Annotated in this window: 43 protein-coding genes and 1 pseudogene; 33 read left to right on the forward strand and 11 right to left on the reverse strand. The window is 70.6% G+C overall.

Features of this window, described 5'->3' with window-relative positions:
* Positions 1-264 precede the first annotated feature (264 nt).
* The 4 genes from IZR01_RS17385 to IZR01_RS17400 form a co-directional block, all read right to left on the reverse strand.
* The gene (locus IZR01_RS17385) at positions 265-2,709 is read right to left on the reverse strand and encodes an amino acid permease (protein WP_194892820.1); all 2,445 of its coding nucleotides are present in this window, start codon (positions 2,707-2,709) and stop codon (positions 265-267) included.
* 257 nt (positions 2,710-2,966) lie between these two features.
* Positions 2,967-3,986, reverse strand: a complete 1,020-nt coding sequence (locus tag IZR01_RS17390; protein ID WP_194924426.1) for a 2-oxoacid:ferredoxin oxidoreductase subunit beta — start codon at positions 3,984-3,986, stop codon at positions 2,967-2,969.
* A 5-nt stretch (positions 3,987-3,991) separates the two neighbouring features.
* The gene (locus IZR01_RS17395) at positions 3,992-5,869 is read right to left on the reverse strand and encodes a 2-oxoacid:acceptor oxidoreductase subunit alpha (protein WP_194892822.1); all 1,878 of its coding nucleotides are present in this window, start codon (positions 5,867-5,869) and stop codon (positions 3,992-3,994) included.
* Between the two features lie 189 nt (positions 5,870-6,058).
* The gene (locus IZR01_RS17400; protein ID WP_194892823.1) at positions 6,059-7,378 is read right to left on the reverse strand and encodes a UDP-glucose dehydrogenase family protein; all 1,320 of its coding nucleotides are present in this window, start codon (positions 7,376-7,378) and stop codon (positions 6,059-6,061) included.
* A gap of 433 nt (positions 7,379-7,811) precedes the next feature.
* Between IZR01_RS17400 and IZR01_RS17405 the strand changes: the two genes are divergently transcribed.
* From IZR01_RS17405 to IZR01_RS17450, 10 genes are all read left to right on the forward strand, one after another.
* Positions 7,812-8,153, forward strand: coding sequence for a YegP family protein (locus IZR01_RS17405; protein WP_194892824.1), 342 nt, complete (start codon positions 7,812-7,814; stop codon positions 8,151-8,153).
* Between the two features lies 1 nt (position 8,154).
* A complete protein-coding gene (locus IZR01_RS17410; protein WP_194924427.1) occupies positions 8,155-8,640 on the forward strand; it encodes a hypothetical protein in 486 nt (161 codons plus the stop codon).
* Positions 8,641-9,294: 654 nt separating this feature from the next.
* Positions 9,295-10,347: a PstS family phosphate ABC transporter substrate-binding protein gene (locus IZR01_RS17415; protein ID WP_194892826.1), complete on the forward strand. Its 1,053-nt coding sequence runs from the start codon at positions 9,295-9,297 to the stop codon at positions 10,345-10,347.
* A gap of 156 nt (positions 10,348-10,503) precedes the next feature.
* A complete protein-coding gene (locus IZR01_RS17420) occupies positions 10,504-11,088 on the forward strand; it encodes a hypothetical protein (protein ID WP_194924428.1) in 585 nt (194 codons plus the stop codon).
* A 165-nt stretch (positions 11,089-11,253) separates the two neighbouring features.
* Positions 11,254-13,860: a hypothetical protein gene (locus IZR01_RS17425; protein ID WP_194924429.1), complete on the forward strand. Its 2,607-nt coding sequence runs from the start codon at positions 11,254-11,256 to the stop codon at positions 13,858-13,860.
* 4 nt (positions 13,861-13,864) lie between these two features.
* On the forward strand, positions 13,865-14,923 hold the full coding sequence (gene pstC / locus IZR01_RS17430; protein ID WP_323746197.1) for a phosphate ABC transporter permease subunit PstC: 1,059 nt from the start codon (positions 13,865-13,867) through the stop codon (positions 14,921-14,923).
* A gap of 16 nt (positions 14,924-14,939) precedes the next feature.
* Positions 14,940-16,193: a phosphate ABC transporter permease PstA gene (gene pstA / locus IZR01_RS17435; protein ID WP_194924430.1), complete on the forward strand. Its 1,254-nt coding sequence runs from the start codon at positions 14,940-14,942 to the stop codon at positions 16,191-16,193.
* The gene (locus tag IZR01_RS17440) at positions 16,190-18,019 is read left to right on the forward strand and encodes a substrate-binding domain-containing protein (protein WP_194924431.1); all 1,830 of its coding nucleotides are present in this window, start codon (positions 16,190-16,192) and stop codon (positions 18,017-18,019) included. The genes pstA and IZR01_RS17440 overlap by 4 nt, the downstream gene beginning before the upstream one ends.
* Complete coding sequence (locus IZR01_RS53315; protein WP_323746198.1) at positions 18,016-19,032, forward strand: sortase; 1,017 nt, start codon at positions 18,016-18,018, stop codon at positions 19,030-19,032. Before IZR01_RS17440 ends, IZR01_RS53315 begins: the two co-directional genes overlap by 4 nt.
* A 13-nt stretch (positions 19,033-19,045) precedes the next feature.
* Positions 19,046-19,951, forward strand: a complete 906-nt coding sequence (locus IZR01_RS17450; RefSeq protein ID WP_194892831.1) for a phosphate ABC transporter ATP-binding protein — start codon at positions 19,046-19,048, stop codon at positions 19,949-19,951.
* Between the two features lie 79 nt (positions 19,952-20,030).
* On the opposite strand, the gene IZR01_RS17455 is transcribed toward IZR01_RS17450, so the two are convergent.
* Positions 20,031-20,981, reverse strand: a complete 951-nt coding sequence (locus tag IZR01_RS17455; RefSeq protein WP_194892832.1) for a glutaminase — start codon at positions 20,979-20,981, stop codon at positions 20,031-20,033.
* Positions 20,971-21,171 carry a hypothetical protein gene (locus IZR01_RS17460; protein WP_194892833.1) on the reverse strand — a complete coding sequence of 67 codons (201 nt, stop codon included), beginning with the start codon at positions 21,169-21,171 and terminating at the stop codon, positions 20,971-20,973. The genes IZR01_RS17455 and IZR01_RS17460 overlap by 11 nt, the downstream gene beginning before the upstream one ends.
* 96 nt (positions 21,172-21,267) lie before the next feature.
* On the opposite strand from IZR01_RS17460, the gene IZR01_RS17465 reads away from it, so the two are divergent.
* From IZR01_RS17465 to IZR01_RS17475, 3 genes are all read left to right on the forward strand, one after another.
* Positions 21,268-22,596 carry a sensor histidine kinase gene (locus tag IZR01_RS17465; protein ID WP_194924432.1) on the forward strand — a complete coding sequence of 443 codons (1,329 nt, stop codon included), beginning with the start codon at positions 21,268-21,270 and terminating at the stop codon, positions 22,594-22,596.
* Entirely contained in the window at positions 22,593-23,252 is a 660-nt protein-coding gene (locus IZR01_RS17470; RefSeq protein WP_194892835.1) for a response regulator, read from the forward strand. The genes IZR01_RS17465 and IZR01_RS17470 overlap by 4 nt, the downstream gene beginning before the upstream one ends.
* 124 nt (positions 23,253-23,376) lie before the next feature.
* A complete protein-coding gene (locus tag IZR01_RS17475) occupies positions 23,377-24,363 on the forward strand; it encodes a sigma-70 family RNA polymerase sigma factor (RefSeq protein WP_323746199.1) in 987 nt (328 codons plus the stop codon).
* Between the two features lie 21 nt (positions 24,364-24,384).
* Here IZR01_RS17475 and IZR01_RS17480 read toward each other — a convergent pair whose 3' ends face one another.
* Complete coding sequence (locus IZR01_RS17480; protein ID WP_194892836.1) at positions 24,385-24,651, reverse strand: hypothetical protein; 267 nt, start codon at positions 24,649-24,651, stop codon at positions 24,385-24,387.
* 133 nt (positions 24,652-24,784) lie between these two features.
* Between IZR01_RS17480 and IZR01_RS17485 the strand changes: the two genes are divergently transcribed.
* Positions 24,785-25,354: a dihydrofolate reductase family protein gene (locus tag IZR01_RS17485; RefSeq protein WP_194892837.1), complete on the forward strand. Its 570-nt coding sequence runs from the start codon at positions 24,785-24,787 to the stop codon at positions 25,352-25,354.
* An 11-nt stretch (positions 25,355-25,365) separates the two neighbouring features.
* Here the strand turns inward: IZR01_RS17485 and IZR01_RS17490 are convergent, their stop codons facing one another.
* Positions 25,366-26,211 carry a hypothetical protein gene (locus IZR01_RS17490; protein ID WP_194924433.1) on the reverse strand — a complete coding sequence of 282 codons (846 nt, stop codon included), beginning with the start codon at positions 26,209-26,211 and terminating at the stop codon, positions 25,366-25,368.
* A gap of 156 nt (positions 26,212-26,367) precedes the next feature.
* On the opposite strand from IZR01_RS17490, the gene IZR01_RS17495 reads away from it, so the two are divergent.
* From IZR01_RS17495 to IZR01_RS53320, 5 genes are all read left to right on the forward strand, one after another.
* Entirely contained in the window at positions 26,368-26,940 is a 573-nt protein-coding gene (locus IZR01_RS17495) for an acyl-CoA thioesterase (protein WP_323746200.1), read from the forward strand.
* On the forward strand, positions 26,937-27,317 hold the full coding sequence (locus IZR01_RS17500; protein ID WP_194892839.1) for an ACT domain-containing protein: 381 nt from the start codon (positions 26,937-26,939) through the stop codon (positions 27,315-27,317). Before IZR01_RS17495 ends, IZR01_RS17500 begins: the two co-directional genes overlap by 4 nt.
* Before the next feature lie 77 nt (positions 27,318-27,394).
* Positions 27,395-28,456 carry a glycosyltransferase family 2 protein gene (locus IZR01_RS17505; protein WP_194924434.1) on the forward strand — a complete coding sequence of 354 codons (1,062 nt, stop codon included), beginning with the start codon at positions 27,395-27,397 and terminating at the stop codon, positions 28,454-28,456.
* A 6-nt stretch (positions 28,457-28,462) separates the two neighbouring features.
* Positions 28,463-29,629, forward strand: a complete 1,167-nt coding sequence (locus tag IZR01_RS17510) for a glycosyltransferase family 4 protein (RefSeq protein WP_194892841.1) — start codon at positions 28,463-28,465, stop codon at positions 29,627-29,629.
* A 56-nt stretch (positions 29,630-29,685) separates the two neighbouring features.
* Positions 29,686-30,948 (forward strand): glycosyltransferase family protein, encoded by a 1,263-nt coding sequence (locus IZR01_RS53320; RefSeq protein ID WP_194924435.1) that lies wholly within the window; start codon positions 29,686-29,688, stop codon positions 30,946-30,948.
* Positions 30,949-30,950: 2 nt separating this feature from the next.
* Here IZR01_RS53320 and IZR01_RS17520 read toward each other — a convergent pair whose 3' ends face one another.
* Complete coding sequence (locus tag IZR01_RS17520) at positions 30,951-31,502, reverse strand: Uma2 family endonuclease (RefSeq protein ID WP_194892843.1); 552 nt, start codon at positions 31,500-31,502, stop codon at positions 30,951-30,953.
* A gap of 236 nt (positions 31,503-31,738) precedes the next feature.
* Here IZR01_RS17520 and IZR01_RS17525 point away from each other — a divergent pair, with 236 nt between their 5' ends.
* Positions 31,739-33,253 (forward strand): hypothetical protein, encoded by a 1,515-nt coding sequence (locus tag IZR01_RS17525; protein ID WP_194924436.1) that lies wholly within the window; start codon positions 31,739-31,741, stop codon positions 33,251-33,253.
* 138 nt (positions 33,254-33,391) lie between these two features.
* Complete coding sequence (locus tag IZR01_RS17530) at positions 33,392-34,939, forward strand: glycosyltransferase family 4 protein (RefSeq protein WP_323747029.1); 1,548 nt, start codon at positions 33,392-33,394, stop codon at positions 34,937-34,939.
* A 63-nt stretch (positions 34,940-35,002) separates the two neighbouring features.
* Here IZR01_RS17530 and IZR01_RS17535 read toward each other — a convergent pair whose 3' ends face one another.
* Positions 35,003-35,896, reverse strand: a complete 894-nt coding sequence (locus tag IZR01_RS17535) for a helix-turn-helix domain-containing protein (protein WP_228559663.1) — start codon at positions 35,894-35,896, stop codon at positions 35,003-35,005.
* 490 nt (positions 35,897-36,386) lie between these two features.
* Here IZR01_RS17535 and IZR01_RS17540 point away from each other — a divergent pair, with 490 nt between their 5' ends.
* The 11 genes from IZR01_RS17540 to IZR01_RS17590 all read left to right on the forward strand — a co-directional run bounded on the left by IZR01_RS17540 (position 36,387) and on the right by IZR01_RS17590 (position 50,592).
* Positions 36,387-36,749, forward strand: a complete 363-nt coding sequence (locus IZR01_RS17540) for a hypothetical protein (RefSeq protein WP_194892846.1) — start codon at positions 36,387-36,389, stop codon at positions 36,747-36,749.
* Between the two features lie 181 nt (positions 36,750-36,930).
* Positions 36,931-38,424, forward strand: coding sequence for an ArnT family glycosyltransferase (locus tag IZR01_RS17545; protein WP_194924438.1), 1,494 nt, complete (start codon positions 36,931-36,933; stop codon positions 38,422-38,424).
* Between the two features lie 67 nt (positions 38,425-38,491).
* Positions 38,492-40,021 carry a glycosyltransferase family 4 protein gene (locus tag IZR01_RS17550; protein WP_194892848.1) on the forward strand — a complete coding sequence of 510 codons (1,530 nt, stop codon included), beginning with the start codon at positions 38,492-38,494 and terminating at the stop codon, positions 40,019-40,021.
* Between the two features lie 111 nt (positions 40,022-40,132).
* Positions 40,133-41,143: an ABC transporter permease gene (locus IZR01_RS17555; RefSeq protein ID WP_228559665.1), complete on the forward strand. Its 1,011-nt coding sequence runs from the start codon at positions 40,133-40,135 to the stop codon at positions 41,141-41,143.
* The gene (locus IZR01_RS17560; RefSeq protein ID WP_194892850.1) at positions 41,121-42,098 is read left to right on the forward strand and encodes an ABC transporter ATP-binding protein; all 978 of its coding nucleotides are present in this window, start codon (positions 41,121-41,123) and stop codon (positions 42,096-42,098) included. Before IZR01_RS17555 ends, IZR01_RS17560 begins: the two co-directional genes overlap by 23 nt.
* 7 nt (positions 42,099-42,105) lie before the next feature.
* Positions 42,106-43,212: a glycosyltransferase gene (locus IZR01_RS17565; protein WP_194892851.1), complete on the forward strand. Its 1,107-nt coding sequence runs from the start codon at positions 42,106-42,108 to the stop codon at positions 43,210-43,212.
* 303 nt (positions 43,213-43,515) lie between these two features.
* Positions 43,516-44,103: an acyltransferase gene (locus IZR01_RS17570; protein ID WP_323746202.1), complete on the forward strand. Its 588-nt coding sequence runs from the start codon at positions 43,516-43,518 to the stop codon at positions 44,101-44,103.
* Complete coding sequence (locus IZR01_RS17575) at positions 44,100-45,203, forward strand: DegT/DnrJ/EryC1/StrS family aminotransferase (RefSeq protein ID WP_194892853.1); 1,104 nt, start codon at positions 44,100-44,102, stop codon at positions 45,201-45,203. The genes IZR01_RS17570 and IZR01_RS17575 overlap by 4 nt, the downstream gene beginning before the upstream one ends.
* Complete coding sequence (locus IZR01_RS17580; RefSeq protein WP_194924440.1) at positions 45,200-46,222, forward strand: Gfo/Idh/MocA family oxidoreductase; 1,023 nt, start codon at positions 45,200-45,202, stop codon at positions 46,220-46,222. The genes IZR01_RS17575 and IZR01_RS17580 overlap by 4 nt, the downstream gene beginning before the upstream one ends.
* Before the next feature lie 213 nt (positions 46,223-46,435).
* A complete protein-coding gene (locus tag IZR01_RS17585; protein WP_194924441.1) occupies positions 46,436-47,356 on the forward strand; it encodes a glycosyltransferase family 2 protein in 921 nt (306 codons plus the stop codon).
* 38 nt (positions 47,357-47,394) lie between these two features.
* Positions 47,395-50,592, forward strand: a complete 3,198-nt coding sequence (locus tag IZR01_RS17590) for a glycosyltransferase family protein (RefSeq protein WP_194924442.1) — start codon at positions 47,395-47,397, stop codon at positions 50,590-50,592.
* Between the two features lie 61 nt (positions 50,593-50,653).
* Here the strand turns inward: IZR01_RS17590 and IZR01_RS17595 are convergent, their stop codons facing one another.
* Positions 50,654-51,748, reverse strand: a complete 1,095-nt coding sequence (locus tag IZR01_RS17595; RefSeq protein ID WP_228559667.1) for a glycosyltransferase — start codon at positions 51,746-51,748, stop codon at positions 50,654-50,656.
* On the opposite strand from IZR01_RS17595, the pseudogene IZR01_RS17600 reads away from it, so the two are divergent.
* Positions 51,747-52,378, forward strand: a pseudogene (locus IZR01_RS17600) (hypothetical protein); the annotation flags it as partial. The gene IZR01_RS17595 and the pseudogene IZR01_RS17600 sit on opposite strands and share 2 nt — an antisense overlap.

Raw genomic sequence — 52,378 nt, forward strand, 5'->3', positions numbered from 1 at the left:
GGCCAGTACAGCGGGAACAACCCCCAGGCCCCGTACGCCGCGATCCCGAACCCCACCCCGAGCCGCCGCTCGGCGGCGCTCCCACCTTCTCCCATGAGGCACAGAATAGGGCGGCGACCTGCTCCTGTCACAGGTGATTCGGTGGTTGGACCGTTACGGGTGCCAGTGCCTGCCGGGCGGTGCTCGCACCAGGTCAGGCGGCCGAAGCAAAGCGCCCCCGGACCTTTCGGTCCGAAGGCGCCTCACCGCGGTGTTCAGCTACCGCTACTCGTCGTCGCCGTGCTCGCGGGGCAGCAGCTTGTAGGTCGGGTTCGCCATCGCCAGGTGCCCTTCCATCTCGCCGATCATGCCCTCGACCCGCATCAGGGCGCCGGGCTCGATGCCGGGGATGGAGCGGCGGCCATAGAAGACCAGGGTGATGCCGCCGGAGGAGTCGTAGAGCTCGGCTTCCAGGGCGGGGGAGCCCTTCACCGGGGACACGGCGACCGAACGGACCCGGCCCTGGACCGCGGCGCGCTGGCGCCACTGGACCGTGGAGATCGGGCTGACCGAGACCGGGACGCCGTGGCCGGGGTCCGGGACGGAGGCGCACTCGGCGTCGAGCAGCATCTTCTTGGTGGAGCGGGGCTTGCCCGCGCCGCTGCCGGCCTCGCTCTCGCGGACCTTGGACTTGCGGCCCTTCTCCGCCAGTTCCAGCTCCTCGATCGCCTCGACCACGTCGAACGGCACGATCGTGGCCACCACGTGCGGCAGCGTCGAGAGCACCTCGGCCAGGCGGTCGGCGGTGCGGTCGTGCAGCAGGCGGCCGACCACCGGGGAGTACGTGCGCCGGGGCAGCAGCACCGTCACCTCGTAGCCGTCCGAGGTCTCGCGGGCCGCCAGCTCCATCGCCGCGCGGCGGATGCGCCGGTCCGGCACCTCGATGACCTCCAGCGGGATGTCCGCGGCCTGCGAGGCGTCCCATTGGCCGCGCAGCTGCTCGGCGTACAGGTTGTCGACCATCAGGTGCACCGCGCGGACCTCGGTCGGCCGCAGCGAGCGGGCGTAGCGCAGGGTCTTGATCACCGCGAGGTCGACCGAGTCCACCAGGACCAGGATCGAGGTCTGGGTCCGCATCGGCAGGTCCGCCGAGGCCGGCGCCTTGGCCAGCGCCTCGGCCTCGCGGCGGTAGCGCTTGTTCAGCTGGATCAGGCCGAACACCGCCGGCGGGAAGACGATGACGACCATCCAGGCGCCCTCGGTGAACTTCACCGTCGCGAAGATCACCACGACCGCGAACGACATCACACAGGCCGACCCGGCCACGAACAGCTTCCACCAGCGGTACGGCTCGTTGCGCGCCCAGTGGTACTTGAACAGACCCGCCGAGGCCATCACGAAGCCGGTGAACACACCGATCGCGTACAGGGCGACCAGCGATGTCAGGTCGCCGCCGGTGCCGATGAGCAGCGCCAGCGACAAGATCGTGAGCACGATGATGCCGTTGGAGAACGACAACCGGTGCCCGCGGACCAGGAACTGCCGGGGCAGGAAGTTGTCCTCGGCGACGAACGAGGTCAGGAACGGGAACCCGTTGAACGAGGTGTTGCCGCCGGTATAGAGGATCAGCGCGGTGGACAGCTGTACCAGGGTCAGCATCACCGTGCCGAAGCCGTGGCCGCCCCAGGTGATCTTGGTGATCTGGGCCAGCACGGTCGGGTTGCCGCTGCCGTAGGGGTTGGTCTTCAGCTGCCAGGCCAGGATCGAGATGCCCAGCACCAGCGAGCCCAGCGCCGAGGACATGAAGATCATCGTCTTGGCGGCGTTCTTGCCGGCCGGCTTCTTGAACACCGACACGCCGTTGGAGATGGCCTCCAGGCCGGTCAGCGAGGAGCCGCCGTTGGCGAAGCCCTTCAGGATCCACAGGATCGCGGTGAACTGGAACAGGGTCCCGGTGTAGCCGCCGAGCCGCAGCGCGCCGCCGGCCTGGTCGTGCAGGCTGACCGCCTGCGGCAGGCCGGTGGTGGCCAGCTTGATCAGGCCCAGCAGCACCGTCGTGCCGGCCATCAGGATGTAGAAGTAGGCCGGGACCGCGAACGAGCGCCCGGCCTCGCGGATGCCGCGCAGGTTGCCGAAGCACAGCAGGATGATCACGAAGACCGAGATGTAGATCTTCCAGGTGTCGATGTTGACCTGGAAGGTGAAGGTCATCCAGGACGCGATCGCGTCCGTCCCGGCGGCGATCTGCACCGCCACCGTCACGATGTAGTCGATGAGCAGGGCGACCGCGGCGATCTGGGCGACCTTCTGCCCGAAGTTCTCGCGCGCCACCACGTACGCGCCGCCGGCCTTGGTGTAGTGCCGGACGACGTCCCGGTAGCACAGGGTCAGCAGGAGCAGCAGGCCCAGGATCACCCCGGTGACCGGCATGACCAGCATGAAGCCCACGGTGCCGAAGTACGGCACGAGCTGGGTCAGCATCTGCTCGGTGCCGTACGCCGAGGAGGACACGCAGTCCGGCGCCAGGACGCCGAGCGCGACCGGGTTCGACAGCTTCTCGCCGTGCAGCTGGTCGTTCACCAGCGGCTGGCCGAGCAGCCGCTTCTTGACCCGGTAGCTCAGGCTTTCGGGGAGGTTGACGTCCGGGGCCAGAGCCCCGGGCGCGGCGACCGGTACCGACTTCGCCCCCGCGCCGGCCGGCTTCCGCCCGGCCGTGCTGGTACTGCTCATCGCTTGCTGCCTCGTTTCGGCGGGATCCAAAGGTCCAACATGGTCCCTATGCCCATGCCGAAGGTCTGTCCTATCACCCTGGAGATCAGATCATCCAACCTGAGGGCGTTTGCATTTCGTTTGCACGTGCGAGAACGCCCCTGCCCGCGAGCGGGAGGGGCGTCCTCGATCATGAGCGGTACGTTTGCGACCAGGACTGTCGCATGGCCGTCGAACTCATCGCCCGGGCGGGGCCGAACGGGGGAGTGTCCGACCTCTCACGAGATCGTCCACGTGTCGGACCCGGTGAGCAGTTCGGCCAGCTTGCCCGAGCCGAGCTTGCGGGCCGCGTCGTCCAACTGGTCGGCCATCAGCTGGTCGTAGGTCGGCCGGGTGACGTCCCGGAAGACGCCGATCGGGGTCGGGGAGAGCGTGGCCGGGTCGGGCAGCCGGGACAGGGCGAAGGCCAGGTCCGGCTCCGGGGCGTGGGCGTCGTGGATCAGCACCGAGTCCCCGGCCTGCTCCAGCGGCACCACCTTCAAGGTGGCGTCGGGCATCCGCACGATCCCGTACCGCTCGTCCTCGGCGCCGAAGGCGATCGGCTGGCCGTGCTCCAGCCGGATCAGGTGCCGGTCCCGGACGCTGTTGTCCTTCAGGTTCTCGAAGGCGCCGTCGTTGAAGATGTTGCAGTTCTGGTAGATCTCGATCAGCGCCGTGCCCTGGTGCTCGGCGGCGGCCTGGAGCACCGAGGTCAGGTGCTTGCGGTCGGAGTCGATGGTCCGGGCCACGAACGTCGCCTCGGCGCCCAGGGCCAGCGAAACCGGGTTGAACGGGGCGTCCAGCGATCCGTACGGGGTGCTCTTGGTGATCTTGCCCAGTTCGGAGGTCGGCGAGTACTGGCCCTTGGTCAGTCCGTAGATCCGGTTGTTGAACAGCAGGATCTTCAGGTTGACGTTCCGGCGCAGGGCGTGGATCAGGTGGTTGCCGCCGATCGACAGGGCGTCGCCGTCGCCGGTGACCACCCAGACCGACAGGTCCGGCCGGGAGGCGGCCAGACCGGTGGCGATCGCCGGGGCGCGGCCGTGGATGGAGTGCAGCCCGTAGGTGTTCATGTAGTACGGGAAGCGGGAGGAGCAGCCGATCCCGGAGACGAACACGATGTCCTCGCGGGCGATGCCCAGGGACGGCATGAAGCCCTGGACCGCCGCCAGGATCGCGTAGTCCCCGCAGCCGGGGCACCAGCGCACTTCCTGGTCGGTCTTGAAGTCCTTGGTCGTCAGCTTGAGCAGTTCAGGCATGTTGTTCAGACCCCCACCTTGGCAACCGCGTCCGACTCGATCAGGTTCTTGATCACTTCGGCCAGCTCGGCCGCCTTGAACGGCAGACCGCGCACCTGGTTGTAGCCGACCGCGTCCACGAGGTAGCGGGCGCGGATGAGCATGGAGAGCTGCCCGAGGTTCATCTCGGGGATGAGCACTCTGTCGTACTCCTTCAGTATGCGCCCGAGATTGGCCGGGAAGGGGTTCAAGTGCCGCAAGTGGGCGTGCGCGACCTGTTGCCCGCCCCGGCGGACCTGGCGGCACGCGGCCTGGATCGGGCCGTAGGTCGAGCCCCAGCCCAGGACCAGGATCTTCGCCTCGCCCGAGGGGTCGTCGACCTCCAGGTCGGGGATGGCGATCCCGGCGACCTTGGCCGCGCGGGTGCGGACCATCAGGTCGTGGTTCGCCGGGTCGTAGGAGATGTTGCCGGTGCCGTCCTGCTTCTCGATGCCGCCGATCCGGTGCTCCAGGCCGGCGGTGCCGGGGATGGCCCAGGGCCGGGCCAGCGTCTCCGGGTCGCGCAGGAACGGCCAGAACTCCTCGCTGCCGTCCTCGTGCACCTTGTTCGGGCCGGCAGCGAAGTTCGGGGCGATCTCCGGCAGGTCGGCGACGTCCGGGATGTGCCAGGGCTCGGAGCCGTTGGCCAGGTAGCCGTCGGAGAGCAGGAACACCGGGGTGCGGTAGGTGACGGCGATCCGGACCGCCTCCAGGGCGGCGTCGAAGCAGTCGGCGGGGGAACGCGGGGCCACGATCGGCACCGGCGCCTCGCCGTTGCGCCCGAACATGGCCAGCAACAGGTCGGACTGCTCGGTCTTGGTCGGCAGCCCGGTGCTCGGACCGCCGCGCTGGATGTCGCAGATCACCAGCGGCAGCTCCAGGCTCACGGCCAGGCCGATGGTCTCGCCCTTGAGCGCGATGCCGGGGCCGGAGGTGGTGGTCACCCCGAGCGCGCCGCCGAAGCTGGCGCCCAGGGCCGCGCCGATGCCGGCGATCTCGTCCTCGGCCTGGAAGGTCCGCACGCCGTGGTTCTTGTGCTTGCTCAGCTCGTGCAGGATGTCCGAGGCCGGGGTGATCGGGTACGCGCCGAGGAACAGCGGCAGGCCGCTCTGGTGGCCGGCGGCGATCAGGCCGTACGCCAGTGCGAGGTTGCCGTGGATGTTCCGGTACGTGCCCTGGGGCATCGGGGCCGGCGCGATCTCGTAGGAGACGACGAAGTCCTCGGTGGTCTCCCCGTAGTTCCACCCGGCCCGGAAGGCCGCCACGTTCGCGGCCGCTATCGTCGGTTTCTTGGCGAACTTCTTCTCCAGGAAAGTCACCGTGGCCTCGGTCGGCCGGTGGTAGAGCCAGGACAGCAGGCCGAGCGAGTACATGTTCTTCGCGCGCTCGGCGTCCTTGCGGGAGATGTCGAAACCCTCCAGCACCTTCACCGTCTGCGTGGTCAGCGCGACCCTGTGCACCTTGTAGCCGTCCAGCGAACCGTCTTCCAGCGGGTCGGCGGCATAGCCGACCTTGGTCAGGGCCCGCGGCGTGAACTCGTCGGTGTTGACGATGACCGTGCCGCCGCGCGGGACGTCCTTGAGGTTCGCTTTCAGCGCCGCCGGGTTCATCGCCACCAGCACGTCCGGCGCGTCGCCGGGGGTGAGGATGTCGTGGTCGGCGAAGTGCAGCTGGAACGCCGACACGCCGGGCAGGGTCCCGGCGGGGGCGCGGATCTCCGCGGGGAAGTCGGGCAGCGTCGACAGGTCGTTGCCGAACGCCGCGGTCTCGGAGGTGAACCGGTCACCGGTGAGCTGCATGCCGTCGCCGGAGTCCCCGGCGAAACGGATGATGACCCGGTCTACCTTCTCAACCTGCTTGGTCATGGGAAACCCGCCCTGTAGTGAGAAGTGTCGTTGCCCGTACTCCAATGTTACGGCGGGTAAGTTTCCCCGAGCGGTAGTGGGAATGCCCGGATGTCTTGTCTGGCGGGATGACGGTGAAAGAGCTGTAAAGATGGGCGGGTCGCCTGGCGGCGCCCGCCCGTGTTCGGCTAGCAGAGATTCCCCGGCTGGTCAGGGCCGTCCGAGGGCCCGGTAGGTCCAGCCCGCGGCCCGCCAGGCCGCCGCGTCCAGCGCGTTGCGGCCGTCGATGATGCGGGTGCTCCGCACCAGGCCGCCGACCGCCGCCGGGTCCAGCTCGCGGAATTCCTTCCACTCTGTCAGGTGCAGGATCACGTCCGCCTGGTCCGCGGCCTCCAGCGCCGAGTCGGCGTAGGACAGGGTCGGGAACATCTTGCGGGCGTTGTCGGTGGCCTTCGGGTCGTAGACCGTGACCTGCGCGCCCTGCAGGTGTATCGACGCCGCGACGTTCAGCGCGGGGGAGTCGCGGATGTCGTCGGACTCCGGCTTGAACGCCGCGCCCCACACCGCGACCCGCTTGCCGAGCAGCGAGCCGTCACACTGCTCCCGGGCCAGGTCCACGGTCCGGGCCCGGCGCCGCATGTTGATGGCGTCGACCTCCTTCAGGAAGGCCAGCGCCTGGTCCACGCCCAGCTCCCCGGCCCGGGCCATGAACGCCCGGATGTCCTTGGGCAGGCAGCCGCCGCCGAAGCCGAGTCCGGGCACCAGGAAGCGGCCACCGATCCGCGGGTCGTAGGACAGCGCCTGGGACAGCTGCATGACGTCGGCGCCGGCCGCCTCGCACACCTCGGCCATGGCGTTGATGAAGGAGATCTTGACCGCGAGGAAGGAGTTCGCGGACACCTTGACCAGCTCGGCGGTCGGGAAGTCGGTGACGACCAGCGGCACCTTCTCCGCCAGCAGCCGGGCGTACAAATGGCGCAGATCCGCCTCGGCCTGCTCGGACCGCACGCCGATCACCAGCCGGTCCGGGTGCAGCGTGTCCTGCACCGCGTAGCCCTCGCGCAGGAACTCGGGGTTCCACGCCACCTCGGCGTTCGGCGCCAGCTCCGCCAACCGGTCGGCGATCCGGGCGGCGGTGCCGACCGGGACCGTCGACTTGCCGACCACCAGCGAGCGGCCCTGGTGCGCGATGGCCCGGGCGATGCTCTCGAAGGCGGCGTCGACATAGGTCATGTCGGCGGCGTACTCGCCCTTCTTCTGCGGCGTGCCCACCGAGACGAAGTGCACCGCGCCGTCGCCGGCCCACGCGGCCAGTTCGGCGTAGTCGGTGGTGAAGGACAGCCGGCCGGCCGCGATCTGCTCGCGCATCAGCTCTTGCAGCCCGGGCTCGTAGAAGGGGACGCGGCCGTCGGCCAGCGCGGCGACCTTCTCCACGTCCACATCCAGGCCCATGACCTCGAATCCGAGTTCGGCCATGCAGGCGGCGTGGGTGACACCGAGGTACCCGGTGCCGATCACCGTGATCCGCACTTGTGTCTCCGATCTAAGGGGGGCGGTCCGTGGAAGCAACCCAGACTAGATGTCGATGTTAAGCGGAACCGAAAGGCGTGAGAACCGGGCCCGCCCGCCGATCTGGCAGCTCCCGACCGGTACCCCCAGACCGGTCGCGGACCGCGCCCGCCCGACCCCGCTCGGTGTCCACGACGCCCCCGGTGGAGCGCGGAGGAACAGCCGGTGGCGCCGGGTTTGCTGAACCGGTTGACAGGGGTGCCGGGCCGCCGCGCCCCTCACCCGAAAATCAGTGCTCTGACAGGTGATCACGCCTCGTAGGCGACTAAGGCGCAACGGGTTGGCGAACATATGTCCCTGGTCGGACGTTTCCCGACTCGCTGTCTGTCCCACGCGCCTAGATTGATCGCTCGAGACAGCTTCAAACTGGAGCTCGAGTGTTGGGCGGAATGCCGTGGACACTGTGCGGGACGAGAGCGGACGCGTGCTGGTGGACCGGGCCGACAACGGGCGATACCGGTGGCGGGCCAAGGCGAGCAACGGCCGCATCGTGGCCGTCTCGGCCGCGGCCTACTCGGGGATCGACGAAGCCCGCCGGGCGTACTCACGCTTAAGACGGGACGCGCCGACCCTGTCGGCGCGCATCAGCCATGTGAAGGACGGAGCCGGCTGGACCTGGGTGCTCCAGTCGCCGAGCGGAACGGCGCTGGCCAGGTCGGTCCGCTCCTACGAACGGTACGCGACGTGCCAGATAGCGGTGGCCAAGTTCCTGGCGCTGCTGGCCGCAGACGCCTGAGATGCCGGCCAGCCTGATGGTCCGCACGGCCGGGGACGGCGAGCTGACCTGGGTCTTACTGGCGGCCAACGGCCGTCCGCTGGCCCGCTCGGCAAGCGCTTACCGCACCGACGAGGCGCTGGCCGCGGCCTGGCGCGAACTGGTCGCCGACCGCGCCGTGCTCAGCATCCGCCTGGCGCGCGACGGCGACGGGCCGGATTGGTGGTGGACGGCGACACTGCCGGCGCGCAGCGTCGGGGGCGGTGGCGCCGCACGCCCCACCGGCGGCGCCGCGCGTGCCGCCGGCAGCCGTGCCGCACCCGGCACCCGCGGCGCGGCCGGGAGCCGCCTGGCCGCCGCCGGCCCGGCCGGCGCGGTCGGCGTGGCGGCGAACGGCGGCGTGGTGGTGGCCCGCAGCGCACGGGGCTACCTGCGCCCGGACCAGTGCCGAGGCGGAGCATCCGGCTTCGTCAGCGCGTTATCGGGCTTCGCCCGCCGATTACGGTGAACGCGGGGCGTCCGGGACGGTCCCTGGACGCTACTGCCGGAAGCAATCGGCGTGGCAGCACACTGCGATGCCTGGGTCGGTGCGGCGATGTGGCCTGCGCTTTTTTGCGTTCTGCGGGCGCGAACACGAGGCGAACGGTCGGTGAGACGACTGTGGCGCAACGTCTTGCGCGAGGAGGGTGGCGGTACGCACTTCCCGATTCATCGGAGGATGACTTGATGCGTGCTGTAATGCATAGATTGGTGCTCGCCGCGGCGTTGACCGGCGGCGCCGTGCTGGCGTTGGCGGGCGTTGCCGGACCGGCGGCGGCAGATCCTCCGGCTGGCTGTGCACCAACGCCGCCAGCCTGATCACCAGCTACGGCTTCCAGAGCCTGGGCAAGGCCTGCGGCACCATCACCGCCGGCAACTGATCGCCCGCCGTCTCAGGTGAACGCGAGGCTCCGAAGACGGCACCGAAGCGCCACTGCCGGAAGCACACCGGGTTATGCCGGACTCTGTTTCAGAGCTCTCACACACCCCTGGAGCAGCACATCTGTGCGGTCCGAGGCCGATTCGCCCGCGGGCCGCACGGACCGTGCCCTCTGGTCGTCCGGGCGCCGGTCGGCGAGTCTCATTCCCGCAAGGACCAGTCCCCCTTGCAGGAGGAAATGCAATGCGCTCTGTCACCCGCAAGCTCGCGATCACCTCGGCGGTCGCCGCGGCCGTCCTCGGCGCCACCGTGGCGTCGAACGGCGCCGCGCTGGCCGACCCGCCGGCGGGCACCACCCCGGCCGCCACCGACATCGTGTCGGCCGGCTCGGACACCATCCAGGCCTTCGACAACGGTCTGTCGGCCGCCTACAACGCCACCAGCCCGGCCTCGAAGTACTACAGCTGGAACGCCACTCCGGCCGGCAACATCACGCCGAAGTCCGGCGCGAGCACGATCGCCCGGCCCAACGGCTCGGGCTCGGGGATCAGCACCCTGAACGGCAACACCAACACCACCCTGGACATCGCGCGGTCCTCGCGGGGTCCGAACTCCGGCAGCAGCGCCGACTGGTTCATCCCGTTCGCGCAGGACGCGGTGGGCTGGTCCGCCTACACCGGTGGCAACGCGCCGTCGAACCTGACCAGCTCGGACCTGACGGCGATCTACAACTGCACCATCACCAACTGGAGCCAGATCAGCGACGTCGCCGGCTACACCGGCCCGAACGCGAACATCGACGTGTTCGTGCCGCAGGCCAGCTCGGGCACCCGGTCGTTCTTCCTGGCCGCGATCGGCGTCACCGCCCCGCAGTCCTGCTGGAACGCCGCCACGCCGGAGGAGAACGAGGGCACCGACGCGGCGTTCGCCGGTGACGTCAACGCCATCTACCCCTACTCGCTGTCCCACTACGTGGGCCAGGTCTACGACGGCAAGGGCAGCGGCACCGACGAGCCCGGCGTCCTGGACGCCAACCGCTCCATCGACGGCGTCAACCAGATCGACACCGTGAACAAGGTGTGGAACTCGAACCTGTCCCTGACCTACACCCGCGAGGTCTACCACGTCGTCCGTCAGTCCGACTGGGCCGACGCCACCGAGGGCCCGCGCCTGAAGGCCCTGCTGGACCGCTCCTCCAACAACGGCTGGCTGTGCACCAACGCCGCCAGCCTGATCACCAGCTACGGCTTCCAGAGCCTGGGCAACGCCTGCGGCACCCTGACCGCCGGTAACTGACGTCCAGCCGGTCGGAGCACCGCTGATCGTCAGATCACGGTGACCCCTTTGCACACGGCCGGGCCCGTCGGGACGTCCAAGGACGACCCGACGGGCCCGGCCCTTGCTCCTTCTCTATCTGTCCGCCCTCTAGCCCTGACCTTCCAAGGAGTCCTCATGAACCGCACCGCCGTGCGTACGCTGGCCGCCGCCGCCGCGCTCGCCGCGACCGCCATCGCCCTGCCGTCGGCCAGCGCGACCGGCACCCCGGCGTCGGGCTCGGTCGCCTTGACCGCCTCCAACGCCTTCCTGACCTCCGCGCTACAGTCCGGCATCGCGGCGGTGCCGCTGCCGACCGCGACCGGCAGCTACGACCGCGCCACCGGCGCCACCGCGACCTTCCCGGTCACCGGCGGCAACGCTGTTCTTCCGCGTTACTACGGCAGTGTCACGCTCGGCGGCGGTATCGCCTTCGCGGACGCCCTGACCGGCAAGATCGTCTGCTTCCACCAGGTCTCGCTCAGCGGTCGCAACCAGGAGGTGTCCGCGGTTCCCGACGGCGGCACCACCCCGGTGAACCTGTTCGCCTACGGTGACGACACGGTGATCAGCGCCATCGGCGCCACGCCGGAGACCCTGACCGGCGACGCGGCCATCCCGGCTGACGGCGCCGCCTACCTGGACCAGGCGCTGGGCACCACCTTCTTCACCGCCAACCAGGCCGTCGGCGCCCTGAGCACCACCTTCACCCCGGCGCACTGATCACTGTCACAGCGGTGCCACGCACGAACTCGACGCCGGGCCGGTCCCGGCGTCGTTTCATGGCCGGGCACCGTTTCCGCCTTGGCCGCGTCGCGGTCGGCTTCTCGTCGCGCGCGAGCGCGCGAATGTATGCGTCCCCTGATTTTCGATCTCGGAGGTCTGTCCATGTCGCCCCGTGAAGCGGGAGCCGCCCGGCGCCGCAGAGGTCTGCGCGCCTACAGCGCGGCCGTCCTGGCCTGGACGGTCGCATTCATGACGGCCTTGGTTCTGCTGCCTCCGGGTGCGCACACCATCGCCACCGCCCACGCGGACTCCTCGTCCACGACCGTCCAAGGACCCGCGGTGTGGATCCCGGCGACGCAGACATACGGTGCCAACGGCACGGTGAGCGTCGCCCAGACGACGAATCTCGTCGACCAGATCGTTCACGTCTCCTGGACCGGGTTCACCCCCAGCAGCGGCAATTTCGTGACAGTCGGCGGCGCGTCCTGGACGACTCTGCTGTACCCCGTCGTCGTCTACGAGTGCCGCGGGGTGAATCCGCAGATCACTGATTGCTATGGGTCCTCCCATTACGGCCAGAGCGCCGCCGCGGGTTTTCAGCAGCCGAGCGCTTCCGCCGGCCTGCAGGTCCCTGATTTCCCCAACAACGAGATAGCGTCCGTCACCCACGCCGATGGCACCGGCAGCGCCGACATCGAGGTCTACACGGCGAACCAGAGCCCGACGCTGGGGTGCGACTCGACCCATCAGTGCTCGCTCGTCGTCGAACCGAACTATGGCGGGGACGCCACCGGGCTCGACGGCCCGCCGAACTGCGCCGACCACGGGCAGGACCGCACCGGGGGGCGGATGGCGACCGGCTCCGGCCTGTGGCTGACCGACGGCAACGGGTTCGGGGACGGCGAGACGTGTGCGTGGAAGAACCACGTGGTCATCCCGATGTCGTTCGCTCCCGTCGCCGGCGCTTGCGCGGCGAACGTGGCCGGCGTGTCCGCCGAGGGCCAGCCGATGCTCGACCGCGCCCTGGCGCAGTGGACGGTGGGTGCCTGCCTGAACTCGGCCGACCCCGTCAGCCTCCAGTACAGCAGCGATCTCACCGAGCCGGAGGCGCGCAGCGACTTCCTGCAGGGCAGGTCCGGTGCCGATATGGCATTCACGTCTCTGCCCGCGGATCCAGCCGCGACCAGTAAGAATCCATACACTTACGTGCCTGTGGGCAGCACCGGTATCGCTGTCACGTTCTTCATCGACAACCCCGGCACGCGTCTGCCCATCACCGGTATGAAGCTCAACGCGCGGCTGCTCGCCAAGCTCTTGACGCAGTCCTATGACGTCTATCACTACGCGGGTGCCAAGAGCGACATCCCGTCGGTGACGGGCAATCCGACGTGCATTTTCAGTGACCCCGAGTTCCAGGCCCTGAATCCGGCGACCGGGGGCGTCTTCTGGCCGAACTGCTCGACGGCGGGCAACGGGCTCGACAACATTCCGATCGTCATGGGCGGCAGCAGCGACCTGGTGACCGAACTGACGTCGTGGATCGCGTCCGACCCCGACGCCAAGGCTTTCTTGAGCGGCACTCCCGACCAGTGGGGCATGCACGTCAACACCTTCTACAAGTCCTCGGTCTATCCCTACCCGATCAGCACCTTCGTCCCGCAGGACGGCAGCGGCCCTCCGAACAACCTTCAAAGCGGCCTGCCCTTCGGCACCAGTCCCACGTCGATCGACCGGTTCGGGCCGAAGATGCAGGGGTTCCAGTGGAACCCGATCCAGTCCGGGCTCGACGATGTCGCTCGGCACATGCTGCAGGCGACGCCGAGTTGTATCAGCTGGCAGTTCGACACGCAGTCGGGCCAGAACGACAAGTGCGCCGCGCAGACCGTCGGTTCCCGAACCGTGATGGCGATCATGGACACCGGCCGCGCGGCCGCGTTCAGCCTGCCGACCGCGGCGATCGCCAACGGCGCCGGCGCGTATGTGGCGCCGACCGCTCCCAGCATGGCCTCGGCCGCCCTGGACTACGTCACTGACCCCAAGACCGGCACCCAGTCGCTGCCCTGGGGCTCGTCGCACAGCGGCTACTCCGGTGACACCGCCGCCTATCCGCTGACCGTCCCGAACTACGCGATGGCCCCGACCTCCGGGGTCTCCTCGGCCAAGGCCGGCAGCATCGCCGACTTCCTGTCCGCCGCCACCGACACCCGCAGCGGCCAGTTGCCGGGCAACCAGCCCGGGCAGCTCGCGCCCGGCTACGTCGGCGACTCCCCGGCCCAGTTGGGCCAGGCCGGTGCGGCGATCGCCAAGATCCGGGCCGGCGCGGGGCCCGGCGGACCCGTCACCGTGACCGCCACCGGTCCGGTCACCGGGAAGCCCACCACCTCCGGCAACGAGGTGGTCACCCCGGTCACCGTCACCAAGAACGGCACGGCGTCGGTGTCCTACAGCACCAGCACACTGGGCGGCAACGGCGGGGCGAACGGCGGTGACGGGGCGAACGGCTCGTCCGGCTCCTCCAGCAAGGGTGCGGCCGGACCCGCTGGGAGCAGCGGTCCCACCCATAACCTCAGTGGCTCCACAACGGCCGCGGCGGTCGGAAAAGCGAGCGCTGACACCGCCGGGATCGGCCGGCTGATCCTGCCGATCCTGCTGATCATCGGCCTGGTCCTGGTGGCCGCCGGTCCCGCGGCGCTCGTCCTGTCCTCCGGCGGCGTGAGCACCAAGCTTCGGGCGCTGTGGCCGCAGGCCAAGCGGCGCTTCGGGCGGTGAGCCGGTGAGTACCATCGACGCCGGCGTGGGACTGGCCGAGGACCTGTTCGGGCCGACGCCGCCGACGGGCCCCGGCCCGGCGGCGGCGCCCGCCCCGGGCGGCGACACCCCGATCAAGATCATCCCCGGGGTGTCGCGCGGCGACCGGATCTTCCGGGTGCTCTTCCGCTCGGCCGGGCTGTCCGTGTTCGCCATCATGGGGCTGATCGCCCTTTTCCTGATCATCCGGGGCGCGCAGGCGCTGCGCATCACGGGCTGGTCGTTCCTGACCGAGCAGCGGTGGCAGACCGAGGCGGCGCGGTTCGGCGTCGGCGCGGTCCTGCCGGACGGCATCATCATCGCGGTGATCGCGCTGCTGATCGCGGTGCCGGTGGCGTTGTCCGCGGCGCTGTGGATCTCCGAGTACGCCCCTTCCGGGCTTCGCCGGACCCTGATCTCGCTGGTCGACCTGATGGCGGCGGTGCCGAGCATCGTCTACGGGCTGTGGGGGCTGGTCTTCCTCACGCCGCGGATCATCGGGTTCGAGCGGTGGCTGTCCACGCATCTGGGCGGCGTGCTGCCGTTCCTCAAGGTGCGCAACCCCGAGATCGCCACGTCCTACACCCAGTCGGCGTTCATCGCCGGCGTCGTGGTGGCGCTCATGATCATCCCGGTCGTCTGCTCGCTGTCGCGGGAGGTGTTCTCCCAGGCCCCGACCGGGGAACGGGAGGGCGCCTACGCGCTGGGCTCCACCCGGTGGGGGATGGTGCGGACCGTCGTGCTGCCGTTCGGCCGGGGCGGGATGATCGGCGCGGTGATGCTGGGGTTCGGCCGGGCGATGGGCGAGACCATCGCGGTCGCGCTGATCATCTCGCCGGTCTTCGCGGTCACCTCGCACCCATTGCAGGCCGGCGGCAACTCCATCTCCTCGCTGATCGCGTTGCGCTACGGGGAGTCGGACAAGGTGGCGCTGTCGGCGCTGATGGCCGCCGGACTCGTGCTGTTCGCGATCACGCTGCTGGTCAACATGGTCGCCTCCGCGATCATCTCCCGATCGCGCTCCGGCGCCGCGACCAACGAGTAAGGGGTCTGACGCCGTCATGACACTCATCGATACCGCCGCGTCCGGTGGTGCGACCGGGGGTGGCACCGCGTACCTGGACGCGGACTCCGGGCAGGTCCGGGTGCGTCCCGGCTCGGTCACCGCCGCCGACGTCGGCACCCTGGCCGGGGCCGCGGTGGGCGCGCTCGGGCTGGTGTGGCTGGTGTACGAGCGGATCATGCCGTGGTCCGGGGCACTGGGCTTCTGGCTGTGCTGGTACGTGGCCTTCCTGTTCTTCTACTGGGGAATCGCCCGCACCCAGTGGGAGGTCCGCCACGTCCGGGAGAAGATCGCCGCGGCGCTGTTCACCGGCGCCGGGATCTTCGTGCTGGCGGTGCTCGTCGACCTGGTCGGCTATGTGTGGTGGCGCGGCGAGAAGGCCGTGAGCCACGGCAACTTCCTGACCACCGACATGCAGAAGACCGGACCGCTGGACGGCCTGAACAGCGGCGGCGTGCTGCACGCGATGATCGGTTCGCTGGAGCAGCTGGGTCTGGCGACCCTGTTCGCGGTGCCGCTGGGCATCGCCGCCGCGGTGTTCATGTCCGAGATCGGCGGACGGCTGGCGCGGCCGGTGCGGACCGTGATCACCGCGATGACCGCGCTGCCCTCGATCGTGGCCGGGCTGTTCGTGCTCGGCTCGGTGATCCTGGCCCTGGGCTACGACCGCAGCGGCTTCGCCGCCTCGCTGGCGCTGACCGTGATGATGATGCCGATCGTCACCCGCGCCTCCGAAGTGGTGATCCGGATCGTGCCCAACACCTTGCGCGAGGCCTCCTACGCCCTGGGCGGCAGTCAGTGGCGCACGGTGTGGAACGTGGTGCTGCCCACCGCCCGCTCCGGTCTGACCACCGCGATCCTGCTCGGCATGGCCCGCGCGGTGGGCGAGACCTCGCCGGTCCTGCTCACGGCCGGGTTCACCTCCGGCAAGAACGCGAACCCGTTCAGCGGACAGCAGGTCAGCCTGCCGCTCTACGTGTGGAACTACGTCCGTTATCCCCAGGCGGACATGAAGGTCCGGGCCTTCGGCGGCGCGCTGACGCTGATGGCCATCGTCATGATCCTGTTCGTCGCCGCGCGCATCGCCGGCGGCCGGCGGCCCGGCGAGTTGTCGCGGCGCCGCCGCCGGCAGATGACCCGCGAGCGGATCCGCGGCGCGGGGCCGTCCGCCGCCGCGCCGCGGCCGCCGGCCGTCCGCCCCGCGCCCACCGCCGCGGCCGTCATCCATCCGGAACCGGAGCCAGCCTCGTGAAAATAGCCCGTATCCTCAGACATCGAACCCCGGTCTGGCTCGCCTGCGGCCTGGCCGTGACCGCGGCCCTGGCCGCCGCGCTCACCCCGGCCACCCCGGCGCACGCGGCCACCGCCCTGAGCGGCTCCGGCTCCTCCTGGAGCGGTCCGGCACTGGACCAGTGGCGCCGCGACATCCTGCCGCAGGGCATCAACATCAACTTCGCGTCCAACGGCTCGGCCGCCGGCCGTCAGGACTGGATCAACGGCCTGGACGACTTCACCGCCTCGGACGTGCCGTTCCGGACGACGCCGGACCAGGGCGTGAGCGTGGGCGGCCATGCCGGCGGCCAGGGCAACATCGAGAACCCGGCCTGGCGCTACTCCTACGTTCCGGTGACCGCCGGCGGCACCACCTTCATGTACAACCTGAAGATCGGCGGCAAGCAGGTCACCAACCTGCGCCTGTCGCCCGACGTGCTGGTCGGCATCTTCACCAACCAGATCACCATGTGGGACGACCCGCGGATCAAGGCCGACTACCCCGGCAACCTGCCGCACGAGCCGATCACCCCGGTGGTGCGCTCCGACGGTTCCGGCGCGACCGCGCAGTGGACCCGCTACATGGAGCACACGCACGCGGCCCAGTGGGACGCGTACTGTATGGCGATCAACGGGGTCACGTGCGGTGACTACACGGAGTTCTTCCCGACCCCGCCGACCAGCAACATGCACTCCGAGAACGGTTCGGACGTGGTGGCGAGCTTCATCATGTCCCCGCAGGGCGAGGGCGCGATCGGCTACGACGAGTACGCCTACGCCAAGCTGAACAACTGGCCGGTCGTCAAGGTACTGAACCCCGCCGGGTACTACACCGTCCCGACCGCGTCGAACGTCGCCATCGCGCTGACCGCGGCGAAGATTCGCGGCGTGGACGACAACACCCCGCCGAGCGATCCGAACTACCTGCAGCAGAACCTCGACGGCGTCTACACGATGACGGACCCGCGGTCCTACCCGATCTCCAGCTACAGCTACATCATCGTGCCCCGCGATACCGGGACGCTGCCGGCGTTGCCCAGGGCGAGCGACGACCACGGCGCCGCGCTGTCGAAATACGCCTCCTACATTCTGTGCGGCGGGCAGGCCGAAGCCGACCAACTCGGGTACTCGCCGATCCCGCGGAACCTGGTGAAGGGCGGGATGCTCCAGGTTTCGCACATCCCCGGGCAGCAGTCCGGCGTGGATCCCAACACCCTGTCCAACTGCCCGAACCCGACCTTCAACGCCTCCGGCCAGCTGACGGTGCTGGCCGACGCGCCGCAGCCGAGCCCTTGTGACAAGGCCGGCACGGCGCTCAACTGCACCGTCGGCGGCGGCACCTCCGGCGGCGGGTCGACCGGCGGTTCCTCCGGCGGTTCGTCGGGCGGCAAGAAGGGCAGCACCACCGGCGGCCACTCCACGTCCGGCGGGACGTCCGGCGGATCCAACGGCGGTTCGGGGTCGAACGGCGGGACCGCCGGCGGTACCGGCGGGACCACCGGAGGCGCGGCCGGCGGGACGACGGGCGGCACCACCGGCGGTGGGGCCGGCGGGATCGACCCGGTCACCGGGCAGAGCCTCGACGACTCCAGCGGCGGGGACAGCGGCGGGTCCAGCGGAGGAGCCACGCAGGTGGTGGCCGACGTGCCGCAGCACCGTGACCCGAAGCTGATGGCCGGCCTCACCGCCCTGGAACTGCTGGCGGTGGTGACCATCCCGCCGATGCTCGGCAACATGTTGGTGCGCCGCCGGAGATTGGCCGCGGCCAATGTCGCGGACCGGGGGGATTCGGAGCCGAAGCAGTGACCGCGCCCACCACGTCGCTGGACCCGGGGCTGGACCCCGAGGCCGGGACCGAGGCCGGGACCGAGGGCATCGGCATCGCGGAGGCGGATCCCGAGGAGAACCAGGCCACTGTGACGCCCGAGCCGGCTCAGGCCCCGGCTCCGGAGCCGGCCCGGCCCCGGCAGTCGGCCGCCGCTGTGCGCGCCACGCTGCGCGCCGGCCGGGGCCGGCGGATCGTGCGGACGGTGGCCACGGCGGCGAGCCTGCTGTCCGTACTCATCCTCGGGTTCGCCGGCTACGCATACGGATTGTCCCGGCTCCAGGAGCAGCACAGCCAGGCCAACCTCTATCGGGTGCTGGCCGCCGAGCTCGCGCAGGCGACGGCGCCGGTCGGCCCGTCGCCGGACGGGGTCCCGCTGGCCATCATGGACATCCCGGCGATCGGGGTGCACCAGGCGGTTGTCGTCGAGGGCACCACCGGCGCCGACTTGGCCAAGGGGCCCGGGCACCGCCGGGACACCGTGCTGCCCGGCCAGCCCGGGGTCAGCGTGGTGATGGGGCGGAACGGCACGTTCGGCGCGCCGTTCGCCGCGCTGACCGGGCTCCAGCTCGGTGACAAGATCAACTTCACCACCGGCGAGGGCACCTTCACCTACACCGTGAACGCCTTCGGCCAGGGGTCCAAGCCGATCGTCGACCCCTTCAAGAACCGGTTGGTGCTGGCCACCGGCGACTCGACCTGGATCCCGACCCACGCCGTCTATGTCGGTGCGCACCTGGACGGCGAGCCCGCGGACGGCTCCGGACAGCGCGGCACGCAAAGCGACCTGGACAAGCCGCTGGCCTCCGACACCGACGCCTGGCCCGTGTTGCAGCTGTGGGCGCTGGCCCTGGCCCTGGCGGTGGCCGCGACGGTCGCGCTGACCGCGGTGTGGAACCGGCGCGCCGTCTACCTGTCCATGGCGCCGGTGCTGGCCGCGCTCCTGTGGTGCGTGTACGAGAACGCCGCCATCTTGCTGCCGAACCTCAACTGAACCTGGGACCACGATGACCGAGATAGAAGAGCACGGCGGGGTGGCGACGGCCTCGGCCGCGGACGCCCCCACCGAGCAGCTGCCGCCGGTTCGGCCCGGCCCCGGCTCGGCCGCGGGTCCGGACGGGGCCGGGGCCGTGGGCCGCCTGTCCAGCCTGGAGACCCGCGACCTGTCGGCCTGGTTCGGCGACCACAAGGTGCTGGAGCGGGTGTCGCTGACCATGGCGCCCGGCGAGGTGACGGCCCTGATCGGGCCGTCGGGCTGCGGGAAGTCCACGTATCTGCGGATCCTGAACCGCATGCACGAGATGGTGAAGTCGGCGCAGCTGGCCGGCCAGGTGCTGCTGGACGGCGCCGACATCTACTCGCCGGGCCGGCGCCCGGCCGACGTCCGGGCCCGGGTGGGCATGGTGTTCCAGCGCCCGAACCCGTTCCCGGCGATGTCCATCTACGACAACGTGGTCAGCGGTCTGAAACTGGCCGGGATCAGGGCCGGCAAAGCGCGGCGCGACGAGCTGGTGGAGACCAGCTTGACCCAGGCCGGTCTGTGGATCGAGGTCCGCAACCGGCTCCGCGCGCCCGGCGGCGCGCTGTCCGGCGGCCAGCAGCAGCGGCTGTGCATCGCCCGCTCGCTGGCCGTGGAGCCGGACGTGCTGCTGATGGACGAGCCCTGTTCCGCCCTGGACCCGACCTCCACCCGCCGGGTCGAGGAGACCATCGCCGACCTGCGCGGCCGGCTGACGATCGTGATCGTCACCCACAACATGCAGCAGGCCGCGCGCGTTTCGCAGAGCTGCGCGTTCTTCCTGGCCACGCACGACACGCCGGGCCGGATCGTGGAGGCCGGGCCGACGCGGCAGCTGTTCGAGGACCCGCAGGACGAGCGGACCTCGGACTACGTGAACGGCCGGTTCGGATAAGCCCGGAACGGGTTTCGTGCGGCGCCGCCGGGTCTTGAGGGCCCGGCGGCGCCGTGCTGTGCGCGCCGCCCGGCCGGGGTCAGAACACCGACCAGCCGGTGGCCGCGCTGAACCGGTCCAGAGCCTCCACCCCGGCCACCGAGTTCCCGTGCGGGTCCAGTCCCGGCGACCACACGCACAGCGCCGCGCGGCCCGGGACCACGGCGACGATGCCGCCGCCCACGCCGCTCTTGCCGGGCAGGCCCACCCGGAAGGCGAAGTCGCCCGCGGCGTCGTAGGCGCCGCAGGTCATCATCAGGGCGTTGACCCGCTTGGCGCCCAGGACCGGGAGCAGCCGGGTGCCGTCGGTGCGGACGCCGTGCCGGGCCAGGAACAGCGCCGCCATCGCGGTCTCGGCGCAGCTCATGGCGATCGAGCAGTGCCGGAAGTAGTGCTCGGCGGTGAGGTCCACCGGGTTCTCGATGTTGCCGTAGGCGGCCATGAAGTGGGCCAGGGCCAGGTTCAGGTCGCCGTGCTCGGCTTCGGAGGCGGCCACCGCGCCGTCGATGGTGACCGTGTGGTCGTCGGACTCGGCGCGCAGGAAGTCCAGGACGGCGCCCGCCGCGTCGCCGGTCTGGGTCTGGAGGATGTCGGTGACGACCAGCGCCCCGGCGTTGATGAACGGGTTGCGCGGGATACCGCGTTCGTACTCCAGCTGGATCAGCGAGTTGAACGCGTTGCCGGACGGCTCCACGCCCACCCGGCCGCGCAGCGCCCCGGCGTCCCCGGCCATCACCAGGGCCAGGGTGAACACCTTCGAGATGCTTTGCAGCGAGAAGCGCTCCCGGAAGTCGCCCACGCCGTACAGGTGGCCGTCGACGGTGGCCAGGGCCATCCCGAAGCGGTCCGGCGGCACATTGGCGAGCGCCGGTATGTAGTCCGCCACGCGTCCTTCGCCGACGTAGGGCGCCACCTCGTCCGCGATCCACTCCAGCAGCGCGTCGTAGGCGATGTCGTCCACCGAGACCGCCGCGCCCTCCTCAGCCGCCATCTGCGGCGCACCCCGGGATGTCCAACCGGGCCTGGATGTCGGCCGCCCACTGCCGGTCGTGTGTGGTCTCCATGAACTCTTTCCAGTCGGTCAGCAGATAGGTCTGTCCCACCGTACGGGCGCTGAGGAGTAATGGCTTTCCGGCATTCAGGATCCCCCCGGCGAACTCGTCCGGGGTGAGATCGATCACGCCGTGGTGCCGGAACTGCGCGCGCTGCTCACGATCCCATCGCTCCCCTACGAAAGGAGGACGTGCGCCGATCCGTGGGACACCTACGCTGAAGGGGTGAAATCTCCGTCCTGGCTTCCGCGCGCCCGCGACCTCGCGGTGATGTCGCTGGCCCTGATGGAGGCGCTGGCGGACCTGCTGGAGGACGAGTACTCGCACCACGACCTGGCGATGGCGCTCTGGCAGACCTCGCTGGCGGTGGTCGGGACGGTCGCCCTGTGGTGGCGCCGGTCGCACACCGAGCGCGTGACCGTGGTGGCGATGGTGCTGTGCGTCGCCGGCCAGGTGCAGGTCCCGCTGGCGATGATGCTCTTCGCCCTGGCGGTGAAGCGCCGGGACCGCTGGATGCTGGTCCTCACCGCCGTCGCCTACGTCGCCTTCCTGGCCGAGACCGCCGTCCAGAACCACGACGTGACCTTGGGCGACCTGGTGACGACCCTGCTGGTGGTCCTGGTCCTGACGCTGTCCGGCGCCTACTTCGGGGCCCGCCACGACCGCCTGGTGGCCCTCCAGGAGCGCGCGGAGCGGGCCGAGGCCGAGCAGGAGGCGCGGGCCGAGGCCGCCCGGCTGGCCGAACGGGCCCGGATCGCCCGCGAGATGCACGACGTGCTGGCGCACCGGATCTCGCTGATCGCGCTGCACGCCGGCGGCCTGGAGATCACCGAGCGCCCCGAGCCCGCCGCCGCCCGGCAGACCGCCGGCCTGATCCGGGAGACCGCGCGCTCGGCGCTGGAGGACCTGCGCGACGTGCTCGGCGTGCTGGCCAGCGGCGACACCTCGGCCCCGCTGGCCCCGCAGCCGCGCTTCGCCGACATCGCCGCGCTGGTCGAGCGCTCGGCCGCGGCCGGGGTGTCGGTGCGGCTGGTGCCGAACAGCAGCCTGGGCCTGGAAGCCGAGGTGCCCGAGGCGGTCGGCCGCGCCGCCTACCGGGTGGTCCAGGAGGCGCTGACCAACATCCACAAGCACGCCGCCTCGGCCGCCAGCGCGGTCCGGCTGTCCGGCGCCCCGGGCATCGGCCTGGAGGTGCGCGTGGAGAACCAGGCGCCGCAGGCCGTGGGCACCTCGCTGCCCGGCGCCGGCTCGGGTCTGGCCGGGCTGCGCGAGCGGGTCGAGGTGGCCGGCGGCTCGTTCGAGGCCGGTCCGACCTTGCGCGGCGGCTTCCTGGTGCTGGCCTGGCTGCCCTGGCCGGAGAATGGGACCAAGGAGGAGGCGGACTACGGCGTGATCGTCACTCCCTCCGCCCGCTCCCACCCCGGGAACCTCAAGAAGGACCCCGAGAATCCGGCCGGTGCCGCCTGCGCCGCCGATGATGACCAGAACCACGCCGGCCGCACCGCCGGCCCCGCCGACCGCCGCCTGATCCCCGCCCCGGAGCCCGCCGCATGATCCGCATTCTGCTCGTCGACGACGAGAGCCTGGTCCGCGCGGGTCTGCGCACCATCCTGGAGTCCGCCGAGGACCTGCGGGTGGTGGCCGAGGCCGAGGACGGCTCCCAGGTGATCGACGCGCTCGCGGCGCACCGCCCGGACGTGGTGCTGATGGACGTCCGGATGCCGCGCGTGGACGGCCTGGAGGCGCTGCGCCGGGTCCAGGCCACCCCCGACCCGCCGCCGGTGGTCATGCTCACCACCTTCGACCTGGACGCGTACATCTTCGAGGCGCTGCGCCTGGGTGCCACCGGCTTCCTGCTGAAGGACACCCCGCCGCGCGACCTGGTCTCGGCGATGCGCGTGGTGGCCCGCGGCGACGCGATGCTGTCGCCGCCGGTGACCAAGCGGCTGCTGGACCACTACACCGGCCTGCGCGTCGCGGACCGCGCGGAGCAGGCGGTGAAGCTGCTGTCCGACCTGACGCCGCGCGAGCGGGACGTGCTCGCCGAGGTGGCGCGGGGGCTGTCGAACGCGCAGATCGGCAAGAACCTGTTTCTGAGCGAGGCGACGGTGAAGGCGCACGTGTCCCGGGTGATGGCCAAGCTCGGCGTGGCGAACCGGGTGCAGGCGGCGTTGGTGGGGCGCGATGCGGGGCTGCTCGACGAAGCGTGAGCGCGGCCCCGGCCCCCGGACGCCGGTCACAGGACCGCCGCAAGCCTGTGATCAGCCGGTTCCGCCGTCCCGGATTCCCTCGCCGGCACCCCGCTTGTCAGAAGGTCGGGCTATCGTGAAAAACGTGTCCACGACCACAGATCGCGACGCCGTCGCCGAGCAGCTCGAACCCTTCCGCCGCGAGCTGACCGCCTATTGCTACCGGATGCTGGGCTCCGCGTTCGAGGCCGAGGACGCGGTGCAGGAGACGCTGCTGCGGGCCTGGTCGAAGTTCGACGGGTTCCAGGGGCGCTCGCAGTTGCGGACCTGGTTGTACCGGATCGCGACCAATGTGTGCCTGGACATGGCGCCGGCGGCGCAGCGGCGGGCCCGGCCGATGGACTTGTTCTCGCCGGGGTCGGCGACCGCGCCGAACATGGCGCAGTTGGAGGAGAACATCTGGGTGGGGCCGATCCCGGACGAGCGGGTGCTCACCGGGGATCCGGCGGAGGTCGCGGTCGGGCGGGAGACCATCCGGCTGGCGTTCATCGCCGCGTTGCAGAAGCTGGCGCCGCGGCAGCGGGCGGTGCTGATCCTGCGCGAGGTGCTGGCGTGGTCGGCCGCCGAGACCGCCGAGCTGCTGGACTCCTCGGTGGCCTCGGTCAACAGCGCGTTGCAGCGGGCCCGGGCCACGCTGGCCGAGGGCGGCCCGGCCGGGGACACCGCCGAACCGCTCGACGAGGAACAGCGCGAGTTCCTGGCCAAGTACGTGAAGGCCTTCGAGGCCTTCGACATCGACGGTCTGACCGAACTGCTGCGTGCCGACGTCACCTTGAACATGCCGCCCTACCAGCTCTGGCTTCAGGGCATCGAGGAGCTGCGCACCTGGTGGGCCGGCCCCGGCAGCGGCTGCCGGGGTTCGCGGCTGCTGCCGGTCCTGGCCAACGGGACGCCGGCGTTCGCGCAGTACCGGCCGGCCGAGGACGGCGACGGCTTCACGCCGTGGGCGATCATCGTCCTGGAGATCCGGGACGGGGGACTGGCCGGGATCGGCAGTTACCTGGACACCGACCGGTTGTTCCCGCTGTTCGGGGTGCCCGCGCGGCTCAAGGCCGACGGCACCCCGGCCTGACCTCAGGCTCCGGGCTCGGGCTCAGGCTCCGGGCTCCCGCGCCGGCTCGGGTAACCCCTCCGGCTCCGGGGCGTCATCGGGCCAGCCCTGCGAAGACCCGCCGTCCATCAGGAACACCTCCTCCAGTCCGGTCACCGCCAGCAGCAGCCGCAGCCGCTCCCCGACCCCGGTGAGCACCAGCTCGCTTCCCCGCCGCCGGGCGTCGAGCCGCCGTCGCGCCAGCCGCTCCAGGTCCGCCCTGGTCGGCCGCTCGATCGACGAGACGTCGTACCGCTCAATGCGCCTCACGCCATTACAGACCGCTTCCACGGTGTCGATTCATCGTTCCGGGCCGAAATTCCCGGCCGCAGCGATGAGTTCCGCCCCGCGCCGTCGTCTGACCCGGTGAAGCGACCGACGATCCCCTCAAGGAGTCACCATCATGCGCACCATCACCGCGGGCCTGTTCTCCGCCGCCGACGGCGTCGTGGCCGAACCGCAGAACTGGCACTTCCCGTACTTCAACGACGAGCTCGGCGTGGCCGTGATGGAACAGCTCGGCGCCGCCAAGACCGTGCTGTTCGGCCGCACCACCTACGAGGGGTTCGCCGCCGCCTGGCCGGCCCGCGAGGAGGCCGGCGGCGAGGACTACGAGATGGCCAAGGCCCTCGGCGACGCGCGCAAGATCGTCGTCTCGCACCGGAAGCTGGACCTCACCTGGCGCAACTCCGAGCAGGTGGAGGGCGACCTGCTGGACTTCGTCCGCGAGCTCAAGGCCGGGGACGGCGGCCCGATCGGGCTGTCCGGCTCGGTCTCGGTGGTGCGGCAGCTGCTGCGTGCCGGACTGCTCGACGAACTGCACCTGTTCGTCCACCCGATCGCCCTCGGCCAGGGCCTGCGGGTCTGGCAGGACGACCTGGCCGAGCCGATCAAGCTGCGGCTGATCAAGTGCGACGTCTTCAAGACCGGCACCCTGCACGTCGTCTACGGCCCGGCCGAGGACGCCGCGTAGCGGTGGGCCGATCAGTAGGGCCGCGCGCCGCCGTAGGGGTCACGCTCCTGCGACGGCGCGCTGATCTCCGTCGCCGCGTTCGCTGATTCGTAGCCGCTGTAGCCCGGGGTGGGATCGCCCGACGAGTACGGCGACGTCGGGCTGAACGAGTAGTCCTCGCCCGCGCTCTCCGAGTCCGGCGAGCCCGCCGCGGCGGACGGCGACGAGGCCGAGGACGGCGAGTAGTCGGAGTAGTCCGAGTAGTCCATCGCCGGGGACGGGTACTCCCGCGTCGCCCTGTCCTCCTGCGCGCCGCCCTCGGTGGACCCGTACACCAGCACCGCCACGAACCCGACCAGCCAGCCGGCGAACAGCCCGAACGCCAGCCCCAGCGCGATCAGCGTGTAGTAGATGTCGCCGCGCCCGAACCGCGTGCTCCCGGGGCCGTCGGCGAGCCCGGCGGCGACCCCGAGTCCGGCGATGGCCGAGCCGGCGATCAGCGCGATCGAGGCCGCCAACCCGGTGACGAACCAGCCGCCGAGGAACAGCGACCAGCGCCCGCGCTCGGCGCCGACGCCCCGGCAGACCAGCATCAGCAACAGGAACGTGAGGACCACCGCGATCACCGGTTCGGCCAGCATGCCGTAGAAGAGCCGGCCGGGCTCGCCGCTCTCCTTCGTCGCCCGCCACGCCAGCGTGCTCAGGCCCCTGACGGGACCGGCGATCCAGCTGTGCGCCGCGTCGCCGTTCTCGGCGGACCGGCCGTCCCGCCAGTGCTGGGTCCACTGATTGTCGAAGGCGGCGACCAGCACCGAGAGCACCAGTGCCGCGAAACCCGCTATAGCCGCCCCGCGTCGCGCGGAGATGTTCTGAGCCATCAGACGCCCCCTGTCCTGTGCCCGCTCCCTGACATCTTGTCGCCGGGAGCGTGGCGAGGATAGCCCTTACCCCGCCGTGACCGGCGCTATCGTCTCCGGCGGATCGGGATCGATGCCCGGATCGAGGCACGTCCCGGGACGATCTACGCTGAAGGGGTGACCGATGACGCCCCCCGCACCGCCGGCGGCCCCGCGCCCCGCACCACCGCCGCCTCGCGCACCATGCTGTCCCACATCATGGGCCCCACCGAGGTGAACCTCCTCGGCACCGTGCACGGCGGCGTGGTCATGAAGTTCGTCGACGACGTCGCCGGGGCGGTGGCCGGCCGGCACTCCGGGGGACCGGCGGTCACCGCCGCGATGGACGAGATGCAGTTCCTGAACCCGGTGCGGGTCGGCGACCTGGTCCACGCCTACGCCCAGGTGAACTGGGTGGGCGCCACCTCGATGGAGGTCGGCGTGCGGGTGATGGCCGAGCCCTGGAACGAGGCCGGCACCGCCCCGCGCCACGTGGCCAGCGCCTACCTGGTGTTCGTCGCCGTCGACGACAAGGGCCAGCCGCGCTCGGTGCCGCCGCTGGTGCTGGAGACCGATCTGGACCGCCGCCGGCACGGCGAGGCCGAGATCCGCCGCAGCCACCGGCTGGCCCGCCGGCGCGCCATCCAGGCGGCCCGGGCCGGGGCGGTGGCGGGCGCCGAGGTATCGGTACCGGCGGAGGCCGGGCAATGACCGCCGCCGACTCCCGGGCCCAGCGCCTGCGCCTGGTCCCCGGGCGCTTCGTGGTCGAGCACCTGCCGGCCGCGGTGGCCCCGCCGAGCGGCTGGATCGCTCAGGTCCGCGCGCCCGAAGGATTGACGGTGGTCCGCGAGGTGGTCGGGCCCGAGCCGGCCGGCGTCGATCTGTGGCGCGCGCTCTACGGCGGCGACTCCGCGCACGGCCTTGACCTGCCCGGCATGCTCGCCGCGCTGCTGGAACCGCTGGCCGCCGCCGCGGTGCCGGTGTTCGTCGCCTCCACCTATCACGCAGACCTGGTCCTGGTCCCCGAACCCGCCGCCGAGCGCGCGGTCGAGGCGCTGCGGGCGGCCGGGCACACCGTCGACCGGTGACCCCGCCGGGTCACTGTTTGATCGCGGTCCGCGCATCCGCCGGAAGGCAACAGATCCTGCCGGTAATCTGACCGACGATGAACGTCTCAGAACCCTCCGCGGCGTCGGTTGAGGAGCACAAGACCACCTGGCCCCCGGTCTCGGTGATCATGCCGGTCCTCAACGAGGAGCGCCACCTCGCCTTCGCGGTCAACGGCGTGCTGGCCCAGGGCTACCCCGGCGAGCTGGAACTGATCCTGGCGATCGGTCCGAGCACCGACCGCACCCAGGCGATCGCCGACGAGCTGTCGGCCGCCGACCCGCGGGTGCGCAGCGTCCCGAACCCCACCGGCCGCACCCCGGCCGCCCTGAACGCGGCGCTGGGCGAGGTGAAACACGGCATCGTGGTCCGGGTCGACGGCCACGGCGAGCTGGTCCCCGGCTACATCGCCACGGCGGTCCGGCTGCTGGAGCAGACCGGCGCGGCCAACGTCGGCGGCGTCATGCGGGCCGAGGGCGTCACCGGGTTCGAGCAGGCCGTGGCCCGGGCCATGACCAGCAAGCTGGGCGTCGGCAACGCGCCCAACCACACCGGCGGCGAGGGCGGCCCGGCGGACACCGTCTACCTCGGGGTGTTCCGCCGCGACGTGCTCGACGGACTCGGCGGCTACGACGAGCACTTCACCCGGGCCCAGGACTGGGAGCTGAACTACCGGATCCGCGAGTCCGGCGGGCTGATCTGGTTCGACCCGGGCCTGTCGGTGACCTACCGGCCGCGCCCGACCTTCCGGGCGCTGGCCAAGCAGTACAAGGAATACGGCCGCTGGCGGCGCGTGGTCATGCGCACCCACGCCGGCACCGCGAACCCGCGCTACCTCGCGCCGCCCGGAGCACTGCTGGCCGTCGCCACCGGCACCGTCGTCGGCCTGGCCGGCCTCACCGGCGGCCCCGGGATAGCCGTGCTCGGCTTCATCGTCCCCGTCGGCTACTTCGCCGCACTGACCGCCGGCGCGCTGTACGAGTCGCGCGGCCTGCCCTCGGGCGTCCGCGCCCGGCTGCCGCTGGTGCTGGCCACCATGCACGGTTCCTGGGCCTACGGTTTCCTCACCTCCCCGGCGCGCCTGGCCAAGGCCACCGGCAAGACCCCGAAGAAGAAGTAGCCGCGCATGCGCATCCTGATGCTCGTCATCTCCAACGTCGCCACCGACACCCGGGTGATGCGCGAGGCCGCGGCGCTGGCCGACGCCGGCCACGCGGTCCACGTCATCGGCAAGGACGTCTCGACCGGCTACGAACCGCCGGCCGGGGTCACGGTGTCCAGCGTCGGCGCCGGCTCGGCGTTCCGCAAACAGGGCGCCGAATCGCTGGGCGCGCGCCGCAAGCTCCCGCCGCACCTGCGCGCCGCGCGCTGGCTGCTGCTGCCGCAGCACCGCAACTCGGCGTTCGCCTCGTGGCGGGCCAAGGCCGGGCAGCTGGCCGCGGAGCAGGAGTTCGACATCGTGCACGCGCACGATTTCAACACCCTGCCGCTCGGCGTGGAGCTGGCGCAGGACAAGCGCGTCCCGCTCGTCTACGACACCCACGAGCTCTGGCAGGGCCGGCCGCGGGTCGGCCGCCCGGCGCCGTTCCAGAAGCGCCGGGAAGCCAAGCAGGAGCAGGCCTGGGGTACCCGCGCGGCCGCCGTCATCACCGTCGGCGAGGGCGTGGCCGAGGCGCTGCGCACGGCCTACGGCTGGCGCCACGTCGAGGTCGTCCGCAACACCTTCCCGCTGCCCGAGGGCGGCCCGGTCGACCCACCGAAGGGTGTGTCAGGGGCCGTATACGCGGGCCGCATCGCGCCGTTCCGCGAGCTGGAGGCGATCGCCGGGGCCTCGGAACTGGTGAAGCCGCTGCGGATCGTCATCGCCGGCCCGGCCGACGACACGTATCTGGGCTCTTACGACGCCAAGGCGGCCGAGGTGGTCGGCCCCCGCCCGGTGGACGAGGTGGACGCGCTGCTGCGCGAGCTGGGCATCTCCCTGGTCACCCACTCCGACAAGTGGCAGAACCACCGGCTGGCGATGCCGAACAAGCTGTTCCACGCGGTCCGCGCCGGCGTCCCGGTGGTCGGCACCGACGTGCAGGAACTGCGGCGCGTGGTCGAGGAACACAAGCTGGGGGCGCTGTATCGGCCCGGCGACGCCGAGTCGCTGGCCGAGGCGCTGCGCGAGGTCGCGGACAACTACGCGACCTACGCGGTCAACGTGCGCGCGGCCGCCCCGGCGCTGAGCTGGGAGGCCGATTCCGAGGTCCTGCGCGGGATCTATGAACGCCTCACCCCGCGCGGCGATTGATTCCCTTGATTCAGGACGAGTGGTTCGCGCCCGGGCCCGGGCAGTAGGGTCGGTCCGTGTCGAAGCTTCGCGTCCTCTACGCCCCCCGGGACATCGCCGGCCAGCCGTCCGAGTGGGCCAAGGCGCTGCGCGCGCAAGGCGTGGACGCGCAGGTGTGGTCGTTCGGCGAGCCGGCCTTCGGGCTGCGCCCGGACCGCGAGTGGGACCAGGACCGGCTGCTGGCCGACCCGATGTACCGCTGGCAGGCGCTGGACGAGGCGGTGCGCTCGTTCGACGTGTTCCACTTGCAGTACGGCCGCGGGTTGCTGGACGCCAAGGAGCCGGTGCTGCCCGAGCTGTGGGACCTGCCGCTGCTGCGCTCGCTCGGCAAGCGCGTCTACATGCACTGGCACGGCTCCGACGTCCGCCTGCCCTCGGTCCACGCCGAGCGCGAGCCGGACTCCTACCTGGCCGGCGCGACGGTCGACGAGGACGCCATCCGCGCGCGGGTCTCGGTGGCCCGCCGCTACTGCGACGCCATGTTCGTCTCCACCGCGGGCCTTCCGGACTACGTCCCGGACGCCGAGCTGATCCCGCTGGCCCTGGACGTCGCGGCCTGGCGCACCACCCGCGGCGCCGAACCGGCCGTCCCGGTCGTGGTGCACATGCCGTCCCGGCGCGCCACCAAGGGCTCGGACCTGGTCGACGCCGCCCTGCGGCCGCTCCACGACGAGGGCGTGATCATCTACCGCCCGCTGTCCGGCCTGACCCGCGACCAGGTCAAGGCGGAGTTCGCCAAGGCGGACCTGGTGGTCGACTCGCTGACCATCGGCGACCACGGCGTCGTCTCCTGCGAGGCGATGGCCAGCGGCGCTATCGCGATCGCGCACATCCATGAGCGGGTCCGGGAGCGCGAGGCGATGCCCGGCGCGCCGGTGTCGCAGGTCCCGATCGTCGAGGCCACCGGCGCATCACTGGCCGAAGTGGTCCGCAAACTCGCGGCCGACCCGGCGGAACGTACGCGGCTGCGCGCCGAGGGCCTGACGTGGGTCACGCAGCGCCACGACAGCAAGGTGGTGGCGGCGCAACTGCTGGCGGCGTACACGCGTGAGCGCGGGCGGGTGGTCAGCGCCTACCCGGAGTGGCCGGAGTCGACCGGCAAGAAGCGGGTGCGGGAGCTGGAGGCCGAGATCGAGCGCCTGCGGGCCCAGCTGGGCCCGAACGGCGAGCCGCTGCCCGGCCTGACGCGGCGGGACCGCTTGGAGGAGCGGCCCGGGCTGCACCTGGCGGTGCGGAAGGCTGATCGGGCTTATCGCGGGCTGCGGAAGAAGCTGAAGTAGGGCTACTCGCGGAGTGCGTAGCGGGCGATGGCGTCGAGGTCGATGGGGACGTCGATGTCGGCGACTTTGAGGGTCACCTGGCCGAGATGGGTCACTTCCTCGCCGCGAAGCGGGATTTCGAAGAGTGCGAGGCGTCGGCCGCTGCGCTCGATGCGCCACGATGGAATGCCGGCGTCTCGATAGAGGGCTGGTTTGACTCGGCGGTCGTTCGTCTTGGAACCCGGCGACATGATTTCGACGGCCAGGAGTACGTCGGCCGCTTCGGTGACGCGATCGGGGTCGTAGGGCTCGGAGCGTACGACGAAGACGTCGGGGCGAGGGACGTTTTCCTCGTCCACAATCACGTCAAGGTCTAGGTAGACCAAGTAGTCCGGGCCGAGGGCCGCTTCCAGGGCGCCGTGGAGCTTGAGCGAGACGACGCCGTGCCAGACTTTTGATGGCGGACTCACGGCCAGTGCACCTCCGATGAGTTCCACCTTGAGCTTCTCGTCCACGTCGAGGTCGAAAAACTCTTTGGTGGTAAGCGGTTCGGAGGCGTGCATGATGGAGTTCAAGTCGAAACCTCCTTCGATTCGCCTGCCATCATCCGCCGAACTCAGCGGGAATCAGCCCCTTTCTTTTCCTCTTATTCACCCGTTCGGCCCATCTGATCCGCTCGAACGAGTACTCACATCATCCCTTACCCCGCGCACGGAGCGGTCGCCCACACCCCACCCGCCTCACCCGAATCGGCTAACGTGGCGGCACCGGCCGACCGGCCGGGTACGCCGCTCCAGAAAGCCGCCGAGCCATGCCTGAGCAGGATCAGCCCGCCGCCGCCCGCAGCCGGGCCGCCGTCGTCTCCGCGGCGCCCGCGGCCGCCGCCGAGGCCGCGCGGGCGGAGGCCGAGCGGCTGCTCGCCGACGGGTACAGCGTCCTGCTGCTGACTCCGGCTTTCGGCAAGCGGAAGCCGGATCCGTCGCGGGGCGGGGTGCACGTCGTCGAGGTGCGGGTCGGGACGTCGTTCGACTCCGCGCCCGGGGCGTTGGGCAAGATCGGGCGTAAGGCCGTGCTCACCACGCGCAACGCGCGCGGCAAGGCGCTGGGGAATCCCGCGGCCACCTGGTCCGCCGCCGACATCGCCGTCGAGATCGGGCCCTACCTGGACGCCTTCGCCCCGGATGTGGTCGTGGCGTGCGACAAGACCGCCGAGAAGGCGGTGGCCAAGGTCGGCCGGGCCGCGGTCGCCCCCGGCAAGGCGCAGTCGACGGCCAAGAGCCCGGAGCAGCCTTCGCTGCTCATCGGGTCCAACAACAACGCCGGTATGGGGTACGCGTGGGCCCGCGCGGTGCGGGAGCACGCCGGGATCACGGCCCGCAACATCCAGAAGAAGAGCTACGCCTTCGCCTACGGCTCCGACATCAAGGCCGAGGACAAGGACTGGGTCGACCCGCTGTGGGGCCTGGCGCGCGTCGCCGACACCCTGGACACCGTCACCCACGTGCTGTCCGAGAGCGGGCTGGCGGTCTTCGGCCGGCTCAACGGCGGGATGCTCGCCGACGACCTGCCCGAGCTGCGCCGGGCCGGGATCCGCAGCGGGCTGCTGTTCCACGGCTCCGACATCCGCTCGCCGGACCGGCACATCGAGCTCTACAAGTTCTCGCCCTTCCGGGCGCCGGTGAGCGAGGAAGACCAGAAGCTCACCGAGGTCCTGCGCGGCAAGACCGACGAGATGGCCAAGTGGGTCGCGGAGTTCGACGGCCCGGTCTTCGTCTCCACCCCGGACCTGATCGACGACGTCCCGCACGCCACCTGGCTGCCGGTGGTCGTGGACCTGGAGCAGTGGACCGAGGGGACCCGGACGCCGCTGGAGCGCGAGGTGCCCGTGGTCGTGCACGCACCCTCCCGCCCGTTCATGAAGGGCTCGGACCTGATCGAGCCGACGCTGCGCGACCTGGAGTCCCGCGGCCTGATCGAGTACCGGCGGCTGGAGCACATCCCGCAGGCCGAGCTGGTCGGCGTGGTGCAGGACGCGGACATCGTGCTGGACCACTTCGTGATCGGCAACTACGGCGTGATGACCTGCCAGGCGATGGCCGCCGGCCGGGTCGGCATCGCCAACATCGACCAGCGGGTCCGGGACCGGGTGCCGGCCCGGATCCCGACCATCCAGGCCGACCCGGACTCGCTCGGCGAGGTGATCGAGGGCGTGCTCGCCGACCGGGACGCCGCGCGCGCGACGGCGGCGGCCGGCCGGGCGTTCGTCCGCGAGTTCCACGACGGCCGCAAGTCCGCCGAGGCCGTCGAACCCTGGCTGCGGGGCTGAGGCAAGCGCGCTCGGCGGTGGCCTGCGGCATCTCCGCAGGCCTCTGCGCATCGCCCATCACAACCGCCTGGCCAGAATGAAGGCCATATATACCGTTGCTAGACTCCGAGCCAGTCCACACCTGCCCCCGGAGGAACAGTGACCACGTCCGACCAGCGCCGTCCTCGAGTAGTCATGCTGGTCGGGAACTTCATCGACGGCGACTCCCGGGTGCAGAAGGAAGCGCGCTCGGCGGCCGAGGCCGGCTGGGACACCTACCTGGTGGGCCGCTCCTACACCGGCAAGCGCGAGGAGTCCGAGCTCGGCGCGGTGACGGTGGTCCGCGCGGCCGAGACCATGGCCGCCACCCGCTACCGCTCCTCGCACCCGCACCGGCGCGGTGTCAAAGGCCTGATCGCCTACTCCTCCCAGGACGTGAGCCGGGTCAAGCACCAGCGGCAGCGGCTGCGGCAGATGGACCTGGCCGCCGAGCGCGAGCTGCTGGCCCGCCGGATCAGCGCCGGGGCGAGCCCGTTCGCCGCGCTGTTCGGCAAGGCCGGGCTGACGACCAGCGGCACCCTGGTCCGGGCCCGCGGTTACTGGGTCGCGGCCCGCAAGCGCGCCTTCGACGCCAACTACCAGGTCGCCCAGCAGGCCCCGAGCTCGGCGATCGAGCGGATGCTGGCCAAGCGCGGCGGCGACACGTCCTCCTGGGACGTCCAGCCCCGCCTGATCGACTTCGAGGACTCCTTCGGCCGGGTGGCCGACCAGCTGGAGCCGGACGTGATCCACGCCAACGACGCCGAGATGCTCGGCGTGGCGGTGCGCGCGGCGGCCCGGGCCGAGGGCCGCAAGGTCGCCGTGGTCTACGACTCCCACGAGTACACCGCCGGCGACGTCCGCCCCGAGGACGTCACCTGGGCCCCGGTGATGTTCGCCCAGGAGCGCAAGTACATCGCCGCCGCCGACGGCGTGGTGGCCGCGGTGGACAACTTCGCCGACAAGCTGGTCGAGCACCACAAGCTCACCGTGCGCCCGACCGTGGTCCGCAACATGCCGGAGGCCTCGACGTTCACCGTCGCCGGCGGCAAGGAGCCCGGTGTGCGCGGCCAGCTGGGCCTGGGCCCCGAGGCGACGATCCTGGTGTATCCGGGCGCCGTCACCCCGATCCGCGGCCTGGACACGGCGGTCCGGGCGCTGCCGAAGCTGGCCGACACCCACCTGGTGCTCATGGTGGCCTCGCGCGGCGGCTACGTCGCCGAACTGGTGACCCTGGCGGGCGAACTGGGCGTCGCAGACCGCTTCCACGTCCTGGACTACGTACCGGTCGAAGAGCTCACCGACTTCATCGCCTCGGCCACGATCGGCATCGACACCCTGCGCCGCATCCCCACCCAGGAACTGACGATCACGACGAAGTACTGGTCGTACATCGGCGCCCGGCTCCCGGTCGTGGTCAGCGACGTCAAGGCCGCCGGGGCGCTGACCCGCGAGCTGGGCAACGGCGAGGTGTTCGAGGTCGACGACGTCGACGCCCTGGCGCACGCGGTACGCACAGTGGCCGCGGACCGGGAGCGGTACGCGGCGGTGTACACCGACGAGATGCTGGCCGCGCACAGCTGGGAGGGCCAGGTACCGGCGCTGCTCGCGCTGTACGCACAGGTCAGTGGGCTGACGCCGGAGCCGGTGGCGACGCCGGCGGACTGAGCTCACGGCCGTCCTCGCGACGGCCGCGGGTGCAGGCCGCCCGGCCACCAATCCGCGCAACCGCTAAAGCCAGCCGCGCCGCGCCGCCTCGACCCCGGCCTCGAACCGGCTCTCGGCACCCAGCCGGTCCATCAGGTCGGCCATGATGCGGCGCACGGTGCGGGCCGAGATGCCCAGCCGCTTGGCGGCCACGTCGTCGGTGAGGCCGTCGGCGAGCAGCCGCAGCAGGTGCCGGTCGGTGGGGGACAGGCCGGCGCCGGATTCGGAGGCGGAGGGCATCCCGAGCGGGACGGCGTCCGTCCAGATGAGTTCGAACAGAGCCGTCAGTTGGTCGATCAGACCGGGTTCGCGGACGCACAAGGCGCCGACGCTGGTCTCCTTCGGCTTGATCGGTACCACGGCGGTCTTGCCGTCCACGATGAGCAGCCGGCGGGTCACGGAGGGGGAGAGCCGGACCTCGCTGCCGCGCTCGGCCATCCAGCGGCCGTAGGCGATGGTGGTGGCGTCCTGGCGGACCGTGGAGTGGTAGAGCACCCGGACCCGGACCCGGCTGGCCAGGTCGTCGTCCGCGGACTCCGAGGCTTTGAGCGCCGCCGGGTGGATGGTGCTGCCCGGCACCATCGACAGCACCTCGACCATGGCGCCGGACGCCAACTGCTCCAGCCCGACCTGGACCGCGTCCAGGCCGATCAGCCGCTCGGCCGGCTCCCGGTCGGCTTCGGCCGCCCGGCCCGCCGCCACGGCGTCCCGGCTGGCGGCCAGTTCCTCTTCCTGCCGCCGCACCAGCAACTGCATCCCGGCGACCAACGGGACCGGATACAGCCCGCCGGAGCGTTCTCGCGAAGGCCGTAGCAAGGCCAACTCCACGAGGCTGTCCAGGGTGCCCCGGATGTGGTTTTCATCCTGGCCAAGGCGCTCTGTCAGCTCGTGGACGCCCACTGAAGGGTCGGCGAGCATCGCGCTATAGACCGCTTGCGCTAGCGGATCCAGACCCAGCGAACCAAGCACGGCACACCCCCTTATGCGATATCCGGCCTCCCGTGCCGGACCCATGCTCGCAGCCAGGGCCTTGGCGATCAAGGGGGAAACCGCACGATTCCGGATAGGGGTCGTGGCCGGGACCGGCCTGGCCTAAGGCGGACGGTGCTGCGCCATTCCGTGGGACACCCGCCGCGAGTGAGACTCAGACCGGCGCCCGGTACGGGTCGTCCAGGGCCCGCCCAGTGCTCTCGGGCCACAAAATCCGCCCCAACGAATGGATTCGTCGTGTCTTTTTTCAAGCGTGTCCTCGCTGGCTCCGCGCTGGCGGCCGCCCTTGTCGCGGTGCCGCTTGTCCCGGCCGCGCAGACCACTCATAGCACTCGTAGCACGGTCGCGACCGGGGTCCATACAGACAGTGGCGGTTGGCAGTGCGCCACGTGCTGGCCTTCCTAGAAAGGAACCGATCATGGATCTGATCATGGTGGCAGTGCAGCGGGCCGGCTTCGCCGGTGACCGTGGCCTGGCGGCGGCGACCCTCCGCTACGCTCTGCAGGCGGTCTCCGGCGACTCTCCCCGCGCCCTGGAGCACGCTCACGTCGTCGTCGACGAAGCCGGCGTCTTCCCGGCCCGCCTCGTGGCCGGCCTGTACCTCTCCTCCGACCCGGATGTCCCCTACTCGGTCCGTGACACCGCCACAGCACTGGTGCGTCGTGCCCTGACCACCTCGCCCCTGCTGGAGGACTGGAGTGTCGATTGGGTCGAAGGACCCTATGGATACGAGTTGCTGGGCGGCCTCGACGCGCTCGAGGAAAGCCCGCTCCGGAACTGACTGCGTCGCCCGACCCGCAACCGCGCGTCGCAGTCGGCTATAGAGGTGTGCCCTGCCGGAGGTCTCCGGTAGCCACACCTCTATAGCGTTTTCACTTAGATGTCGGGCTAGTGGTGCGTTTCCGACCATATCGGTCGATCGTTGACCCGATATGCGAAAGGCGTTGCGCAGGATCGACCCGTTGGCGGCGGCGGTGGCCGTGCTCGCCCTGGCGCTGCGAGCCCCGTTGGTGGTCGCGGCGTTGCCGGGAGTCGGGAACTCGGACGAGCCACTGAACATCTCCGTGGGCGTGCGGATGGCGACGGACGGGACGCTGGACGCGCACACCTATCGCTACCCGGGTCTGCTGTATGAGGTGATCGCCGGTATGACCGCGGCGTTCCGCGGAGTCGGGATCCGCGTCCCGGCACACGGCGCGATGCGCATCGAGAACCTGGGCGTGGCGCATACCGACTCCCGTGCGCTCGTGGTGGCGATCCGGTGCGTGGGGGTTCTGGCTGCGGTCGCTACATGTCTATTGGTGTGGGCCGCAGTTCGGGAAGTGCTTAAGGCGGCGGGACTGCCGGAGCGCCGGGGACGGGTAGCGGCAGCCGTCGCAGCGGCGACCGTAGCCGTCTCCCCTTTAGCGACCGCTAATAGTGCTTACGCAACGCCGGACGTATTCGGGGGACTGGCTGTAGCGCTCAGCTTGTATGGCGCTACTAGGGTTCTCCGCGATGCGCGCTATGGGGATCTCCTGTGCGGTCTCGGAGTGGGGATCGCATTAGGGGCCAAATACTTGGCTGCCGCAGTGCTTCCGGTTCTCGTCGCCTATGCGGTGAGTTCCAGGGATCGCAAGGGGGTCATCAGACTCGCTAAGGTCGCCGCCCTCGCCGCAGCGGTGTTCGTGCTGACCACACCCGGGATCGTCACGCATCCCATCGCCGTTATCAGCGGCCTGCGGGCGGAAGCCGTCCATTATCAAGACGGCCACGTCGGTGCGCAGGGCGGCGCACCCGGCTACTACCTGAACGCGCTCCTCCGCGACCAGCCATTGCTATTGGGAGCGGTCGCAGTGGCGGTCGTCGCGTTGTTCCGTACCGGCGGCCTCATTCGCAGAACGTTGATTGTGGTCTTCGCTTATGTGATTCCACAGTTCCTCCTCCTGGCCGTGATGACGGTGCGCTTCGACCGCAATCTCGTGCCGTTGACGCCGGCGCTCGCGGTCCTCGCCGGGGTGGCCGTCCCCGCGCTGTTCCCCCACACGCACCGCCGCACGCTCGCGGCCCTCACCGTCGCCGCCGCGTTCGTCCCGGTCGTCTCGGCCGCCGGCCTCTATCCGCGCCTGGACGAGCACTCCCGGGTCCAGGCCGCCGCGTGGGTCGCGAAGCACGTCCCCGGGCACGAGCCGGTCGCGGTGGAGAGCTACGGTCCCTGGCTCGACCCCGACCGCTACCGCCTCGTCTCGTTCACGTTCGCCGCCGACAAGCCGGCCGTCCAGGCCCGGGCGCTGATCCTCACCGAGCACGCCGCCGGCCGGTTCCTCGCCGATCCCGCGCACCACGCCCGCGAGGCCGCCGTCTACCGCGCGATCATGAGCCGTTACAGACTTGCAGCGAGATTCACAGCCGGGTCGTGGATCGAGGTCTTCGTGCCGCGGGAGCCGCCGGCGGGGAGCCGCGCGGCGGGCCGCTGACCTGCTCACCCGTCCGGCGCGGTGGCGGCTTTCCCGCCCCGGGCCGCGGCCCCACTAGCATTCCCATGTGACAAACGACCGCCGTCTCAGTGCTCGGCGCCCACGCGTGGCGATGCTCGTCGCCAACGACGTCCGTCTGGACTCGCGGGTGCAGAAAGCCGCCTACAGTGCCGCGGAGGCTGGATACGACGTCCTCCTGCTCGGCTACGAGCCGAACCGCAAGGGGCGTCCATCGGATCCGGCCTATATCGGCGCGGCGCAGGTCGTGCGGACCGGGCTGCACAACAAGTGGCAGATCGCGCAGTGGCCGCTGAAGGACGGCGGGGCCCCGGCGCTGCGGCTGATGCCGTTCCGGGCGCTGTCGTTCGCGTCCTCGCTGGACTACAAGGCGCGGCGGCGGATCGTGCAGCGGATCAAGGAGCCCGGGACCGGCGACGGCAGCGTGAAGCACCGCGCCAAGGAAGCGCTGTGGAAGGTCTACTTCCGGGACGGTGACTGGCGGCGCACGGCCCGGCACCTGCTGTGGCTGGAGTCCAGCTGGTCGGCGCTGATCGAGGAGTTCGAGCCGGACATCATCCACGCCCACGACATGCACACGCCCGGTATCGCGGTGCGGGTGGCCGACCGCTTGGACCACAAGGGCAAGCGGCCGAAGGTGCTCTACGACGCGCACGAGTTCGTGGCCGGGGTCTCCATGCCGGAACAGCGGCGGCTGGCCTACGTCGGGCTGGAGGGCGAGTACGTCCGCAAGGCCGACGCGGTGATCACGGTCTCGCCGCTGCTCGCGCAGTGGCTCCAGGAGCGCTACCACCTGACCGAGACGCCCGGCGTCGTGGCCAACGCGCCGATGCTGCACCTGCCCGGCGAGGAGCACGAGCCCGGCGGGCCGGACGCCGACGCCGACGCGAAGGTCGACACCGACCGGGACGCCCATGTCCACGCCGACCCGGCCGAGGCGCCCAGCCTGCGCAAGGCCTGCGGTCTGGCCGACGACGTCCCGCTGCTGGTCTACTCCGGTGCGGTCTCGCCGATGCGCGGCATCGCGACCATGGTCGCCGGCCTGCCGGAGCTGCCGGACGTGCACATGGCCGTGGTCCGCGGCGCCGACACCGAGTTCACCCGGGCGCTGGAGAAGCAGGCCGAGGAGCTGGGGGTGGCCGACCGGCTGCACATGGTCGGCTACGTCGCGCCACATCTGGTCCCGCAGTACCTGGCCTCCGCGGACATCGGCGTGATCCCGATCCTGCACACCCCGAACCACGAGGTGGCGCTGATCACGAAGTACTACGAGTACATGCACGCCAAGCTGCCGATCGTGGTCTCCGACGTCCAGGCGATGGCCGACTTCACCCGGGAGCTGGGCAACGGCGAGGTCTTCACCGCCGAGGACGCCCACGAGTACGCTCAGGCGGTCGCCAAGGTGCTCGCCGACCGGGCGGCCTACGCGTCCCGCTACACTGACGACCTGCTGGCGGCCAACTCCTGGGAAGGTCAGGCCGAGGTGCTGGGCGGGGTGTACGCGCGGCTACTCGGACAGGAGCCGGAACCGCGGACGGGGGTCCGGGCGTTCGGTGAGACGAGTGAACCGACCGCTTAGGGTGTAACCACGGGGACATTCGGCAGCCCGCGAAACGTTGCCCGATAGTGTGACCGATCTACAGCACGACCCTGACCCCCCATTCAGGCGCAACCTAGTAAGTAGTGGAGTGTGAGCGTGGCGACCGCCACCAGTGAGACGGCCTCCGTGGAGGAGGCCCGGCTGAAGACCCCCGAACCCCCGCGCCCGGCCGAGCAGGTTCACGTCTTCGAGCCCTACCGGTACGCGCTCCCCAAGTTGGGGCCGTACTTCCGGGACGTGTGGTCGCGGCGTCAGTTCGCCACCCACATGGCGTCCTCGACCCTGAAGGGCCAGCATTTCGACAGCTTCTTCGGGCAGTTCTGGCTGGTGCTGAACCCGATGCTGCTGGCGCTGGTGTACTTCTTGCTGACCACCGTCCTCGGTGGCCAGAGCGGTGCCGGCACAAGCGCGATGAACCACTTCGTCGGACTGCTGACCGGTTTGTTCGCCTTCTTCTACACGCGGAACGTCATCCAGTTCGCCGCCAGCTCGATCACCGGTGGCGGCAAGATGATCATCAACATGTCGTTCCCGAAGATACTGCTGCCGCTGTCGACGACGTTCACGGCGATGCTGATGTACTTCCCGACGCTGTTGGTCTACGCGGCCTTCTACGTGACCGTGCACCACAGCGTCACGATCAACATCCTCTGGATCATTCCGATCTTCGTGATCCAGACGGTCTTCAGTTTCGGGCTGGGTCTGCTTTTCGCGGCGGTGACGCTGTACTTCCGCGACATGTCCACGCTGCTGCCCTATGTTCTGCGGATCTGGATGTACATCACGCCGGTGCTGTTCTCCCTGTCCTATGTGAAATACGAGGCCTCGACCCCGGGCAGCAAGTTGCCGCACTGGATCGTGAACGTCTACAAGTGGGACCCGTTCTCGCCCATCATCAACTCCTGGAACACCGCGCTGGTCGGTGATGGTCCGCGGCCGTTCTGGAAGGGCGGGCAGCTCGGCGATCACTACTACGCCGCCGCGTCCTATGCGCCTCAGCTGACCGAGATCGCAGTCGGCGCTGTCTGCGCGGTCGTCGCCCTGGTCATCGGCGCCTGGTACTTCATGTCGAGGGAGCGTGAGTTCGCTGTCCGCCTCTGAAACCGTCGAGACTGTCGAGACCGCGGAGTCCGTCCAGACCCCGGCGCCGGCCGCGATCGCCGAGAAGCCGCTGGAGTCCCCGCCGGCCATCAAGGTCGAGGACCTGCACCTGTACTACCGCACCAAGGCCGAGGCCAACCCGACGCTGAAGGCCGCGCTGATCCGCAAGGTCAAGCGGCAGAAGGTCGAGCAGAAGGTCATCAAGGCGGTGCAGGGCGTCTCCTTCGAGGTGCCGCACGGGACCGTGCTGGGCGTCATCGGCCACAACGGGGCCGGCAAGTCCACGCTGCTGCGCGCGCTGTCCGGGATCCTGCCCCCCACGCAGGGTCGGGTCGAGGTGCGCGGGCGGGTCTCCACACTGCTGGCGCTGGGTGTCGGCTTCAACCAGAACCTCACCGGCCGGGAGAACATCGTCCTGGGCGGTCTGGCGCAGGGTTGGTCGAAGGACCAGATCCGGGAGAAGGAGAACTCGATCATCGACTTCGCCGACCTCGACACGCTCTCGGAGGGCGCGATCGACCGGCCGATGAAGACGTACTCCTCGGGCATGTACGCGCGGGTGGCCTTCGCGGTCGGCGTGCACATGGACCCGGACATCCTGCTCGTGGACGAGGCCCTGTCCGCCGGTGACGCGCGGTTCAAGGAGCGGGCCACCGAGAAGATGCTCGAACTGTGTGAGAACGCCCGCACTATCGTGCTGGTCTCGCACGGTCTGGAGACCGTGCGGCACATGTCCAACCATTGCATCTGGATGGACCACGGCAACCTGGTGCAGAGCGGCGACCCGGACGAGGTCATCGACAACTACATCGAGAAGCAGCACAAGGACCGCGAAGAGGCCGACCGGAAGAAGGCCGCCGCCGAGGCCAAGGAGGCCCGGGAGGACGAGGCGCTCGCGGCCAAGGCCGAGAAGACCAAGGAAGCGCTGCAGAAGGTTATCGGAGAGGACGTCTGAGCAAGGCATGTCCCCTGACCGCAGCAGTATTGACGTGTCGATCATCACCGGCGGGCACGATGTCGCGGACGCGCGGCTGCACCGGCTCGCCGCCGCTTTGCGCCGCGCGGGTCTGGGCGTCGAGGTGGTCGGTCTCGGGGTGCCCGAGGCCGGCCCGGCCGACTGCGCGGTGCGCACCCTCGGATCCCGCTCGGCGAAGAAGCGGCTCAAGGCGGACCTGACGCTGCCCTTCAAGGCTCGCGGCAAGGTCCTGCTGACCGTCGACCCGGACATGGTGCCGGGGGCGACGCTGGCGCGCTGGTTCAAGGGCAAGCGGCTCGTGGCCGATGTCCACGAGGACTACCTGAAGCTGCTCAAGGACCGGGCCTGGGCCCGTGCCTCGTGGAAGAAGAGCTCGGCCACGTTCGCGGTGCGGTTCTGCACGTTCTGGACCAAGCGGGCGAACATCACCGTGGTGGCCGACGACCACGTGCCGCCGATGAAGGGCCGCAAGCGCCTGGTGGTGAAGAACCTCCCGGACTTCTCCTTCCTGCCGGCCCCCGGCGAGCCGGACCGCGTCGCCCCGCGTGCCATCTACATCGGCGACGTGCGGCGCTCGCGCGGGCTGCAGGCGATGCTGGCGGCCGTGGAGGGCACCTACACCTGGGAGCTCGACGTGGTCGGCCCGGTGCAGCCGGGCGACCAGGCCTGGCTGGACCAGTGGCACGCCACCTCGAGTGAACAGGTCAGGAACCGGATCAGGTTCCACGGGCGTCTGGATCCTCAGAAGGCCTGGGCGCTGGCCGACGGGGCGTGGGCCGGACTCGTGCTCCTGGACGACACCCCGGCCTTCCGCGAGGCGGTGCCGAGCAAGCTGTACGAGTACCTGGCCGTCGGGCTGGCCGTGGTGGCCACCCCGCTGCCGCGGATGGCCGAACTGGTCCAGGACTCCGGTGCGGGCGAGGTGGTGGCGGACCCCGCCGCCGCGTCGGCTACGCTGCGGCGGTGGTCGCAGGACTACGGCGAGCTCGAACAGGCGCGCGGCAACGCCCGCAAGTGGGCGGCGGAGCACCTGACCGGCGCCTCGCCGTACGACAAGCTGGCGGAGGAGATCCGCGGGCTGGTCAAGCACTGAGGGCGGGAAGTGGCGATTTGTGGCATACGGAACCGCCAGCTGACTTCGATAACGAGCGAAACGGTCTAGGAGCAAGCATGGCTAGACAGGAGGTCCGCCGCATCCTGGTCGGCTGTAAGGGCCTCCTGGCGACGCCAGGCGCCGCTCATAGGCCGTTTCGCGCCGCGAATTGCCACTTCCCGCCCTCTGATTTTCCCGGTGGGCGAGGAGGGTCCACGCCGCCAGCGGGCCGCGATCCGGCACCGCGCGAACGATCCCCGGAGACCTAGAGTGACTGAACAGAAGCAGGGTAGCCGGGAAGGCGTGCGAATCCTGCCCAGCGCGGACGTCGACGACCGGGCCGAAATCGGCGCCGGGACCAGCGTCTGGCACCTGGCTCAGGTGCGGGAAGGCGCGCGGATCGGGCGCGACGTGGTCATCGGCCGCGGCGCCTACATCGGTCCGGACGTCCCGGTCGGCGACAACTGCAAGATCCAGAACCACGCGCTGGTCTACGAGCCCGCGGTGCTGGAGGCCGGCGTGTTCATCGGCCCGGCGGTGGTCCTGACCAACGACCACTTCCCGCGCGCGGTCAACGCCGACGGCACCCCCAAGTCCGCCCATGACTGGAGCCCGGTCGGCGTCACGCTGCGCCAGGGCGCCTCGGTCGGCGCCCGCTCGGTGTGTGTCGCTCCGGTGACCGTCGGCCGCTGGGCCCTGATCGCCGCGGGCTCCGTGGTGACCAAGGACGTCCCGGACTTCGCGCTGGTCGCCGGCGTCCCCGCCAAGCGCATCCGCTGGGTCGGCAAGGCCGGCGAGCCGCTGGAGGACCGCGGCGAGGGCCTGTTCGTCTGTCCCAAGGACGGATCCGAGTACCAAGAGATCGACGGTGTTCTGAAGGAGAAGGCATGACCCAGCCATTCATTCCCCCGGCCCGTCCGGTGACCGGCGAGGATGAGATCGAGGCCGTGGTGCGCGTCATGCGGACCGGTCAGGTCGCCGCCGGCCCGGAGGTCGAGGCGTTCGAGAACGAGTTCTCGCAGCTGGTCGACGGGCTGCATTGTGTGGCGGTGAACTCCGGTACCTCTGCGCTGCACCTGTCGGTGCTGGCGTTGGGCGTCAAGCCGGGCGATGAGGTGATCATGCCCTCGTTCTCCTTCGCCGCGACCGCGAACTCGGTGGCGATCGTCGGTGCGGTGCCGGTGTTCGTGGACATCGAGCGTGGTTCGTTCAACGTCGACCCGGCTGCGATCGAGGCCGCGATCACCCCGAAGACTGTGGCGATCATGCCGGTGCACCTGTACGGGCACCCGGCCGCGATGGGCCCGATCATGGAGATCGCGCGTAAGCACGGTCTGAAGGTGATCGAGGACTCTGCGCAGGCTGTCGGGGCGACGCTGGACGGCAAGGCGATCAGCACTTTCGGCGACGCCGCGTGCATCAGCTTGTACCCGACCAAGAACATCCACTCCATCGAGGGCGGCATCGTGGTCACCCCGGATGCCGAGGTCGCGCGCCAGGTCCGCCTGCTGCGCAACCAGGGCATGGAGGAGCGGTACAAGAACGAGGTCATCGGCCTGAACAACCGGATCTCCAGCGTGCACGCCGCCGTCGGCCGGGTGCAGTTGGCGAAGCTGGCCGGGTGGACCAAGCAGCGCCAGGAGAACGCGCGCTACTTCGACACCCACTTGCAGGGCGTCGGCGTTCCGCCGGTCGCCGCCGGGGCGGAGCACGTGTACCACCAGTACACGATCCGGGTCACCGATGAGGTTGAGGGCGGTCGTGACGGTTTGGCCGTGCGTTTGAAGGAGCGCGGTATCGGGACCGGCATGTACTACCCGACCCCGATTCACCGGCTGCCGTCGTTCCAGCGTCCCGATGTGGTTTCGCGTGTTGTCGGGGATCTGGTCGAGACGGAGAAGGCGGCGGCCGAGGCGTTGTCGTTGCCGGTGATGCCGACCCTGTCCCAGGATGAGTTGGAGCGGATCGTGGCTGGGGTGAACGCGCTGTGAGCGAGGGCAACGGCAAGAAGCTGCGCGCCGGGCTGATCGGTCTGGGCATGATGGGCCGGCACCACGCCCGGGTGTTGGGTTCGATGGAGGGTGTGGAGCTGGTCGCGGTCGCCGACCCGGGCGGCGATGCGCATGGCGTGGCGAACGGCCGTCCGGTGCTCGGCGACGTGCAGGAGTTGATCGCCGCGGGGATCGATTTCGCGGTGGTGGCGGTGCCCACGGTGTTCCACACCGAGACCGGTTTGGCGCTGGCCGAGGCCGGTGTGCACACACTGGTGGAGAAGCCTTTAGCGCCGGACGTGGAGTCCGCGACGCTGCTCACCGAGACCTTCGAGCGGGCCGGCCTGGTCGGTGCGGTCGGGCATATCGAGCGGTTCAACCCTTCGTTGCAGAATCTGCGCAAGCGGTTGGAGCACGGTGAGCTCGGTGAGGTGTTCCAGGTCGTCACCCGGCGTCAGGGTCCGTTCCCGAACCGGATCGCCGATGTCGGTGTGGTGAAGGATCTGGCCACGCACGACATCGATTCCACGGCCTGGGTGACTCGCCAGCCGTACACCTCGGTTTCGGCGCACACTGCCTACCGGTCGGGTCGTGAGCATGAGGATCTGATCGCGATGACCGGTCGGCTGGCCGACGGCACCGTGGTCAACCATTTGGTGAACTGGTTGTCGCCGATGAAGGAGCGGGTCACGATCGTGACCGGTGAGAAGGGTTGTTTCGTCGCCGACACCCTGACCGCCGATCTGACTTTCTACGCGAACGCCTCGGCGCCGACGATCCCCAGCTGGGAGGCGATGCAAGCCTTCCGTGGAGTATCGGAGGGCGACATGGTGCGCTTCGCCATCCCCAAGCCGGAACCCCTGCGCACCGAACTCGAGGCGTTCCGGGACGCGGTGCTGGACGTCGACGGCGGCCGGGACCGCGTGGTGAGCATGCGGCAGGGCCTACAGGTCGTGCGGGTCGCCCAGGCGGCGCTGGACTCGGCCGCCAAGGGCATCACCGTCGAGCTCGAAGCGTGATCGCCGGCAAGCGTTCCGTGACCTCTTCGGCGATGGCCGGAACAGGCCGCTGACCAGCTGAGGACGTTGGGTTATCAGGGCCCCCGAAACCGGGTATCCGGGTTCGGGGGCCCTTTGACGGGCTCTTTACCGGCGTTTGACGACCTTCACGAAACTCTAAGAGTCCTCACGGAGACTGATCTCCCCGCAAGGGACGAGTCCGTACCATGCCTGATGAAAGGGGCTGGATCCTTGGAGCACGAGCCGCCTCCTCCCCATGTCAGTGTGGTTCTGCCTTGTTACAACGAGGAGGCGCACGTCCTGCTGGAGATCCAGCGGATCTGCGCCGCTCTGGACGCCACTGACTACCCCTACGAGGTGCTGGCCGTCGACGACGCTTCCACGGACGGGACCCTGGAGGTGCTGCGCAAGGCCGAGATCGAGTACCCGAGCGTCAAGGTGGTCGCGTTCTCGCGGAACGGCGGCGCGGGGACTGTGCGCCGGATCGGGTCGACGATGGCCCGGGGCGACATCGTGGTGTGGACCGACGCCGACATGTCCTATCCGAACGAGCGGATCCCCGAGTTGGTGGAGATGCTCGATTTCGACGCGGGCATCGATCAGGTCGTGGGTGCCCGCAAGGCGGAGATGGGTTCGCACCGGCTGCTGCGGATACCGGCGAAGTGGGTCATCCGCAAGATCGCGGAGAAGCTGACCAACCAGAAGATCCCGGACCTGAACTCGGGTTTGCGCGCTATGCGGCGTGAGGTCGCAAAGCCGTATCTGCGGTTGCTGCCGCCCGGGTTCTCGTGTGTCACCACGATCACGTTGGCGTTCATGTCCAACCAGAAGAACGTGGTCTACATCCCGATCGACTACGCGAAGCGGGCCGGGAAGTCCAAGTTCAAGTTCGTGAAGGACGCCTACCGCTACATCCTGCAAGTCCTTCGGATGGTCATGTACTTCAACCCGCTGAAGGTCCTGATGCCGCCGGCGTTGTGGCTGGTCGGGATCGGCGCGGTGAAGGCGGTGTTCGACCTGGTGGTGCATCCGTTCCGGTTCGCGCAGAACACGGCTCTGCTGATTCTCAGTGGTCTGATCATCGCCTCCATGGCGCTGCTCGCCGACCTCATCGTGCGGTCGCGGCCGGAGTGAGCCGGCGGCGTCTTCGGGGGACACATCTGGTCACCGCGGTGGCCGTGCTGGCCGCGCTGTATCTGGCGGTCGGGGGCATCGCCTCGCAGTTGGCGGGGCGCAGCGTCCTCGCCGACACCGACTACATGGTGCGCTACGGGGCGTACGCCAACGCCGGCTTCGCCGACTCGCAGAGCAAGAACCTGATGCAGTCGGACGTCTACAGCGCGGAGATCCCGGCCGAGGACCTGTTCGCCAAGGGGGTCAAGTCCGGGAAGGCCGCGGCTTGGGACCCCTACATCGTCGGCGGGACGCCGCTGGGTACCAACCCCAACAACGCGCTGGCATCTCCGGTGACCGCGCCTTATTACGTGTTGCCGTCTTGGCTGGCGCCGGCTTATGAGCGGCTGGCCGAGGTGCTGGTCGGCTTGGTCGGGCTGTATCTGTTCCTGCGCCGGCTGAAGCTTTCGCCGCCGGCCGCACTGGTCGGCGGGATGGCGTACGTTTCCGGCGCCTACATGGTGGCTTGGCAGGGCTGGCCGCAGACCCGGGTCGGGGCCTTTGTGCCGCTGCTGTTCTGGGCGGTCGAGCGGTTCCTGCAACTGCGGCGGTTCCGTGACGTCGCGGTGTTGGCCGTGGCGGTCGCGTGCCTCATGCTCGGCGGATTCCCGGCGGTGGAGGGCTATGCGCTGCTGACCGCTGGTGTCTATGCGCTGGTGCGGACCCGCAAGATCGGGCAGTTGATCGGGCTCGGTGTGGGCGTCGCGGCCGGGGCCGGGCTGGCGATGTTCCAGTTGCTGCCGTTCGCGAAGTTCTATTCGTCGTGGCTGATCGAAGGGCGTGGGCAGAGCGGATCGGACCATCTGGACCCGGTGACGTTCCTGACGTCGTTCGCCCCGTGGGCGTTCGGCGGCGTGGCCTCCAACGGCCAGGAGCTGTGGTACCTGGACCGCAACGCCGTCGAGGCGCTGGGCTATGTCGGCGCGGCCGTGCTGGTGCTGGTCGTGGTCGCGGTGATGGCGGTCCGGCGGGGCCGGATCCTGTTGCCGCGCGGGGTGTGGGTGTTCTTCGTCGCCGCCGCCGCGGTGTGGATGTTGTTGGTGTACCACGGTGGCTGGGCGCTGGCGGCCACCCAGCATGTTCCGGTGCTGAGAGCGCTGTTCGGGGCCAACTTCATCGGACGGGCGCGGTGTGTGACCGGGTTGTTGCTGGCGTGTCTGGCGGCGGTCGGTTTCGAGGTCGTGCTGCGGAAGCGTTCGGAGTTCGTGGCGGCGCCGGCTTCGGCTTCGGGCGCGGCTGCGTCCCGTGGGCGGTTCGGGCAGTGGGTCGCCCTTCGGCTTCGGATCGCTCCGGTCGCGCGCTGGGCCGAGTCGGCCTCGGCGCGGTGGCCCCGGACGCGGGCGCTGGCCGGCCGGTCGGCCGCGCCGGCGTGGGCGGCCCTGGTGGTGCTGGTGGTCGGGCTGGAGGCCTGGGCCCTGGTGGGGCAGGGGCGCAAGCTCGCGGTCACCGATGGCGCCAGCGGGTACAACGGTTCTGACGCCGCGTCGGCCACGCAGGTCGCCGTCGCCACCTACAACCGGGAGATCCACCGCGGTCTGTTGCTGATCGGCGCCGCGGCGCTGCTGGTCGGCCTGCTGTGGCTGGTGTCCCGGTTCGGCGGCTCGGTGCGGCGGCTGGGCCTGGTGCGGGTGCTGGCGGCGTGCGGGGTGGTGGCGATGGTCGCCGCCGAGGGGACGTCCTTCATAGGGCGGTTCACCCCCAGCGCCGATAAGTCGACTTTCTATCCGGTGACGGACACCCAGGAGTTCCTGGCCGCCAACCTCGGCCACTCCCGCTACGCGAGCACGTCCGAGGGCTCGGTGATCGGCACCGACTCGGTGTACGGGCTGCGGGCGCTGAACGGGCACGCGTTCCTGAACTCGGCGTTCGCGACGCTGGTGAAGGGGATGCCGGGGGATCCGGTGCCGGCCCCGACCCGGCTGGCGTTCAGCCCGGACGAGGCGCAGGCCACCAGCCCGATCCTGGACCGGCTGGGGGTGGCGTACTTCACCGCCGCGCCCAGCGAGCCGGTGTTCGGGACCGTGCACCCGGCGGCCGGCGACGGTTCGTCGGTGGACCTCCAGCCGAACGTGCCGGTCACGGTGACCCTGCCGGTCGGGGACGACGTGCGGGCCCTGGGACTGGTCCCCACCTCGGCCGCCGACGTGTTCTCCTACGCGCCGATCACGAGCAACGACTGGATCGAGGTCACGGTCTCGGACGGGGCCGGCACGACGACGTCGAAGCGGCTGACCGAGGGCATCCAGACCGGGGTGGAGTTCGACGTGCCGCTGGCGCTGGACTCCCCGGCGCAGCACGGCCCGCGCACGGCGACGATAACGCTGCACACGGACAAGGCGACGCCGCTGGCGGTCGCCGCCGTCGCCGGGACACCGGCGCTGGCCACCGTCACCGACCCCGGCGACGGCCTGAAGCTGGTCTACGCCGGCTCGTCGGTGATCTACCAGCGCCTGAACGCGATGCCGCGGATCCGCTGGGCCGACGCCTCGGTGGTGGTCTCGAACGCCGCGTCCCGGGTCGACCTGCTGGCCTCCGGGCAGCTGGACGGCTCCACGGTGGTGCTGAACAGCGGCACGGCCCTGCCGGCGCCGACGCTGCTGGCGTCAGGGGCCTCATCAGGCACACCGGCTCCGGGCTCGGCGGCGGCGGACTCGGCAGCGGCCTCCGCCACCGTGGCCGGCTCCGCCTCCGCAACCGTCGACGGCGCGGTCACAGTGACCTCCGACGGCATGGACTCGGTCGGCGCCCTGGTGGACAACCCGACCGCCGGCTACCTCGTGGTGGCGGACTCCGACCAGGTCGGCTGGTCCGCCACGGTGGACGGCAAACCGGCCCGCCTGGTCCCCGCCGACCAGGGCCTGGTAGCGGTCTCGGTGCCGGCCGGCAGCCACACCGTCAAGCTGCGCTACAAATCCCCGGACAACGGCATCGGCGGCTACGCCAGCGCCGCGACCGCTTTCGCCCTGGCCGGGGGCGTCGGGGCGGAGACCTGGTGCTCCCGCCGCGGTCGCTCGACGCCTTGGGAGCTGGCGTGGATGCGCGCCCGGGCCCGCCGCGTCGCAGCGGTACAGCCAGGCGGCGTGGGCGCGGCGGACGTGGCGCTGCTGGCGACGGATGGGGGCGGCGGACCGCCGGGCGCGAGGCCCGGGGACGGCGACGCGCCCGGGCTGGACGGGCCGGAGGACGCGAGTGTGTGAGGCGCCGGTTCGCGGTTCGGGCTCGCGGTGCGGCTACACCGCGCTACATCCCGTCGCCGACTCAGCGCCCGAACCCGAGCTCCGCCAACTTCGCGAGCAGCGGCTCCACCACGTGTGCGGGCGTGAACTTCTCGCGGGCGGCGGTGCTCGACGCGTGCTTCAGCTTCGCCAGTTCGTCGGGGTTCTCCGCCAGGGCGGCGAGGGCCGCGGCGAGCGCTGCCGGGTCGCCGGGGGCGACGTAGCGCGCGGCGTCGCCGAAGGCCCGGCGTTGGGGCGGGGTGTCCGAGGTGACGATCGCGCAGCCGGCCGCCGCGCCTTGGTAGACCTTGTTCGGGACCACGCGCAGGGCCTTCGGGCCGGTGCCGAAGATGCCGAGGCAGACGTCGTGCGCGGCGACCAGGGCCGGCAGGTCCGCCGAGGCGATCCAGTCGTGCCAGGTCACCGTCTCGGCGCTGCCCGCGTAGTCGAGGGCCTGCTGTTTGTCCTGGCCGCTGCCGATCATGGTGAAGCGGATCGGCCGGTCGGTGAGGCGGGCGATGGCGCTGCCGATCGTGGCGGCGCCCTGGAGCGGGGTGAACAGGCCGTAGAAGACCACGCGCAGGGGGCCCTGGGCCGGCGCCGGTTCGGGGGCGAACCACTCGTCCGGAGCACCGACCGGCACCACCACCGCATGCTCCCGGTGTTTGGCGGGCAGGGTCTCCCGGTGTTCCTCGGTGTCGACCACCACCACGTGGGCGGAGCTGAGCGCGGCCGCGTCGATGGCCCGCAGCAGGGGCTGGCGCACCCCATGGCTGACCTGCCGGTCCCGCCCGGTGTCGGCGGCGCCGATGAGATGGTCCAGCACCACGCGCCGGCGGCCGAACAGCACCCGGGCCAGCAGCACGTCGAAGTGCCCGAGGTACCCGACCACCACGACGTCGGGCCGCGGGCCGCGCATCGAGCGCCACGCCAGCCGCGCCCAGCAGCGCGCCAGCCGCGCGCCCAGGGCGGGCACGCGCCACGGTTGTGCCAGCATCTTGACCCGCGCGGCGGTGTCGAACCCCAAGGGCGCGTTACACTCGCGCACCTCATGACCCGCACGACGCAGCCCCTCGGCGATGACTCCCACCCGGGGGTGCGCCGCCACATCGTAAGTACCGAAGATCAGGACGCGCATGGTCAGCCACAGTAGCGGTTCCGCCTATGGCCGCAGGGCCGGTGACGGCGAGTCAGCCGGAGCCGAGAGCCTGGCCGGCGCGACCGGTGCGCCCGCGGCCGACCCGGGCGACGCCGAAGGCACCTCGGCCCAGGCACAGGCGCCCATCGCGACGCCTTCCACCGACGGTGCCCCGGCCCATGCGGAGCCTGCGGCCGGTGTCCTGACCGGCGCTCAGGCCAACGCCGAATCCTCGGCCGCCGCGACCAGTGCTCTGACCAACGCCGAATCCTCGGCCATGACCGCTCCCGAAGCCGGCGCCAACGTCGCGGGCAAGACCGGCACCGACGCCGCCGCCAAGACCGGCACCGACGCCGAATCCTCGGCTAAGACCGCTCCCGAAGCCGGCGCCAACGCCGCGGGCAAGACCGGCACCGACGCCGCCGCCAAGACCGGCACCGACGCCGAATCCTCGGCTAAGACCGCTCCCGAAGTTGGCCCCAACGCTGGCGCCAAGCCCGGCACCAAGCCCGGCACCAAGCCCGGCGCCAAGCCCGGCGCCAAGCCCGGCCCCAACGCCGCCGCCGAAACCGGCCTCGGCACCGTCACCGAAGCCGACCTCGAAGCCGACCTCGAAACACCCCTCCGCCC

The organism is Catenulispora pinisilvae (assembly GCF_015356865.1).
Taxonomy (GTDB): Bacteria; Actinomycetota; Actinomycetes; order Streptomycetales; family Catenulisporaceae; genus Catenulispora; species Catenulispora pinisilvae.

Bases quoted from the DNA above. Each gene is read 5' to 3' on its own strand.
- IZR01_RS17450 (WP_194892831.1), top strand. From the start codon at position 19,046: ATGACCGAGATAGAAGAGCACGGCGGGGTGGCGACGGCCTCGGCCGCG.
- IZR01_RS17425 (WP_194924429.1), top strand. From the start codon at position 11,254: ATGTCGCCCCGTGAAGCGGGAGCCGCCCGGCGCCGCAGAGGTCTGCGC.
- IZR01_RS17525 (WP_194924436.1), top strand. From the start codon at position 31,739: ATGCCTGAGCAGGATCAGCCCGCCGCCGCCCGCAGCCGGGCCGCCGTC.
- IZR01_RS17595 (WP_228559667.1), bottom strand. From the start codon at position 51,748: ATGCGCGTCCTGATCTTCGGTACTTACGATGTGGCGGCGCACCCCCGG.
- IZR01_RS17470 (WP_194892835.1), top strand. From the start codon at position 22,593: ATGATCCGCATTCTGCTCGTCGACGACGAGAGCCTGGTCCGCGCGGGT.
- IZR01_RS17500 (WP_194892839.1), top strand. From the start codon at position 26,937: ATGACCGCCGCCGACTCCCGGGCCCAGCGCCTGCGCCTGGTCCCCGGG.
- IZR01_RS17505 (WP_194924434.1), top strand. From the start codon at position 27,395: ATGAACGTCTCAGAACCCTCCGCGGCGTCGGTTGAGGAGCACAAGACC.
- IZR01_RS17510 (WP_194892841.1), top strand. From the start codon at position 28,463: ATGCGCATCCTGATGCTCGTCATCTCCAACGTCGCCACCGACACCCGG.
- IZR01_RS17535 (WP_228559663.1), bottom strand. From the start codon at position 35,896: ATGCTCGCCGACCCTTCAGTGGGCGTCCACGAGCTGACAGAGCGCCTT.
- IZR01_RS17420 (WP_194924428.1), top strand. From the start codon at position 10,504: ATGAACCGCACCGCCGTGCGTACGCTGGCCGCCGCCGCCGCGCTCGCC.
- IZR01_RS17395 (WP_194892822.1), bottom strand. From the start codon at position 5,869: ATGACCAAGCAGGTTGAGAAGGTAGACCGGGTCATCATCCGTTTCGCC.
- IZR01_RS17540 (WP_194892846.1), top strand. From the start codon at position 36,387: ATGGATCTGATCATGGTGGCAGTGCAGCGGGCCGGCTTCGCCGGTGAC.
- IZR01_RS17455 (WP_194892832.1), bottom strand. From the start codon at position 20,981: ATGGCGGCTGAGGAGGGCGCGGCGGTCTCGGTGGACGACATCGCCTAC.
- IZR01_RS17415 (WP_194892826.1), top strand. From the start codon at position 9,295: ATGCGCTCTGTCACCCGCAAGCTCGCGATCACCTCGGCGGTCGCCGCG.
- IZR01_RS17385 (WP_194892820.1), bottom strand. From the start codon at position 2,709: ATGAGCAGTACCAGCACGGCCGGGCGGAAGCCGGCCGGCGCGGGGGCG.
- IZR01_RS17585 (WP_194924441.1), top strand. From the start codon at position 46,436: ATGAAAGGGGCTGGATCCTTGGAGCACGAGCCGCCTCCTCCCCATGTC.
- pstA (WP_194924430.1), top strand. From the start codon at position 14,940: ATGACACTCATCGATACCGCCGCGTCCGGTGGTGCGACCGGGGGTGGC.
- IZR01_RS17490 (WP_194924433.1), bottom strand. From the start codon at position 26,211: ATGGCTCAGAACATCTCCGCGCGACGCGGGGCGGCTATAGCGGGTTTC.
- IZR01_RS17485 (WP_194892837.1), top strand. From the start codon at position 24,785: ATGCGCACCATCACCGCGGGCCTGTTCTCCGCCGCCGACGGCGTCGTG.
- IZR01_RS17575 (WP_194892853.1), top strand. From the start codon at position 44,100: ATGACCCAGCCATTCATTCCCCCGGCCCGTCCGGTGACCGGCGAGGAT.
- IZR01_RS17565 (WP_194892851.1), top strand. From the start codon at position 42,106: ATGTCCCCTGACCGCAGCAGTATTGACGTGTCGATCATCACCGGCGGG.
- IZR01_RS17410 (WP_194924427.1), top strand. From the start codon at position 8,155: ATGCCGGCCAGCCTGATGGTCCGCACGGCCGGGGACGGCGAGCTGACC.
- IZR01_RS17390 (WP_194924426.1), bottom strand. From the start codon at position 3,986: ATGCCTGAACTGCTCAAGCTGACGACCAAGGACTTCAAGACCGACCAG.